Below are 57,671 nucleotides of genomic sequence, written 5' to 3' on the forward strand. Positions count from 1 at the left end.
AATAGTTCAAAAAAAATCCCCAAGCGTGGCTTAGGGATTTGTGTATAAGAGACAGGCTTATTAAAGCAGCCTTTTTCATATCTACTAATCGAATAAAAATTAACAGATATATTACTCAAAGTTAGGTTCAACCTTGAACTTAATCACATTTTTGGGTAGCATTCGCGCACTTATCTTTTCGACACTTCGCTATTGCCGCTCTTTTCCATCACTGTTTGGCTACGCAATACACCCGTGTCGGTAAATCCATCTTAAGCATAGCTGAGCAAACATGTTCGAATTCCCACAATTTTCAAAGCACTCTGTAAAGAATGACGTGCTTTCAGGTCTTACAGTAGCCCTGGCTCTGGTACCTGAAGCTGTAGCATTCGCCTTTGTTGCTGGCGTTGACCCAATGGTTGGTCTTTATGCAGCATTCATCGTAGGTTTAATCACTTCTGTCTTTGGCGGCCGTCCAGGTATGATTTCTGGCGCAACCGGCGCAATGGCCGTTGTAATGGTGAGCCTAGTGGCAACCCATGGTGTTCAATACCTATTCGCAGCCGTTATGCTGGCTGGCCTTCTGCAAATTGCAGCAGGTGTATTTAAACTAGGTAAATTTATCCGTATCGTTCCACACCCAGTAATGATTGGTTTCGTGAACGGTTTGGCCATTGTTATCTTCCTAGCTCAACTTGGTCAATTTAAAGCGCCAGACGTAACAGGTGCGTTGACTTGGTTACCAAGCGGTCAAATGACACTAATGCTAGGTCTAGTAGCCCTTACAATGGCTATCATCCACTTCCTACCTAAGCTAACAACAGCAGTACCATCTTCATTAGTTGCTATTGTTACAGTAACGGCTTTGGTTGTGGGTCTTGACCTTGAAACTCGCACTGTTGTCGACTTCCTACGTACAATGTCTGGTGACGAAGCTGCTACGCTAGCGGGCTCTCTTCCAACATTCTCAATTCCTGCTGTTCCGTTTTCTTTAGATACACTACAGATCATCCTGCCTTACGCAATTATCCTTGCGGCTATCGGCCTGATTGAATCTCTGCTGACACTGACAGTACTAGACGAAATGACAAACACTCGTGGTCAATCTAACCGTGAATGTGTTGGTCAAGGTATGGCTAACGTAACGTGTTCTGTATTCGGTGCGATGGGTGGTTGTGCGATGATCGGTCAATCGATGATCAACGTAAACTCAGGTGGTCGTGGTCGTCTTTCAGGTATCGTCGCCGCAGTTGCACTACTGATGTTCATCCTGTTCGGTTCTGCACTGATTGAAATGATTCCTCTAGCAGCACTTGTGGGCGTAATGTTCATGGTTGTTATCGGCACATTTGAATGGGCAACCTTCAAGCTTGCGCGTCGCGTTCCTAAACAAGACTTCTTCGTTATCGTTCTTGTTACCGTAGTAACAGTACTGACTGATCTTGCTGTGGCAGTAGGTGTTGGTGTTGTCGCTTCTGCGCTAATGTTTGCTTGGCAACATGCTAAACACATCTACGCAGATACATCAGTAAACGCTGAAGGCTCAAAAGAGTACAAAGTTAACGGCCCAATCTTCTTTGGTTCAACGGCTAACTTCCTAGAGTTGTTTGACGCATACAACGATCCACAAGATGTAATCGTTGATTTCGCAAACTCACGCGTGACTGACCACTCTGCAATTGAAGCGATCGACACGATTGCTGACCGTTACGCGGCGCTAGGTAAAACACTTCACCTTCGCCACCTAAGCCAAGACTGTGTTGCTATGCTGCACAAAGCAGGTAGCTTAGTTGAAGCGAACGTTGCAGAAGACCCAATCTACAAAGTAATGTCTAAGTAATCTTAGCTGTAGCTTTAAGTTAGATTTAGAGAGGCCGACATTCAATGTCGGCCTTTTTTATACCTATCGGTCAGCCCTTACGCTGATAACAAAACGACGTACATTGTTCCTACACTACATCGAACGCAGTATCGCTTCGCTAGACTCTTCGATTAAATCCAACACCAATTCAAAACCATTTCCCTCACCATAATACGGATCGGGGATCTCTTGATATTGTGACTCTCCAAAGCTCAAAAATAATGCGAGCTTGTATTGGAGGTGAACTGGGCATTGGCTCATTAAGTCGTCTAAATTCGCCCTATCGGCCGCGAGTATCAGGTCAAATTCTTCGAAGTCATTATCTACCACTTTACGAGAAGTAATCCCCTTAAAGCTGTAGCCTCGCTTCTCTCCTGCAGATTTGGATCGCGAGTCTGGCGGGTTGCCTTGATGAAAACCAATCGTCCCCGCAGAGTCGACCACAACATCAATATCCAGCTGTTGCGCTTTCTTCCTTAGCACCGCTTCACCTGTTGGCGAGCGGCAAATATTCCCCATACAAACTACGAGTATCTTTTTCATCCCTAATCACCTGTTCTTCCGATGGTTTTTGCTATCGTTAAGTTAGGCTATGATAGACGCAATCACAACTTAAAAGGATTTGTTATGTCGACTGAAGACAACAAAGAACAACGCCACAAAGCAAGACAACAGAAAGTAAAAGAACAAGTCGATGCACGTGTCGCTGCAGCACAAGAAGTAAAAGGCCTATTGCTGGTCATCACGGGTAACGGTAAAGGTAAATCAACATCCGGTTTTGGTACGATTACACGTGCAGTTGGTCATGGTAAGAAATGCGCCGTTGCTCAGTTTGTTAAAGGTACCTGGGATAACGGCGAAAAAAACGTTCTGCAAAAGCTGGATGTCGAGTTCCAAGTCATGGGCACAGGCTTTACTTGGGAAACTCAGAACAAAGCGCAAGATATTGAAGCTGCGCAGCGTGTATGGAAAGAGTGCCAACGCATGCTGGCTGATGAGTCGATCGATGTGATTCTGTTTGATGAACTGACTTACATGGTTAGCTACGGTTACATCGAACTCGATGAAGTGGTTGAGGCGTTGAATAACCGCCCGAAGATGCAGTCTGTCATCATTACAGGTCGTGGCGCGCACCGTACTCTTACTGAGATAGCAGATACAGTATCTGAAGTTCGCAATGTGAAACACGCTTTTGAATCTGGTGTTAAAGCGCTACAAGGCGTTGACTGGTAATCACCTTCAACCAGAGATCCCCGACTCGGTCATTCTTCCCTCTCGAGGATGACGACCACTAGGCCGTTACGCTCTTGAACAAAGGACGACGGCCTATCGTCATTCCCTAGAGCGAGGGACGAGTGTCATAGGGAATCTCTCGAAAGTATTATAAGCATCCAAACAAAAGCGCCACTCCTACAATAGGAATGGCGCTTCTTTTATATACGAGTTAAAAACGTTTAGTTAAAGAAACCTTTCAATAAACCATCTACGGCTTCTTTGGTTTTCTCGTCTTTGATCTTGTCCGTTAGCTTGTTCACACCACGGTCAATTTCTTTCTGTGCTTTCTGTTTCAATACATCATCAAAAACAAGTGCAAATTTCGGGGCTGCCCACTGACCTGTTACCTTAATTGGGATAGTCACATCTTTCAGGTCGTCGATGCTCTTACCGCCCTGACCTTCAAGTGAACCCACAATTGATGTACGCACAAGGAAGTCGACCGTTTCATTGATGAAGTTTGCTTTACCTTGACCTGTCACACGTAACAGTGGCGACTGTGCTGATAAGTCGTTAGTTGAAACCCAACCTTTATCCACTTTCAGCGTCGCTTTCATTGCACTGAAGTCCGTTTTTTGAGCTTCATTTGTGCTTTCAACTTTCTCGCCCTTGATCTTAGCGTAGTTTTCTCGAATCAGTTGAGCTACGTTGATGCCGTTAACTGCACCATCTTCAAAGTTAATCGCGATAGTACCGACTAGGTTTTTCTTGATACCCGTCGGAGTTAGACTCTTACCTTTCACGTTGACATCAATATTACCGGTACCTTCCAGCATATCGTTATCTGCAACATCAACCAGTAACGGTTGTACTTTCACGCCTTTGATTTTCTTCTTAGCCGTGTAAGTCGCTGGTGTTTTACGAGCGTCTAACTTTGCAGTAGCAGAAATAGAACCTTGGTAAAGATTCGAGGTGAATGAGGTTAGCTCTGCGATACCACGGTTAACCGAAAATGCGGTTTTAACATTCTGCATCTTCGCGTTGTTCGCCTTGAACTTATCAATCGTGATGTCACCTTTCACGTCTAACGTTTTCAGAGCCGACAGATCAGGTTCCACTTCTTTAGCTGGATCTGAACTACCAGAACTTGACGTTGAACCACCAGCAGAACCAGAAGGCGCTGTGCTCGCTGTTTCTGTTGTATTGCCTAAGCCTAAGAATTCATCTAAATCAATATTCGGGCTATGAAGAGAGAAACGAACCTTTGGTATTTCAGATATGATTACGTCTGCTTTACCGTCTAATGCAATAGCGTTAGCTTGTAGCTTCTCTAACACAAAGCTCAGGTGGCTCTTGTTAAGATCGAAGCTTAAGTCAGACAGCATGTCGACTTTCATTGGAGACTGAGGAAGCGTGTCGCCTTTGAATGTTGAGTCTAACGTTAACTTGTTCAGCGTTACTTTTGAAATCGCGCTATCAACAGTAAGTTCACCGCCACCTTTAAGATCAAGGTCAAGGCCAGCTGCATTACCGATTACAGCGTAAGTCAGTTGGTTTACCTTATCGAACTCAAACGTATTCAAGCCAATTTTTGCTGACTCAATCGACGTCGCTGGATCATTGAACTTAGCGTTTAAGTCGATATTACGAAGTGCGTAACTTGCAAAGCCTTCAGCTAATTTGAATTCTGCACTGCCTTGTGCAGAGAACTTCTGTTGATTGTTCTCACCAGAAGCCGCAAATGTCGCGGTTGTCCATGTATCAACGGCAAACTCAGAAAGATTCAAAGACACATCGTATAGCTTAGTGAATGAACCCGCTTGCTTGTCGTCCATTTCAAACAATGCGTTTGATACAGTTACGCCTGCAAGGTTGATCGTCCAACCCGATGCGTCTGTGGTAGTTTGCTCTTGAGGGGCAGGCGCTGATTCAGAACTTGTGCCTGCTGCAGGCGCTGACGCTTGCGTTAGTGCATCAATGTTCTTGCGACCATCTTTAAGCGTTTCTAAATAGAATTCTGCACCATCTAGAGTAATGTTGCCGATCTCTAGTTGGTTGCTAAATAGCGGAGTAACCGAAACGTCAACGCCAACGGTATCAACCTTAAATAGGTTAGGTTGCGTAAAACCTTCAGGGTTGCGTAATTCAGTTTGACCAAGTTCAAAGCCAATGGATGGGAAGAATTGCCAGCTGATATCACCCTCGATCACTAGCTCTAGGCCTGTGTATTTTTGGGCTTGTTCGACAATTAATGGCTTAAATTGGTTGGGATTCACTAACAGCACTAGTGCCAGAATTGCTGCAACGACAACAAACACTGGTACAGCTATGAAAATGAGTAGTTTCTTCATCCGCATATTCCTTGCTTAGATTCCAAAAGAAAGTGGCACTATAAAAGTGCCACTGATTCGGTAAAAAATAAAGCTAAGTGAGTCACTTAGGCAAAATTTTATTCGATTAAGACTTCAACAACTTCGCAATGTGCGCTTTTAGCACATCAATCGCAATACGGTTTTTACCACCACGAGGAACGATGATGTCTGCATGTTGTTTTGAAGGCTCGATAAACTGCATGAACATTGGACGTACTGTTTCTTGGTATTGCTTAAGTACAGTGTCCATTGTACGACCACGCTCTTCTACATCACGCTTAACACGGCGTAATAGACAGATGTCTAATGGTGTATCCATAAACACACTTGCGTGCATTAGTTTACGAAGACGCGGGTCTGTTAGAAGCAGAATACCCTCTAAAATGATCACTTTCTTTGGAGTAAGTGTAGTCGTTTCAGAAGTACGTGTGTGCTCTGTGTAGCTGTATTCAGGAACTTCTACGGCGTTGCCACTCATTAGCTGCTGTAGATGTTCACATAAAAGATCATGATCTAGTGCATTTGGGTGATCGTAGTTAGTTTTAACACGCTCTTCCATACTCAAGTGGCTTTGGTCGCTGTAATAGCAATCTTCCGTGATAACACCAATTTGATGGTCGCCTACTTTTTCGCGCAATTCATTATAAATTGTACTAGCAATCAGACTTTTTCCTGAAGCTGAAGCGCCAGCGATACCTACGATGACACATTGATTATTATCAGACATTAATTTTGCACCCGATATGGTTTGGTGGTGGGAAGAGATAAACCGCCTGATTATAGGGGCTAAAGCACATAGATTCTAGTCGCCATTTTAGCTAATTGCAGTCAAATTGATGATATCAATGCATTTAATGAATGCAATCGTTTGCTTTCAAATAACTTGCCTACAACTATTTGCACAAGCCCAATGGATATTGACTTAAATCCACCGCTGTTTATCTAATCCAAACTATATTTAAACGACTTTGTGATTAACTTGCGCTATTCAACCATAGAGAAGTTAATCGCTTCTGGTCTCGCCTTGCCGGTCCAGAACATCTTCGCAGCCACATTCTCTGCAAGCTCTAAGTAGTGACGTGTATGTTCACTATCTGGACGACGAATCACCGTCGGGCAACCTGCATCGATATCTTCTCGCACATCAATATGAAGAGGGATCTGTGCCAAAATATCGAGGTAAAACTCTTCTGACATAGCTTCGGCACCACCAGCACCAAAGATATGCTCTTTCTCACCACAGTGACTACAAATATGATAGCTCATGTTTTCAACTAAGCCTGCGACTGGCACACTCACCTTATCAAACATCGCTACGCCTTTACGTGCATCCGCTAGCGCCAAATCTTGAGGAGTGGTCACCACTACAGCCGCGGTCACTGGGATCTGTTGCGATAACGTCAGCTGAATATCGCCCGTGCCCGGTGGCATATCAATAACTAGATAATCCAACTCTGGCCATACGGTTTCGTTAACAAGCTGACCTAAAGCCTTGGCCGCCATTGGACCGCGCCAAATCGCAGCGTCATCTTTCGACACAAGATAACCGATAGAGTGAGTGAAAATACCGTGCGCTTCGATTGGCATCATCCACTTGTTATTCTGGACTTCTGGTTTCGCATCTAATTGGCCAAGCATCATAGGTACAGAAGGACCATAGATATCCGCATCCAACAAACCCACTTTTGAACCAGACTTAGATAAAGCCAAAGCAAGGTTGACTGAAGTGGTCGATTTACCCACCCCACCCTTTGCAGATGTCACGGCGATGATGTTCTTCACCCCCTTCAATGGTGTCGCAACCGTGGTTTCTAACGCAGACGGCTTCACCTTCACTTCAAACTGAAAAGCGCTAACAAGCTGTTGTTCAATCTGAGAGTGAATCCACTGTTCCAATTCAACCGCAAGCTGATTAGCGGCAAAAGGTAAGGTGATAACAAATGATCCACGCGGATCAACCGATACAATATTTTGGTGTAGCGCCCACTCTGGGATGAGGATTGGTGACTCGAACTCATTCAACCATGAACAGAAATCTTGCTTAGAAGTAAAGTTACGCATTGGGACTCCTTTTTTTATTTATGCTATCACCCACGAGATGAAGACTGAACCCCTAAAAAACTAGGGGAATCCTTAGTCTGATACCTTGGCGTATCACACGTTATAAAGTAGTATTACCTCTCAAATTTATACCTATCAAAAAAGCGAATTATTAAGTATGGCAACTGATCCAAGACAACTTTTGGTAACTTGTGCGCTTCCGTACGCTAACGGCTCTATTCACCTTGGCCATATGCTTGAGCATATCCAAGCTGATATCTGGGTTCGATACCAGCGTCTACGTGGCAACACTGTAAACTTCATCTGTGCTGACGATGCTCACGGCACGCCAATTATGCTTAAAGCTCAACAGATGGGTATCACGCCAGAAGAGATGATCGCTGCTGTTAGTGAAGAGCACCAAAAAGACTTCGCTGGCTTTGATATCAGCTTTGATAACTACCACAGCACACACAGCGAAGAGAACCGTGAACTGGCTTCTCACATCTACTTAGAACTTAAAAAGAACGGCTTCATTTCTAGCCGCACTATTTCTCAGCTTTTCGATCCTGAGAAAGAGATGTTCCTACCAGACCGCTTCGTAAAAGGTACTTGCCCTAAGTGTAAGTCAGAAGACCAGTATGGTGATAACTGTGATAACTGTGGTGAGACATACAGCCCAACTGAGCTAATTAACCCTAAATCAGCGGTTTCTGGCGCAACTCCAGTAATGAAAGACTCTGAGCACTTCTTCTTCGACCTACCTCAGTTCGAAAGCATGCTTAAAGAGTGGACTCGTTCTGGCTCTCTACAGAATGAAACTGCAAACAAAATGCAGGAATGGTTTGAGTCTGGTCTGCAACAGTGGGATATCTCACGTGATGCACCTTACTTCGGCTTTGAAATCCCAGGCGAAAAAGACAAGTTCTTCTACGTATGGCTAGACGCACCTGTTGGCTACATGGCTTCTTTCAAGAACCTATGTGACAAACGTGACGATCTAAACTTCGATGAATACTGGAAGAAAGACAGCACAACTGAGCTTTACCACTTCATCGGTAAAGACATTGTTTACTTCCACAGCCTATTCTGGCCAGCAATGCTAGACGGCGCAGGTTTCCGTAAGCCAAACAACGTATTCGTACACGGCTACGTAACAGTGAACGGTGCGAAGATGTCTAAGTCGAAAGGCACATTCATCAAAGCAAGCACGTACCTAAACCACCTAGACCCTGAGTGTCTACGTTACTACTACGCTGCTAAACTAAACAGCCGCATCGATGACTTAGATCTTAACCTTGAAGACTTCACTCAACGTGTAAACGCTGACGTAGTAAACAAGATTGTTAACCTAGCTTCTCGTAACGCTGGCTTCATTACTAAGCGTTTTGAAGGCAAGCTAGCTGCTGAATTTGCAGAGCCTGAGCTATACAACGAATTCGTTGCTGCTGCTGAGCGTATCGGTGAGCTATACGAAACTCGTGAATTCAGCCGTGCTATCCGTGAAATCACTGCACTAGCGGATAAAGCTAACCAGTACATCGACGAAAAAGCACCTTGGGTTCTTGCAAAAGAAGAAGGCAAAGAAGCTGAGCTTCAACAAGTTTCTTCTGTAGGTATTAACCTATTCCGCGTACTGATGGCTTACCTGAAACCAGTGATGCCAGAGCTTGCAGCTCGCACTGAAGCTTTCCTAAACGAAGAGCTAACGTGGGAAGCGATTGCTACTCCGCTAACTGATCACGAGATCACTAAGTTCAAAGCGCTATTCAACCGCATTGACCCTAAGAAAGTGGAAGCAATGGTTGAGTCTTCTAAAGAAGATGCAGCCGCTGAAGCAGCAGCGAAAGAAAAAGCAGAAACTGAAAAAGAGCAAGCAAGCCAAACTGAGCTAGACAAAGAGCCAATCGCAGACGAGATTGAGTTCGATGCCTTTGCAGCAGTAGACATGCGTATCGCTCGTATCATCTCTTGTGAAGAAGTACCAAAAGCGAACAAACTACTGAAGTTCCAACTAGACATCGGTGGTGAGACTCGCCAAGTATTCTCTGGTATCAAATCAGCATACAAACCTGAAGAGCTAGAAGGCAAGCTAACTGTAATGGTAGCAAACCTAAAACCTCGTAAGATGAAGTTTGGTATGTCTGAAGGCATGATCCTAGCAGCGGGCCCTGGCGGCAGCGACCTATGGATCCTTGAGCCACACGAAGGTGCTCAACCTGGTATGCGTGTAATGTAATTCTGACTCCAGTCAGATAACAAGCACCCATCACTAAATCCCTAATGCATTTTTGACTTGAAAGAGTTAATCAGCATTGGGGATTTTTTATATCTACCGAAAATTAGCGTTCTCTGTTAGAGTCGCCGTCAACTATGCTATGTAGAGTAGAAATTGGTTCGTCGACAAAAATAGGCTAAACCAACACCTCTTTACTCTAAAACCCTTTTTAGGAATCCCCAGTGACTAACAACGAAATCTTGCGTCGTATTCAACACGCACTAAACCTTAAAAATGCACAAATCATCAAAGCTATCGAACAAGCTGATGTGACTGTTGCTCATGACCAAGTGATTAACTGGCTAAAAGATGACAACGACAAGTCATGCTCTAAGATGAAAGATAAAGAGTTAGCGGTATTCCTAAATGGTTTCATCAACCTTAAGCGTGGCAAAAAAGAAGGCGAGCAACCTAAACCTGAAGTTGCACTGACGAACAACATGATCTTCATGAAGCTTCGTATCGCATTAAACATGAAAGCAGAAGATGTTTTGGACGTACTAGAAGTGGTTGGCATTAGCTTGAGCAAGTACGAAATCGGCGCTTACTTCCGCAAGCCAGAAAACAAAAACTACAAAGTGTGTGAAGACCAACTACTTTGCGATTTTCTAAACGGTGTGCAATTTACCAACCGTCCAGACTCAGAAGAGTTTGCGGGTTAAGTTACTACTCCTAGATAAATTTTAAGTTGCTACACATAGATAAATTACTCGTCATAGGTAAGTAACTGACCCACTGATAATTTTCTAGTAACGACAGATAAATAAAAAGCGGCGAGATAATTGAATTATCTCGCCGCTTTTTCGTTTTCTTTACGTCACTGACTAAACAGGAACAACAATAGTAAACCTATGGCTTAGCTGTCGTCTTCAGTGAAGTTCGTCGGCAATGTCGTTTTCATTTCATTCCAAACTTGTGCACTTGCGATACCGTAGTTACGAATCACTAATGGCAAAGTTTCGCGCTCGCCACTTTCACAGATAATGAACAACTCTTTATAAAAGTCCATCGCTAAACGTCGTGCTTCTGGGTTAGAGAAGTAGTAGCTACCGATACGGTCATAAAGTTTACGCACACCGTTAAAGATCAGGCCGTAAATCTGGTTGCCTGAGTGGAATGCCAAACGTTGGAAAAGCATGTAATCATAGAAGTTGAAAGTCTTCGCGATTAAGATCGTCTGACGTTTCGCTTCATCTTTTTCTGAATCTTCTTTTACCGCTTGTTTGATCTTGTCAGCGTATGGCGACGATTCTAGGAACTCATCCCAAGTTGGTGCCGCAAGTAGCGCTTCACAAGATTCAATCACGTTACTGATAGTACGCTCTGAAGCTTCTTTGTTTGCTTTGAATGCATAACGCATAAAGATCGGGCTGATATTAGTACGAGCAGCAAGCAGGTCTTCTACCATTTTGCTTGCGTTATCAACGTCCAACGTCATTAGCGTATCAAGGATATGAAGACCTGAGGTTTCCATAAACTGGTTAACTTTAGTTGGTTTGCCATGTTGGATTGTCAACCAACCATCACGAGCAAGACGTTGTAGTACTTCACGAAGCGTAGTACGTGTAACACCAATCAGCTCAGAAAGCTCACGCTCTGCGGGCAAGATAGAACCTGGAGGGAAACGGCCATTCCAAATACTTTCAATGATATACTTCTCTGCAAATCCTGCCGGGCTCTTCGCCTTAATGACCATCTACACTTCAATCCAATTTAATTATTCTGTTCTAATTTACTCATCATACCACTAGTTCACACCTAGCGGAAACACCCTCAAAAATTTTACTCCCCCTAAACACCGTTAGAGTTATAACTCTAAAGTTCAGCACACGTTTGCACCTCAGGTTTGTAAAGCAAGCGACTCTAAACCACCATTTAAACAAACCGTTAACACAACAATTTTTCTTTAAAATCAATGGGATTGGTCATATTTTTAAAGCTATTAATTTGCAATATTAAGTTGTAATAATCATATATAAGCCGTCGTTATTCTGTAATTTTCAATCATTTCGCTGAAATATTGATTCTAGTCGGTTTTTATCACATTTTAAGTGGTATGCTTGCGCTACTTTGATCGCGTTTCTCAACAAAAAAGAGGTATTTTTAGGGCTACAGGGCTTTTCCTGTTGACTAAATGTTATCTAAGAGTAAAGTTGCGCTCAAAAATAAGCAGTGCTTGAGTTTCTAAGGGAGTGACTTGGCAAGACCACAGAACATTACATGGAATGTAGTTTTTCTAAGTCACTGTTAGTCATAGTTTTTAACAATTTCTATAGCTCGATTCTCAAAATGTTGTATTGCTTGTCTATTCATAATCAACATAAAAGAGTATTAACATGCCGATGTCTCTCGGAAACGCTTTTATCAAGAACTTCCTTGGTAAAGCTCCTGATTGGTATAAACTTGCCATCATTTCCTTTTTAATCATCAACCCGTTTGTTTTCTTCCTAGTTGACCCATTTGTTGCGGGCTGGCTATTGGTGGTTGAGTTTATTTTCACTCTAGCTATGGCTCTCAAATGCTACCCACTTCAACCGGGTGGTCTATTAGCTATTCAAGCAGTCGCCATTGGCATGACCAAACCAGAAATGGTTTATCACGAGCTGCAAGCAAACCTTCCTGTATTACTCTTGCTCGTATTCATGGTTGCTGGCATTTACTTCATGAAAGAACTGCTTTTGTTCATTTTCACGAAGATCTTGCTTGGCATCCAATCTAAAATTTTACTCTCCGTTGCCTTCTGTGTTGCTGCCGCTTTCTTATCAGCATTCCTAGATGCACTAACAGTAATCGCCGTAGTTATTAGCGTTGCGGTCGGCTTCTACTCTATCTACCACAAGGTTGCATCAGGCAAGGGCACAACGTCTTCGCACGATCATACTCATGATGAAGAGATCTCAGAGCTAACTCGTGATGACCTAGAAAACTACCGTGCTTTCCTACGTTCACTACTAATGCACGCTGGTGTGGGTACAGCACTGGGTGGTGTAATGACCATGGTAGGTGAACCACAAAACTTGGTAATTGCTAAGCAAGCAGGTTGGGAGTTCGGTGAATTTATCATCCGTATGCTGCCAGTAACACTACCTGTTTTCTTCTGCGGTATTTTAACTTGTGCACTTGTCGAGAAATTCAAAGTGTTTGGTTACGGTGCTCAACTACCAATGAATGTTCGCCAAATCTTAGTTGAGTTTGACAACAAAGAACGTGCAAACCGCACAAAGCAAGACGTAGCAAAACTATGGGTTCAAAGTGCAATCGCAGTTTGGCTTATCGTCGGCCTTGCACTTCACGTTGCTGAAGTAGGTTTGATTGGCCTTTCAGTGATCATCTTGGCAACGGCATTTACTGGCGTTATCGAAGAGCACTCAATGGGTAAAGCCTTTGAAGAAGCACTGCCATTTACCGCACTTCTTGCCGTCTTTTTCGCGGTTGTTGCTGTAATCATCGACCAAGCTCTATTTAAGCCAGTAATCGATGCTGTACTTCACGTTGAAGATAAAGGCGCACAGCTCGCACTCTTCTATGTTGCCAACGGTATCTTGTCGATGGTTTCAGATAACGTATTCGTAGGTACGGTTTACATCAACGAAGTGAAAACTGCACTGGTTGAAGGCATTATCACTCGTGACCAGTTTGACCTACTTGCTGTTGCTATCAACACTGGTACTAACCTACCTTCTGTTGCTACACCAAATGGCCAAGCTGCATTCCTATTCCTATTAACATCAGCACTTGCTCCGTTAATTCGATTGTCTTACGGTCGCATGGTTATCATGGCGCTGCCATACACCATCGTATTGGCACTGGTTGGCCTAGCAGGCATTGTGTTCATCGTAGAGCCAATGACAGCATGGTTCTACGATGCTGGTTGGATCATTCAACGCACTGGTGAAGTCGTCGCTCCAGTTATCTCTGGTGGTCACTAAGCTAAACACTGTGTCGCAAACCACAATAACTATAACTAACTAATCAAAAATATTAGTTGATTAGGAAACTTATCCAAGATAAAAAGCTCTGAGTAATCAGGGCTTTTTTATTTTATAGACGGGATTAAATTCGTGAACTTTTTTGCAATGCTTAAAGACTTCTCTAAGGGACGTTTATCTTGGCTTTTACTGCTGGCTTTTATTGTCTTTTTTGAAGCGTGCGCTCTCTTCTTCCAACACGTGATGATGCTTGGTCCTTGCGTGATGTGTATCTATGAGCGCGTTGCTATGCTCGCTATCGGTGTTGCCGCCATGATTGGTGCGATTGCCCCGAATAACCCAATATCACGCTGGTTAGGCCTTGCTAGCTGGGGATTTGGCGCATACAAAGGTTTGATGCTTGCTTTAGAGCACGTCGATTACCAGTTCAATCCGTCCCCTTTCGCAACCTGCGACTTATTCGTAACCTTCCCTAGCTGGGCACCTTTAAACCAATGGGCTCCGTGGATGTTTGAGGCTTACGGCGATTGCAGCAAGGTTGTGTGGCAGTTCTTCGATCTTTCTATGCCTCAGTGGCTAGTAATTATCTTTGCAGGTAACTTGGTTGCTTTCGGTATTGTGGTTATTTCTCAATTTGTGAAGTCGAAAAACGACTAACAGTAAGCCGTTGACACTTGGACAACAAAAAAGTCGACCACGAGGTCGACTTTTTTATTACTTAAGCTTTTGAACATATTAAGAGAGTCTGTTATTCACACAAACTAAGTTGCTCAACAAGCCGTGATTAGCTGCTTTTACCGCAGCATTGTTTAAACTTCTTGCCGCTTTCACAAGGGCAAAGGTCGTTTCGACCGATGTCTTTAAACGGGTTCACGCTCTGGGACTTATTGCCCAACATAGCTTCATCCGCTGCCATTGCCACTTCTGAGATCATCAGATCGACTTGACCCACTAAATCGGCAAGCGATGGTGGGTTAGTAAGCCCTGCAGCGATCATTTGTTGTTGAGTTTGCTCTTCATCAATCGCAAGCATCAAGGTGGTTAAGAGCGCTTGCAACATGCGCAGAGTACCATCCGCGACTGTCACGCTCTGCCACTGCTCTTCCACTGTTGGCCAAACCATCATGAAGCCTTCAGAAAAATCAGCGAACTGTTCGTTAAAGTCACCTTCAGCCAGTACGTCTGTTAATAGGTATTCATTACGCTGAATCAGGTTGTGCTGGTGATTAATCTGTTCTGTCACCGTTTTTACCAGCTCTTTACCCGCTTCAGGCGCAACGATAACCAGCCACTCTTCTGGATCGAGTGGTTTGGTCGCTAAGTTAGAGGCAAGGATTGCACCTTCCATAAACTGCTGAGTAATGTCAGTGATTGATTCTGGTAGGCTTAATAATTGATATGTCATGAAAGCTCTGGATATTGGGCATTTTCGATATTATAACGCCATCCTCCCAAAGATGTCGCTATTAAGAGACGAAACCATCATTAAGACATGCACCACACTCATAGTGACAATTCTGTAAGCACACCGTACAATCACGCCTCGAATTTTTCGGTTCATTCAGTTTTGGTAAAGCAACATGCGCGTAATACTTGGCCCTATGGAGGGCGTTCTAGACCACCTAATGCGTGAAATTCTCACAGAGATTAATGATTACGATCTCTGTGTGACAGAGTTTGTGCGCGTCGTAGATCAACTTCTTCCCCCGCATGTGTTCCACCGTATTTGCCCTGAGCTACATCAAGGCTCTCAGACCATGGCTGGTGTGCCAATCCATCTCCAACTTCTAGGGCAACACCCAAATTGGATGGCCGAGAATGCTTTTCAAGCTGCTAGCTTAGGCGCGAAAGGGATCGATCTTAATTTTGGTTGCCCAGCAAAAGCGGTCAACAAAAGTAATGGTGGCGCTTCATTGCTAAAAGAGCCAGAGCTCATCTATCAAGTGGTGAACGCCTGTCGAGAAGCGGTACCGGCACACATTCCTGTGTCCGCAAAGATTCGATTAGGTTGGGAGCATCCGGAAGAGTGCTTTGAAATCGTCGATGCCATCGAACAAGCCAAAGCTGACGAACTCACCGTGCATGCAAGAACCAAAGTTGGCGGCTATAAAGCCAGCGAAATCAAATGGGATTTCATCAATCAAATAAGAGAAAAAACATCTCTGCCGTTGATTGCTAATGGGGAGATCTGGAACTATCAAGATGGTCAAGATTGCATAGAAGCAACAGGCGTCGATTCATTAATGGTCTGCCGTGGTGCTTTCAATATTCCAAACCTTGGTAACGTCGTTAAGCACAACCACCAGAAAATGCCGTGGGATAAAGTCATTGAACTTTTGCTGCGCTATTCAGAGTTTCAAATTAAAGGGGACAAAGGCATGTACTACCCCAATAGAGTGAAGCAGTGGTTTGTTTATCTAAGTAAAGGCTACCCTGAAGCGAACGAACTGTTTAAAGAAATTCGTACTTTCAAAAAGGCGCCACCGATTGTAGAACGCCTTCAGCGTTATCAAGAAGAACGCCGCCAACCTGTTTAAGATTATGTTTAGGGTTAAATACCCAACGCTACAAACGTGTTTACCGGTGCAAATAAGCTTTGCTTGGTAGACACGTTCGCTCTTCCCTCTTTCATTTTCATTCTCATTTTCATACAAAGCATCGATTCAATAACGTGGTTAAAATTTAAGACGGTCTTTGCCCGTCGTCTTAGCCACGTACAGCTTTTCATCGGCGTACTTAAATATCTCATCGAAGTTAAGTTTACTTTGCTCAGTTTCAACAATGCAGACACCGCCAGACACCGTAAATCCATTTGGAATAATGTCGGCTGAAGTGGAACAAATCGCATTCTTCACTCGCTCTAATGTTCTCATCAAAGTTTCACGATCTTCGCCTTTCATATAAACGACAAACTCTTCACCGCCAAACCGTGCTGCAACGTCACTGCTTCGAATACTGTTGCTGATCTGACGCGACATATAACGAATCACATCATCCCCCTTATCGTGGCCGTAGGTGTCGTTAATTGACTTAAAATCATCAATATCGAAGACGGTTAATGCAAACAGTTGATCGTGCTCTACACTGCGCCAGAACGCTTCTAAGCCACGACGATTCAATAACCCTGTCATAGGGTCTTTGGCTGCGAGATCTTTGAAGTAACCACGTTCAATATTGGAATTGACGTAGAAGAAGATGGTTACTGAGAACAGATACACAATGATGGCAACAATAAGGCTGTCTTTCTCGTAGACGAAAAAGTGCTCAACCTCTTTCGCGATGTCTAATTTGTAATACATCGCATGGTGAGACGAGACACCATCCAGTTTGATCTCGTGATAAAAAGCCGCAGAATCTACCGGAGTCGCTAAAGTGGTATCAATGATATCGATCCGACCTGCAAGATGCTCATTCGAGTTTGCGAGCAGCTTGTCAGCATTAATATCCACCGACAGCATCCCTTGGTGAACGCCTTTATGGAATACAGGGATCGTCATACTGATTATACGGTCAAGGGAATCAAAACGATAACCAGGGCCTGAAAGGGTAAGTTGGTCAGGGTTGTTGGCTGTTTTCTGCCAATAAGGACGACTCTTTATGGTCGAGAGTAACTCTTTGCTCAGCCCTTTGGCAAAACCTTCAGGTGAAGAGATCACATAGCCGCTCGTATCAATAAAGTGCACGCCGGCATGGTATTCATCAAGCTGGGATAAAAATGAAAGAATAGGAGCTAACGCTATTTTTTCTGACGCGCTCTTATAACTATCACTGCTTTCAGAACAAAGAGACTCTTGACCAATTAGCATATAGTCGATATCGACAGAGGGAATGTCTGAGGTTTTACCGTCGGCAAGTAGCAATACATCAATAGGCCAGATTTGGCAAAGACCATCCACAACATGTTTGTTGTGATCAAGAAAGAGAGGGTTTCCTGATTTATAATAGTTGGAGAAGCTGTAGTCTAGGGCTGTCGCCACTTTTGTGGTTCTTTTGAACACATCTTCAATACGATGAAACTCACTACTGATATCTTTTTCTACCGCGTCAAAATGATTCTTTCCTATTAGGCCAAGTAACATCGCGGCGATCACAGCGGGAAACCCGAAAACAAAGGTTAGGCTAAAGTGCCTATTTACTTTCATATAATGTGCTCTTAGCGTTCAGCTATTTTCATTTTCCCCATTAATATTATTACATTAATCGGCAATTCGCTCGACGTAAAATAATGTAAATTGATATTAACGACACACCTAACGGTCAAATAACCGCTTACAAATGAATAAAATAGAGAAGCGCCAACATATAGAGCAGGTGAGTTTGTTATCTGAGCCCATTTCAATGCTGTTAATAATATGACTTATGGCCTATTAGCTCACCTAACACCAAACTCAATTCACCGGCTAATGACCGCACGCTCAATCACAGATTGAGGCACTGTCACGCCAAGCTCACGAGCAGCATCTAGGTTGACCACCAGCTGAGAGCTCTGCGCAGTTTTGACACTCAACTTCCCGGGCTTCTGTCCTTCCAAAATGGCTGCGACATAATCCGCGGTCTGAACCCCAACATCATAATAATCTAGACCTAAACCCGCAATCGCTCCCTTTCCGACATAAGATGTGGCGCCTGCGACGACTGGCGTATCTGCATGGTTAGCCGCTTTGATAAGACCCTCCATGCCGCTTGCAACCGTATTATCGGTCAAGGCATAGATAACATCGGACTTCTTAGCAATGGATTCTGCTTTTGCTTCGACATCGTCAACAGTCAGCGCTTTTTCGGTGTGAAGTGTATAACCGAAATCTCGAGTTGCCTTTCTCAATAACCCAACTAACGCAACGGCATTTGCTTCTGCTGGGTTGTAAACTACACCGATTGAATTAGCTTCAGGGAGCAGTTCTTTGATTAATGACACATGCTGAGTGATCGGAGATAAGTCAGAAAGCCCCGTGACATTACGCCCCGGCTTTTCTAATTGTTTAACGAGCCTAGCGCCGATAGGATCCGTAACCGCGGTAAACACGATAGGAATCGAGCGAGTCGCCGACACTAAGGCTTGTGAAGTCGGTGTCGCGATACCAACAAGTACATGTGGATTTTCACTGACGAGCTCTCTGGCAATCTTGGCTGCCTGAGCCGGGTTACCATTCGCCATTTCATAGGAGAATTCTAAGTTCTTACCGGGTTCATAACCATTGGCTCTCAATCCTTCAAGAAGCCCTAAACGTGTCGCATTCAGATCTGGATGGTCAACAACTTGTGAAACCGACACTTTGGCAACGTTTGCCATTGCATTGCCAGTCCATAGCAACATCAAGCAACTTAAAACCGCTGCCAATACCTTTCTTACAGAACTCATTATCGCTCCCTGAATCAAGCTCTACCCGTCATTACTCGCTCAAAGAGAACAACATCAAAATCACTATTGACATTATTACCAGTAACCATTGATAACTTGAAGTGATATTTAACAAAAATGCAACAAGGCTCGAGTTATGTGAGAAAGGTTATATTGACTTCGGAGGAAGGTAAGAAACCAAGTGAATAAGGACAGGTAAGCTAAACGGAAAGTAAGCGAGGTAACAAAAAGAGGAGCAAATCTGAGAACAAGCTATAGAAGATGAATAGTTGTTCTCAGACAAGAGGGAGAGCTGGGATTCTTTAGAACCAACGCTCCATTGAGGATTTATCTAACTGACGAAAGGCACGATTTAAAATGATTGCCAATTCTTTATAGCGAGGGCGCGGCTTCATAGGCTCTAACGCAAAACCCGTTTCAGTGATCTTTTCATGCAGTTCGCGGTACCACGATACTAGCGCCGGCGGAAGTTGTGTATTTGAGCGATTGCCCAACCACCACATACCTTGTAGCGGCAAGCTGATCGCAAACAAAGCCATAACCACAGCCTGTGGCATCGCTTGGTAATTATTAAAGACCATTTGTGTAAGAACACTGATAGCGGCAATCGCAGGCATCACTTTCACGCCAAAACGGGTCGCTTTAATAATGCGTTGTTCTGGGAAGATCGCGTTTAACTCTTTTCGGACGGGCCAGAGATCCATGTACTTTTGGCCATCTTTTAAACTACTAGCTAAACCAACTCTATTGCTCATATGAGTCTCCCATTAAAAAAAAGTTGAAATCATCAACTAAAAACACAAAAATTTGACGAAAAATAATATTCTTTCAAATTTTTTTGTTATATTTGCACAATATCGCTATTATTTGCAGACCTCAATCTCATTGTTGCCCTTATTTACAATTTAAGCAACTTTGAGAAGACTTCTGCAAGGAATGCACAAGCCTCTTTTTGATAAAGAGCGCTTTCACTTTATACGGAAATTAACGTTTTTTTGACCAAGGTTAGTACGCAAGCCTATGTGCTTCGACTATTCTTGAGATTAATTTTCATCCTTAACTGATTTCGATCAGAAAAATAAACAGGTAGTCATTAATGTCTAAGCTAGTTTTAGTTTTAAACTGTGGTAGTTCTTCTCTTAAATTCGCTGTTGTTGATGCAGAAACAGGTGCAGAGCACCTAACTGGTCTTGCTGAGTGTCTAGGTCTTCCAGAAGCTCGTATGAAGTGGAAACTTGATGGCAAGCATGAAGCACAACTAGGCGCGGGCGCAGCTCACGTAGAAGCACTATCTTTCATGGTAGAAACTATTCTTGCTTCTAAGCCTGAGCTTAAAGCTAACCTTGGCGCTATCGGTCACCGTATCGTACACGGTGGCGAGCAGTTCACTTCTTCTGCACTTATCACTGATGAAGTTCTTAAGGGTATTCAAGACGCTGCGACTTTCGCACCTCTTCACAACCCTGCTCACCTTATCGGTATCGAAGCGGCTCAACAGAACTTCCCTGGTCTACAAAACGTTGCTGTTTTTGACACTGCGTTCCACCAAACAATGCCTTCTGAGTCTTACCTATACGCTCTACCGTACAACCTGTACAAAGAGCACGGCATCCGTCGTTACGGCATGCACGGTACTTCTCACCTATTCATCACTCGTGAAGTTGCAGGCCTACTAAACAAGCCAGTTGAAGAAGTTAACATCATCAACTGTCACCTAGGTAACGGCGCTTCTGTATGTGCAATCAAGAACGGTAAATCTGTAGACACTTCTATGGGTCTTACTCCTCTTGAAGGTCTTGTAATGGGTACTCGTTGTGGTGACCTAGACCCTGCAATCATCTTCCACCTACACGACGCACTTGGTTACTCTGTTGAAGAAATCAACAACATGCTAACTAAAGAGTCTGGTCTTGCTGGTCTAACTGAAGTGACTTCTGACTGTCGTTTCGTTGAAGACAACTACGGTGAGAAAGAAGAAGCAACTCGTGCAATGGACGTGTTCTGTCACCGTCTAGCTAAGTACGTAGCTGGTTACACTGCGACTCTAGAAGGTCGTCTAGACGCAATCACTTTCACTGGCGGCATCGGCGAAAACTCTGGCCCAATCCGTGAAATGGTTCTAAACCGCCTAGGCATCTTCGGCATCGAAGTTGACGGTGAAGCTAACCTTAAAGCTCGTTTCGGCGGCGAAGGTACTATCACTACAGCTAACAGCCGTATCCCTGCAATGGTTATCTCTACTAACGAAGAGCTAGTAATTGCTGAAGACACTGCGAAACTAGCAGGTCTTTAATTGATTTTCCTGACTAGCTTCATTCGAAGCTAGTCAGTTTTTCATATCAAGAAAATGGGGCTCAACTTCTATTCCTACCCCAATTTAAATATCGGTGGGAATAGCAGTTGAGCTTTTTTTATTTCCAATAGTCAAAGGTGTTCGTCAATGTCACGTACTATTATGCTTATCCCTACAAGCGCTGGTGTTGGTCTTACTAGTGTTAGCATGGGTGTTCTTCGCGCTATGGAGCGTAAGGGCGTAAGTGTTTCTTTCTACAAGCCAATCGCTCAGCCTCGCAGCGGTGGTAACCAACCAGATCTAACGTCTACTATCATCAGCGCAAACAGCGACATTAAGATTGGTGAGCCAATCGCAATGACTAAAGCTGAAGCTTTGATCGGTAGCGAAAAAATGGACGAGCTTCTTGAGTCTGTTGTTGAGCAATACAACAAGATCAACAAAGACGCAGAAGTTACGCTAATCGAAGGTCTAGTACCTACTCGTAAGCACCCATTTGCTAACCAAGTGAACGCGGAAATCGCAAAAACACTTGGCGCGGAGATCGTATTCGTTGCGACTCCTGGTACTGACAACCCTACGCAGCTTAAAGAGCGTATCGAAGTAGCATGTTCTAACTTCGGCGGTACTAAGAACAAAAACATCAAAGGCGTAATCATCAACAAGCTTAACGCTCCTGTTGATGAAGCTGGCCGTACTCGCCCTGACCTATCTGAAATCTTTGATGATGCAGACAGCGCTCAGCAAGCGAACCTTGAAGTAATGCAAATCTTCAATTCTAGCCCTATCCGTGTTCTTGGCTGCGTGCCATGGAGCATCGACCTAATCGCAACTCGTGCGGTTGATATGGCTAAGCACCTTAACGCTGAAATCGTTAACGAAGGTGAAATCTCAACTCGTCGTATTAAGAGCATCACTTTCTGTGCACGTTCTCTACCTCACATGATTGAGCACTTCAAACCAGGTTCACTGCTAGTAACTTCTGCAGACCGTCCTGACGTTATCGTTGCTGCGGCTCTTGCTGCGAAAAACGGTGTTGAGATTGGCGCAATCCTGCTTACTGGCGGTTACGACATTCCAGAAAGCATTGCTAACCTTTGTGCACCAGCATTCGCTTCAGGTCTACCGATCTTCAAAGCGCAAGGTAACACTTGGCAGACGTCTCTAAACCTACAGAGCTTCAACCTAGAAGTGCCTGCAGACGATAAAGAGCGTATCGAGTTCGTTAACGATCACGTTGCAAGCCACATTGATGGCCCTTGGATTGATTCTCTATCTGAAGGTACTCAAGGCATCCGTCGTCTAAGCCCACCAGCATTCCGTTACCAGCTAACTGAATTTGCTCGTAAAGCGGCTAAGCGCATCGTTCTTCCTGAAGGTGATGAGCCACGTACAGTTAAAGCTGCGGCTATCTGTGCTGAGCGCGGTATCGCAACGTGTGTACTTCTAGGTAACCCTGAAGAAATCCGTCGCGTTGCAGCACAGCAAGGTGTTGAGCTTGGCGCTGGCGTTGAGATCATCGATTCTGCATCAGTTCGCGAAAACTACGTAGCTCGTCTAGTAGAACTTCGTGGCGCTAAAGGTATGACTGAAGTTGTTGCTCGTGAGAAGCTAGAAGATTCAGTATTCCTAGGTACTATGATGCTTGAAGCTGGCGAAGTTGATGGCCTAGTTTCTGGTGCTGTTCACACAACGGCGAACACAATCGTTCCTCCGTTCCAGATCATCAAGACTGCTCCTGATGCTTCTATCGTATCTTCAATCTTCTTCATGCTTCTGCCTGATCAAGTTCTTGTATACGGTGACTGTGCGATCAACCCAGATCCAACAGCTGAACAGCTTGCTGAAATCGCTATCCAATCTGCAGATTCTGCTGCGGCATTCGGTATCGACCCACGCGTTGCTATGATCTCTTACTCTACTGGTGAATCTGGTAAGGGTGCAGACGTAGATAAAGTACGTGAAGCAACGAAACTTGCTCAAGAGAAGCGTCCTGATCTAGTGATCGACGGTCCTCTACAGTACGATGCAGCAATCATGGAAAACGTAGCCGCTTCTAAAGCGCCTAACTCTCCAGTAGCTGGTAAAGCGACTGTATTCGTATTCCCAGACTTAAACACGGGTAACACGACTTACAAAGCTGTACAGCGTTCAGCAGATCTAGTATCTATCGGTCCAATGCTTCAAGGTATGCGCAAGCCAGTAAATGACTTGTCTCGTGGCGCTCTAGTAGACGATATCGTTTACACAGTAGCTCTAACGGCTATCCAAGCAGACCAAGCTGCGCAAGCTGAAGAAAAAGTAGTTAACTAATTTTCTTTTTCAGAAAGCAAAAACCCTAGATGTTTATCTAGGGTTTTTTTACGCCTGAAGAAAAGCGGATTAATTAATGATTCTAACCACGTCCGTGAGGCGAATCTAAATCCAGATCAGGCCCTTTAGGCACCACTTGAGTCGGGTTGATACCCGTATGGCTGTAATAGTAGTGGCGCTTGATGTGGTAGAAATCCGTCGTCTCTTTAATACCCTCTATTTGATAGAGCTCTTTTAGATAACCTTGGATATGTTTGTAATCCGCAATTCGTTGCTTGTTACACTTGAAGTGACCCACATACACAGCATCGAATCGAACCAAGGTCGTGAACAACCGCCAATCCGCTTCAGTAATCTGCTCTCCCGCTAAATAACGTTTCTCACTAAGATGCGCATCCACTTTATCTAACGCTTCAAATAACGCTTCATACGCCTCTTCGTAGGCTTCTTGTGTTGTCGCAAAGCCGGTTCGGTATACGCCGTTGTTGATGTTTGGGTAGATATAATCATTCCACTCATCAATCTTCTTGGACAACTCCCACGGGTAGTAATCATCGGTGTTACCCGTTAGCTCGTTAAACTCTGAGTTAAACATGCGAATGATTTCAGACGACTCGTTACTCACAATGGTGTTGGTTTTCTTATCCCATAAAACAGGAACCGTGACTCGACCTGAATAGTCCGGTTTGCCTTGGGTGTAGATTTGGTGCATGCGGGTATGGCCAAATAGAGGTTCAGGTAACCCCATTTGCCAACCTTCACTCATCATGTCTGGGCAAACAACCGTCACGTCAATGTGATCGGTTAGGTCTTTCAGCTCGCGGAAGATAAGGGTTCGGTGCGCCCAAGGGCAAGCTAACGATACGTATAAGTGATAACGGCCGCTTTCCGGCTCAAACTGCGCGCCCGGTTTGTTCTCTACCCAATGACGAAAGCCCGCATCTTCACGAACAAACTTACCACCGCTTTCTTTCGTGTCGTACCACACATCATGCCAAACACCTTCAACTAACTTACCCATATCCAAACCTCTGTGATGCTAACTTTTCTCTAGTATAAAAAAAGCCAACTTTTTCAAAACTAGAAGAAGTTGGCTTAGTTGTTCGAATTATTTGATGAAGCTGTTGAGCAAAATATAGGAACTAGGTCTGCAGTACAAAAAAAGCGCGACTCTAAAAACTAGTCGCGCTTAAGCCTGTCACAGGCTGAACCGTTTTAAATTGGCCCTAGACTTGTACGTGCAAGCAAGATACTGCGTGCACATCATCGCCTTGAATCGTTGGCTTAGTTTGCGCACACGCTTCTGTCGCTTGTGGACAACGAGTACGGAAAACACATCCTGATGGTGGGTTGATTGGCGATGGTAGGTCACCTTCCAGCATCTGGATAGTTTTACTACGCTCTAAGCGAGGATCTGGAATAGGAACCGCAGACATCAACGCCTTGGTGTACGGGTGCTTTGGATCAGAGAATAGTGCATCTGACTCACCCAGCTCAACCGCATTACCTAGGTACATTACCAATACACGGTCTGAGATGTGCTTAACCACTGACAAATCGTGCGCGATAAATACCAGCGAAAGACCTAGCTCTTTTTGCAGTTCTTTCAAAAGGTTAACAACTTGAGCTTGGATAGATACGTCAAGTGCCGAAACAGGTTCGTCACAAATGATCATCTTAGGTTTCAAGATAAGTGCACGTGCAATACCAATACGCTGACACTGACCACCAGAGAATTCATGTGGGTAACGGTTGATTACGTTTGGTAGTAGACCAACCTTTGCCATCATCTCTTTAACTCTGTCCTTCACTTCTTGTTTAGAAAGTTCAGGGAAGAAAGTCTCTAGAGGCTCAGCAATGATATCGCCTACTGACATACGTGGGTTAAGCGACGCTAGCGGGTCTTGGAAGATCATCTGAATCTCTTTACGAGTCTCACGACGCTTCACTTCCTGCATCTTAGTTAGGTCTTGACCTAACCACATCACTTGACCTTCAGTCGCTTCAACCAAGCCGATAATCGCACGGGCAAAAGTTGATTTACCACAACCAGACTCACCCACTACGCCTAGTGTTTCGCCTTCGTAAAGGTGAACATCAACCCCATCAACCGCTTTAAGGTTTGATGGTTTTGCCCAAGGCCAAGCAGACTTAGCTGCAATGCTAAAGTGAACTTTCAGGTCTTTAATATCTAATAGTAATTCTTTACTCATTTTGTCCAAGTCTCCCAGTCTGAAAAACAAGCACGCTGACGGTCTTTAGCAAATGGCTGCAAAATCGGTGCTTCTTGCTTACAACGGTCCATTACACGGTGACAACGGTCTTGGTAAGGACAACCTGTTGGTAGGCGAAGTAAGTTAGGTGGGTTACCTGGAATCGTCGGTAGAATTTCACCTTCGGTATCCAAACGAGGAATCGCTTTAAGCAGGCCTTCCGCATATGGGTGGCTTGGCTCGTAGAAGATTTCATCAACCGTACCGTACTCCATTGTACGACCCGCGTACATCACAAGTACTTTGTCACATGAGCCAGCAACAACACCCAAGTCATGGGTGATCATGATGATTGCCGTATTGAACTCATCTTTAAGTTCGTTCAGCAATTCCATGATTTGCGCTTGAATGGTTACATCCAGTGCCGTTGTTGGTTCATCAGCGATAAGTAATTTAGGACGACACAGCAGTGCCATTGCGATCATCACACGCTGACGCATACCGCCCGAAAATTCGTGTGGGTACATGGTGATACGCTTACGTGCTTCAGGGATTTTAACCGCTTCAAGCATGCGTACTGATTCTTCAAACGCCTCTGCTTTACCCATGCCTTTGTGCAGCATAAGTACTTCCATCAACTGATCACTTACTTTCATGTAAGGGTTCAGTGACGTCATTGGATCTTGGAAGATCATTGCGATCTGTTCAGCACGAACCTTGTTCAGCGCTTTTTCAGGCAGGTTGAGGATTTCATTGCCTTCAAACTTTGCACTGCCTGAGATGATGCCGTTTTTAGCCAGCAGCCCCATCAGTGCAAATACCGTTTGTGATTTACCTGAACCCGACTCACCAACAATACCCAGCGTTTCGCCTTGGTTAAGTGAGAAGTTCAAGTCGTTTACTGCGGTTACGATACCATCTTGCGTGGTAAATTCGACGCGCAGATCTTTGACATCTAATAAGCTCATTATTGCTTCCTTAATCTTTTATAGCTTTTAATTGCTATTTCGTTATCTGTCTTTTGGATCAAGCGCGTCGCGCAGACCATCACCTACGTAGTTAAAGCAGAACAGCGTAACTACCATGAATGCCGCAGGGAATGTCAATTGCCAGATTGCAACTTCCATTGTTTGCGAACCTTCTTGAAGCAATGCGCCCCAGCTTGTCATAGGCTCTTGAACACCAAGACCAAGGAAAGATAAGAATGATTCTGTAAGGATCATGCTTGGAATAAGCAACGTAGAGTAAACCGCTACGATACCCAGTACGTTCGGTACGATGTGACGTGTAATGATCTTCCATTTGCTTACACCACATACGTGTGCAGCTTCAATGAACTCTTTACTACGTAGGCTCAACGTTTGACCACGTACAATACGCGCCATATCTAGCCAAGCAATCGCACCAATAGCAACGAAGATTAGGACGATGTTACGACCAAAGAACGTTACCAGTACGATTACTAGGAACATGAATGGCACTGCGTACAAGATCTCTAGGATACGCATCATCACTCGGTCAGTACGACCGCCGATGAAGCCTGAAGCTGCACCGTAAAGCGTACCAATCAGTACCGCTACGAAGGCCCCCATCACACCAACCATCAATGAGATGCGGCCACCGACAAGAGTACGAACGTACAAATCACGACCTAAGCTATCGGTACCAAACCAGTGATCCGCATTCGGACCAACGTGCATTGCGTACCAGTCAGTATCATCATAAGTGTACTGAGCCAGCATTGGTAAGAAGATAACTGCCAGTACCATAAGCGTAAGAATGAACAGACTCACCATCGCAGCTTTGTTTCGCATGAAACGAATGCGCGCGTCCTGCCACAAACTACGACCTTCTATCTCTAAGCTCTCAGAGAACTTTTCGATCGCTTCTAAATTTTCTTTTTTCTTCAACATAACCATGCGTCCCTGTTAGTAGCGAATTTTCGGGTCAATAAGCGCTAGCAAAATATCAACGATTGCGTTGAACAAGATGAATAGGAAACCAATCAAGATGGTTACACCCATTACTAGCGAGTAGTCACGGTTAAACGCGGCGTTAACAAACAGCTTACCGATACCTGGTAGGCCGAAGATGGTTTCAACAACAACTGAACCTGTGATGATACCTACGAACGCAGGTCCCATGTAAGAAACAACAGGTAGCATTGCTGGCTTAAGTGCATGTTTTAGAATGATATAACGGTAGCTTAGACCTTTTGCACGCGCAGTTCGGATAAAGTTACTGTTTAGCGTTTCAATCATGCTACCGCGAGTAATACGAGCAAAGGTTGCTACGTAAAGAAGAGACATCGCGATAACAGGCAGCACGATGTACATGAATGTACCGCCATGCCAACCACCTGCTGGGAATATGTTCCAGTGCAGGGAGAAAAGGTAAATAAGCGCCGGTGCCAACACGAAAGATGGCATTACCACCCCGAGCATGGCGGTCGACATTATGGTGTAGTCGACCCAGGTATTGTGCTTCAAGGCGGCAATCGTCCCGACGGTGACCCCCATCAATAGTGTGAAAATAAAGGCAACGAAACCTACCTTCGCAGATACTGGAAGTGCAACCGCGATCAGCTCATTTACTGTGTAATCTTGGTATTTAAAAGAGGGGCCGAAGTCACCTTGTAAGATATTTGTCAAATACGTGGTGTATTGTTCAAATACTGGTTTATCTAAGCCGTATTTAGCTTCGATGTTAGCCATAACTTCTGGCGGTAATGGACGTTCGCTTGAAAACGGGTTACCCGGTGCGAAACGCATGAGAAAGAAAGATATAGTGATCAACACCAACATGGTTGGAATCGCTTCAAATATCCGTTTCATAATGAATTTAAGCATAAACTCACTCTTTCAGTCTGTGACAATTAAAATTAGAAAGACGCTACATGCGCGCCCTGCGCATGTAGTGCCTGTATCGTTATAGTTATATTAACTTTTTAGAATCGAAGCTTATTATTGAGCTTTGATGTATAGGTCTTTCGAGAAGATCTTGTCTTCCGCGTTGTTGATTGGGAAACCACCAACATGCGGGTTAAGTAGACGAGATTTAACGTATTGGTAGATAGGAGCGATTGGCATGTCGTTTGCCATTAGCGCCTCAGCTTCTAGGTAAAGTGCTTTACGCTCTTCTTCTGAAGTTGAGTTAAGTGCTTTATCGATGATCTGGTCGTAAGCCGCGCTGTCGTAGTGAACACCACCGGTAGTGTTGTTACTCTTCATTAGCGTTAGGAACGAAGACGCTTCATTGTAGTCACCACACCAACCAGCACGTGCTACTTCGAAGTCACCAGAATCTTTAGAAGATAGGTACGTTTTCCACTCTTGGTTCTCAAGTGTTACAGAAAGACCCAGTGTTTTCTTCCACATAGAACCTAGCGCTACAGCAATCTTCTTGTGGTTCTCTGAAGTGTTGTAAAGCAGGTTGAATTTAAGTGGGTTGTCTTTACCGTAACCCGCTTCTTCAAGAAGACGTTCCGCTTCTGCGTTACGCTCTTTCTGAGACATCTTGCCGTAAGCAGGTAGCTCAGGATCGAAGCCAGCTGTGATTTCAGGCGTTAGGAAATACGCAGGTTTTTGACCTTGCGCTAGGATAGCACCTGTTACGATATCACGGTCGATCGCGTAAGAGATTGCTTGACGAACACGAACATCATCAAATGGTGCTTTCTTCGTATTGAAGATGTAGTAGTAAGTACATAGGTTACCCGCTACAGATACATCTTCTGCGTACTCTTTTTGAAGACGCTTGAAGTGCTCAGTTGGAAGTTCGTTTGTGAAATCGATTTCACCAGATAGGAAACGGTTCATTTCCGCTACTTGGTTTTCGATTGGTAGGAACGTTACTTTGTTAAGAACTGTTTTATCGTTATCCCAGTACTGTTCGTTACGCTTGAGTACTAGACGCTCGTTAACAACCCATTTATCAACAGAGAATGCACCGTTGCCAACAAAGTGCTCTGGCTTAGTCCACTGGTCACCGTATTTTTCAACAGTTGCCTGGTGTACTGGCTTCATTGTTGTGTGGCCCATCATCATTACGAAGTATGGTACCGCTGTTTCTAATTCAACAACTAGAGTGTTTGCATCCACTGCTTTAACGCCTAGTTCACTCTTGTCTTTCTTACCCGCTACGATATCTTTCGCATTCGCCATCTTGGTGTATTCCATGTACCAAGCGTATGGAGAAGCCGTTGCAGGATCAACTGCACGTTGCCAGCTGTATACAAAATCTTGAGCTGTTACAGGATCGCCGTTAGACCATTTTGCGTCTTTGCGTAGGTGGAAAGTGAATGTTTTGTTGTCTGTCGTTTCCCAGCTTTCCGCAACACCAGGGATAGTGTTGCCGTCGCCGTCTTGGTTCACTAGACCTTCTAGAAGATCACGAATTACGTGAGATTCTGGTACACCTTGAGATTTGTGTGGGTCGATAGTTGCAACTTCAGTACCGTTACCGCGAACAAGTTCCTGAACTTTTGCCAGTTCTGTGCCTGCTGGAACTTCAGCAGCGATAGAAAGAGTAGAAGAGGCAGCCACTGCCAAACCAGCACCTAGAAGAAGGGCCTGAGTGATTTTATTCTTGTACATTTAATAAACTCCAAGTTTTATGTATTGCATCCATGACTTCTTTGCTTGGTTCACTGAACGGCAGTGATTTAGATTTATTTAGCTCAAAATTTAAGCATAAAAATCTAAAACCTTACAAAGATTGAGGCACACACTATCAACCATTGAAGTAATTTGCCACAAACAAGTCGCAAAAAATCGGATAATTCTCCGAAATACTTAAGGTATCAGTGTAAATATCTAAAAAACCCCAAATCAGTAGTGACTTGCGTAGAGGGATTAATTAAAAAACAGCCTTTAGTGTTGATGTATCTGTGTTGATACTTTTTTTTAGCATCTTATGCTAGAACACTGAGCGCAAATTAACATTAATGCCACATGAAATCTAATTGCACATCACATATCACCTAAACCGTCTACACTATTTGTGAGGATAATCACTTTATACAAGACAGCATAATGCTCTGCACCAAACCGGGTTATCCAATGCACCAATTAAGACAAAATTACGCGCTGAATTTATATGCAACCACAATGAATTATCATTTGTCAAATCAATGATTATCTATAAATAGATTTATAGCAGGTACAAAAAAACCGACCTAAGTGGTCGGTTTTTGACTGTCTCATATACAAATGAGTAAATGCTGAAGCAACATCACTTTAAGAGAAATTACTTCTCCCAGCGTTCCGCTGCTTTCGTGTCTGAATCACGAGAATCAACCCAACGCGTCGTTTCGGTCGTGCGTTCCTTTTTCCAAAAGGGAGCCTTGGTTTTCAGGAAGTCCATAACGAATTCACAGGCTTCAAATGCAGCACCACGGTGTGCACTGGATACACCAACGTAAACAATCTGGTCGCCGATATCTAAGTCACCTACACGGTGGATAACACGCATCTTCTGAATAGGCCAGCGAGCCTCAGCTTGGTCACAGATCTCGCTCAGTGATTTTTCTGTCATACCCGGATAGTGCTCCAGAGACAAACCAATCACATTGTCGCCAAGGTTCATGTCGCGAACTTTACCAACGAACGTCACAATCGCTCCGGCAGCTGTACCTTGAGCCAAGTAGTCGTATTCGTCGCCTACAGAGAAATCCTCTGTTGTCACTAATACTCTTGGATCCATGCTTAGCCTCCAGTCACTGGTGGGAAGAAAGCGACTTCATCGCCGTCTTTCACTTCAGTCGTCAAAGGCACAATAGATTGGTTAAGCGCAGCCAGAAGCTTGCCCTCTTCCAATGCGATATCCCATTTGCCTTCTTGCGTGACAAGGTGGCTGCGAATCGCTTCGATGGTGCTGAATTGCGCATCAACTTCTAGGCTATCAACACCGACAAGTTCACGAGTTTGAGCAAAGAAAAGTACAGTGATCATGATTCCACCTTAAAGTGTCCAGATTTACCACCCGTCTTCTCTAACAGACGTACGTTCTCGATAACAATGTCTTTCTGAACAGCTTTACACATATCGTAAATCGTCAGTGCAGCAACAGAAGCAGCCGTTAGCGCCTCCATTTCTACGCCCGTCTTACCCGCAAGCTTACAAACAGATTCAATGCGAACCTTATTTTCAGACTCGATCGCTTCAAGCTGCACTTCTACTTTGGTTAATAGCAGAGGGTGACACAGTGGAATCAAATCCCACGTCTTCTTCGCCGCTTGGATACCCGCAATGCGTGCCGTTGCGAAAACATCACCTTTATGGTGGCTACCAGAAACAATCAGCTCTAGCGTTTCTGCCGACATTTGAACGAATGCTTCCGCTCTCGCTTCACGTACTGTCTCAGCTTTAGCCGATACGTCGACCATGTTTGCTTCGCCAGACGCGTTAATGTGTGTAAATTGGCTCATACTCAAACCGCCTTATACAGAAAGGTGTGGCATGAAGTTACAAGGGCGGTGGCTAGCATCCATCTGTTGCTTGATGATCTTAGTCCAACCTGTACGGCAAGCGCCTGTAGAGCCTGGCATAGCAAAGATTACTGTGTGGTTAGCAAAACCCGCAATCGCACGCGATTGAATCGTCGATGTACCGATCTCTTCGTAAGACACTTGACGGAAAAGCTCACCAAAGCCTTCTACTTCTTTGTCGAACAGTGGCTTAAGCGCTTCAGGCGTGCTGTCACGAGAAGTAAAACCCGTACCACCCGTGATCATAATCGCTTGTACGCTTTCATCAGCGATCCACTTAGATACGATCGCTCGGATCTTGTACATGTCGTCGATAACGATTTGCTTATCAACCACGTTGTGACCCGCTTCTTTAGCATGCTCTGCTAGGTAACCGCCTGACGTATCATTTTCTTCTGTACGAGTATCTGAAACCGTTAGTACTGCGATGTTTGCTGCTTGGAATTTGCTTTCTGCGTGACCCATTTGTTCACCTATATAAATTTTTCATTAGACTGATTCGCCCAGCCTAAAGAAGCTGAGCGATAAAATGCTTTAGAGTATATAGCGGGTTAACCGCCGATTGACGCCAAGTTTGGAGTCATGCCGCTGTTGCCATCGTGTAAGAAGTGGCTAACGGACTTGGTTTGAAGCTGAGCCTGAATTCGATCAATGAGCTCTTGCTCTTGTTGATCTTCTTGAATCAGATCTCTCAGTTCAACACCATGGTCGCCAAACAGACATAGGTGAAGTTTACCGGTCGCAGAAACGCGCAGACGGTTACAACTCTCACAAAAGTCTTTCTCGTAAGGCATGATCAAACCGATTTCACCCTTGTAGTCTGGGTGGACAAACACTTGCGCCGGACCATCGTTAACGGCTTTGACTTTTAGCAGCCAACCATTAGCAATAAGCTGGTTGCGAATCGCAACGCCAGACACATGATGTTTATCGAACAACTCGTCCATCTCGCCGGTTTTCATCAGCTCGATAAAACGTAATTGAATGGGTTTGTCTTTGATCCAATTAAGGAAGGCTGGTAATTCCTGACTATTGAGGTCTTTCATTAATACGACGTTGACTTTGACTTGTTCAAAGCCAACCTCAAACGCTTTATCAATGCCTCGCATAACCTCAGTAAACTTATTCTCACCAGTGATCTGATGGAACATGCGCGAATCTAAACTATCCACGCTCACGTTTATATGGGTTAAACCAGCATCACGCCATTGCCCTACTTGTTTCTCCATGCGGTAGCCATTCGTTGTGGTGGCCACTTTTTCGATGCCTGGAGTAGAAGCAACGGTATGTATGATTTCAGGAAAGTCTTTACGCAGACTCGGCTCTCCGCCTGTAATGCGGATCTTTGAGGTACCACAATCTGCAAACGCTTTAACAACGCGTTTGATCTCGGGAACACTTAAAAAAGACGAGTTTTTTTGCCCTGACGGTTTATAACCATCTGGCAAGCAGTAAGTACATTTAAAGTTACAGACGTCTGTAACCGACAAGCGCAAGTAATAAAACTTGCGATGGAATCTATCTTCGAATTGTTGCGCCACGGAACACCTTTCCAAACACGGGAGGCATAATCATTTCCAATTAAGCCCTTGTGACAACATGTCACTGGCTCTTGATGCGTATCGGTACAGCAAATACCACTGTGCGACTTAGCATGCGAGAGCTCGGAGTTATGGCAACTGCGCGTTATATTCACACGCGCAGTAGCTGAGTAATAAAATACTTAATATTTGTACGTGAATCTAGCTCTGATGGTAAAAAACGGGTCACATCGGCAAAAAAAACGTATCAAACGCTCAAAATAACTCTTGTTGAGTATATAGCGAGAAGCATTTAACCTAAATTATAGTTGGTAATAACCTAACAAGAACAATAAATGAATATTTACTCTTCAAAGAAAGTCGTAGCAATCGGTGGTGGCCATGGCTTAGGTCGCATGTTAGCTGCATTAAAAGACTTTGGTAACAACGCAACAGGCATTGTTGCGACGACAGATAACGGCGGTTCCACCGGACGTATTCGAGATTGCCAAGGTGGCATCGCATGGGGAGATACACGCAACTGTATCAACCAATTAATCACAGAACCTTCAATCAGTTCGATGATGTTCGAATACCGATTTCGCGGCCAAGGTGAGCTAGACGGTCATAACTTGGGTAACCTAATGCTAACGGCGTTAGACAACCTTTCCGTTCGCCCATTGGAAGCGATTAACCTGATTCGAAATATGCTCAAGGTCGATGTCAATATCGTTCCGATGACTGAGCATCCTTCAGACCTCACGGCTCTATCAATGGACGGCCGCTGGGTAACCGGCGAAACCAACGTTGATGACATGACGGAAAAACTGCGCATGATGGACTTGTCTCCAGAAGTGCCGGCAACCAAAGAAGCGGTTGCTGCCGTTGAACAAGCAGACTGCATTGTTCTTGGCCCAGGAAGCTTTTTAACCAGTGTGATGCCCCCTCTTCTCCTTCCAGAGATTGGCAAAGCCATAGCTGAGAACACCAAGGCAAAAGTTATCTTCGTTGAAAACCTTTCGCCAGAGCACGGTCCCGCAGGGAAAATGACGCTTCAAGAGCAATTGGAGTGGTGTGAACGTACCTGTAAGGCAAGAAAGATAGACATAGTTTTGGGCAATGAACCACACCCTGAATTAGAAGGGCAATGGAATTGTGTGACCACCGATCTTGCATCAGCAAACCGAGATTGGCGACACGACCGTGTGAAGCTTCAACAAGCCATTGAAGCCCAGTTGGCTTAAGCCTTAAGTTAAAGCGACAGACAACAAAAAAGGAGCATGCTGCTCCTTTTTTAATCTCAGTAATAACTCGCTGTTTTAAAGGTCCGTCATCAACTGCTGATATTCAGTGTACGTCGATAACAGGAGGTCTTGCATATCTTGAAAATCAATCTCGGTTACAGGCAACGCTTGCTTCACTTTTGCGTCTAAGCTAATCGCAAAACTACACAAAGAATCCGCACCAAAGCTTGCTGCGCTGCTCTTAAGCGCATGACTGATATCAGCCAAGTACTTAGAGGTATCCGACTCTTTATTTATCTCTAGGTGTTCGTAGTAGCCTTTCAACTCACCTAAAAAGATTTCCAGTAAAACCGGGACATTCTCTTGGCCTATTTCGCCGGCAAGCTCATCAACTTTTTGCTGATTTAATACTTTCGTCATTATTATTTTCTTATTGTTTGTTGATTACTGCTTCGCATTCCACGTTTGCAACTTACGGTATATCGTCGATGGACTGACATCTAAGAAACCTGCCGCACGAGGGATGTTGCCATCACACGCTTTAATGGCCTGCTCGATAGCCGTTTTCTCAGTGATCCACAATGGGAAAATATCTTTTACCGTGATGTCTTCATTCTGCTTCTCTTTCAATCGCAGACTGTTTTCAATCGGTTGGTTCAACGGTGGTGGAAGCATGTTGAGAGTAATCTCTTTGCCGTTATTCAAAACCACCACGTTCCGCAACACGTTTTGTAGCTGACGAACGTTACCCGGCCACTCATATTGATTAAAGCGATCAAGTACTTCCTGAGCAAAACGTACAAACGCCTTCCCCTCCTCGACCGACATATAGCCTAGCAGAGAATACGCGATCTCGATGACATCTTCACCACGCTCACGCAATGGCGGCAAGTGCAATGGAATCACGTATAAACGATAGTATAAATCTTCTCTAAAGCGACCTTCTTGTACTTCTTTCCAAGGGTCACGGTTGGTCGCACACACAAAACGAACGTCGACACTCTTCATCTTCGAAGAGCCGACTTTTTGGAAAGTACCGGTTTGGATAAAGCGCAGCAGCTTGGTTTGCAGCTCTAAGTCCATTTCGCACAGTTCATCAAGGAACAGTGTTCCACCATCAGCAAGCTCAGCAGCACCTTGGCGATCGGTCGCAGCACCGGTAAAGGCACCTTTAACGTGGCCAAACAGCTCACTTTCAATCAGGTCTTTAGGGATAGCGGCACAGTTAATCGCGATGAACGGCTTATCGCCACGCTTACTCGCCGCATGAATGGCTTCTGCACATACCTCTTTACCGGTACCACTTTCACCAGTAATGAAAATGCTCGCCTTACTCGATGCAGCAGAATCGATAGTTCGGTAAACCTGCTGCATGGTTTGGCTGCTGCCGATAAAACCTTGGTAGTTCTGGTTTCCCGGGTGTTCCGAGCTATTTTTAAGTTTGGTGGCTTTGCGGATCGCATTATTCACCGTAATACGGAGTCGGTCGGCTTCACACGGTTTGATAAGGAAATCTTGAGAGCCATGACGCATCGCTTCTACAGCGGTATCGATAGAGCCGTGAGCCGTCATGAAGATAACTGGAACTTCAGGGTATTTTTGTTTTACAGCAAATAGTACGTCCATACCCGTCATATCAGGCAGACGTAGATCTAATAAAATAAGGTCTGGGATTCGATGATTCAAACTCTCGATTGCATCGCGGCCAGTGCCGACAATGTTGATATCAATTTCGAGCGGTGTAAGATACGAGCGATATAAAGCTGCTACCGAAGCGGTATCCTCTACCATCAACAAATACTTCGATTTGTTATCTAGCGTTTTTGATTGCATATCCTAGCCATTTATAATTTGCATTTCTTATTATAGTCGCATTCCGCTTTGCATTATGCAAATTAGCCACAGTATTTGTAGTGTGTTTTTTTACTTGCTTCAAACAATCAATGTTTTATCTATCTGGCACGAACGATGCAACGGTATAAATGACCTTCGGGTCACCTAGCCAACTGACGTTGTTAGTGGACCGATTGTTCACAAACGTAAGCCAGTAGAACATTTACTACTGGCTGTTTTTTTGTCTGAAACACTCTCAATTCTTGTGTTGAGGGGGATCAATTCTCGAGCGAAAAGTGAGATTAGCTGTTGGTAATAAACTGCTTTCTTAACTGATCAATTTCATCACGCTTCTGTGCGGCCAATTCAAATTCCAGATTCTGAGCATGCTGATACATCGCAGATTCTAGCTTGCTGATCTCTTTATCAAGCTGTTGCGGCGTAAGTACTGCATAACTTTCAGAAGGCTCTGCCACCTTAGATAGTGGAACTTGTTTCGATTGGCGCTGCTGCTTCGACTTGGTTAGATCACCCAGTTCCATAATGTCTTTGATATTGCGTTTCAACGCTTGCGGAGTGATGCCTTGCTCTTCGTTGTAGGCTTGCTGTTTCTCGCGACGACGATCGGTTTCATCAATCGCTTTTCTCATCGACTTAGTAATCGAATCACCATAAAGGATTGCTCGACCTTCCAAGTTACGAGCAGCACGACCAATGGTTTGAATCAGAGAACGCTCAGAACGCAAGAAGCCCTCTTTATCTGCATCAAGAATCGCCACCAGCGACACTTCAGGCATATCCAAACCTTCACGAAGTAAGTTAATGCCCACTAACACATCGAACTTGCCCAAACGTAGGTCTCGGATGATCTCTACACGCTCAACGGTATCGATATCCGAGTGCAAGTAACGCACTTTAACGCCGTGCTCACTTAGGTATTCGGTTAAGTCTTCTGCCATTCTCTTGGTCAACGTGGTAACCAAAACACGCTCTTCTTTCACTGAACGGATTCTGATTTCAGACAGCAAGTCATCCACCTGCGTCGCGACAGGTCTTACTTCGATGATTGGGTCTAACAGACCAGTAGGACGTACCACTTGATCAGCAATCTCGCCATCTGATTTTTCAATCTCGTAATTACCTGGTGTTGCCGACACAAAAATCGTTTGTGGGGCTATAGACTCAAATTCTTCAAACTTCATTGGACGGTTATCCAATGCAGAAGGCAGTCTAAAACCAAACTCGACCAAGGTTTCTTTACGAGAACGGTCACCTTTATACATCGCACCAATTTGCGGCACAGTCACGTGTGACTCATCGATGATCAGCAAACCATCATCAGGCAGGTAGTCAAATAACGTTGGCGGCGCTTCCCCTTCCGCACGGCCGCTCAAGTATCGTGAATAGTTTTCGATACCGGAACAGAAGCCAAGCTCAGTCATCATCTCAATATCAAACTGAGTTCTTTGAGAGATACGCTGCTCTTCCAAAAGCTTATTGTTGTCTTTTAAGTATTGAGCACGATCGCGCAGTTCGTCCTTGATGTTCTCAATCGCCTCAAGGATTTTTTCTCTTGGCGTTACATAGTGAGTTTTTGGATAAACCGTAAAGCGCGGCAAGTCTCTTTGTTTCACCGCACCAGTCAGAGGATCAAAAATACTAATGCAGTCCACTTCGTCATCGAACATCTCAATTCGAACCGCATCTTGGTCAGATTCAGCCGGAAAGATATCAATCACCTCACCACGAACACGGAACTGACCACGTTCAAAGGCGACATCGTTTCTTGAATATTGCAGCTCAGCCAATCGACGCAGGATGTCTCGCTGATCCATCACCTCGCCACGACTCAAATGAAGCATCATCTTCAAATAAGACTTAGGATCACCCAGACCGTAGATAGCCGACACAGAAGCCACAATGATGGCGTCTTTTCGTTCTAATAAGGCTTTGGTTGCCGAAAGCCTCATTTGTTCGATATGAGCGTTCACAGACGCATCTTTCTCGATGAACGTGTCCGTGGTTGGAACGTAGGCTTCAGGTTGGTAGTAATCGTAGTAAGAAACGAAATACTCAACGGCATTGTTTGGAAAGAAAGATTTCATCTCACCGTAAAGTTGAGCCGCCAATGTCTTGTTAGGCGCTAACAGAATCGCAGGTCTTTGAGATTGGGAAATGACGTTGGCAAGGGTAAAGGTTTTACCTGAGCCCGTTACCCCTAGTAGAGTTTGATGTGCCAAACCAGAATCTAATCCGTCTAGTAATTTGGTTATCGCTGTCGGCTGATCACCGGACGGGCTGTAGTCCGATACCAAGTCAAAGAGTTTACTCATAGGTCGCCATTTCCATACTGTTTTTTTAATCAGGTCATTGTCACTCTAGGAGGAGTGTCGTTGCAACAATTATCTAGAGAAATGCATCTTAAGATCAGAGATCAGTTATAGCTTTTATTTTTAGAACTTGGTATTATCCGTGCCCTGCAAAGTTTCCCCAGCTAAATTACTCGAATTTTAATCCACTACTTTTCCCCAAAAAACCTAAAAATACCGCTTGTTTTACTGTTCATTTTATAATCTACAAAAGTTATACAATTGCGACATTTTGCTATAAATCTTTTAAATACATTACGTTAGATAAGGTTTTTACATTTTTCGATTTATCCCGATTATTGTTGTTAAAGTTTCACACACACACTTATCCACAATTTTGGTGGATAACTAAAGCAAAGCTAAATCCTATAAGGCGTTCAAGAAAGTAAAGTTTTTTATCTTACTTTTTTCTGATATTTTTTATTGACAGAAATCCGGACAATTATTAGAATTCGCGTCGCTAACAAGCAATTCCCCTTTAGTTCAGTTGGTAGAACGGCGGACTGTTAATCCGTATGTCGCAAGTTCAAGTCTTGCAAGGGGAGCCAAATTCAGAAAAAAGCTCAATCGAAAGATTGGGCTTTTTTCGTATATAACTGCGACTAACTTGTTCCAAGTTAATGTCACAAACCTAGCCGCCCGCGTTCAAGTCTCGACAAGGGGGCCAAATTTAAAGAAGCCGCATCATTCGATGCGGCTTTTTGCGTTTTAGTCGAAACAAAAGCCCTACAGGCACAGCTTTGATTAACTCACATCCATAAAAAAACGCCTCACAAGGAGGCGTTTGGGCTTAGTGACTAAACTGAGCTTTATTCTAGATTAGACGTCGTTTAGCGGTTATGCTTCTGCTGTAACAACATTTGTCTGAGTCTCTTTACCGGCTTGGTCTTGATCAAATCCTTCATGCAGGTGGTAGTAGCGCTTATAAACAAGAGCACTTACCGTCATTAGAATCGCTGGTAAACCTACCATCATAAACTGCAGTCCCATGATAGTGCTGTCAGACTGTTCCACGTTTGGTACATAACCCACCACAGACAAGCCCATACCAACAATAAAACCACCAGCCGCGCCTGCAAACTTAACAAGCATCGTTTGAACAGAGAAGATAACACTCTCACTGCGACGACCCGTTTTGTGTTCACCGTAATCAACAACATCGGCAAGCATTACAGTTTGCAGTGCGTTAGCGATACCCACACCAAACTTGATAGCAGCACCTGCGATACCGATTAGAATCGCGTTACCTGGAGCGATAAAGCCCATGATAAGTAGAGTGGTACAAGACAGCACTGGGAAGCCACAAGCGATAACCCATAGGTGTTTGCGTGGTAACACTGATGCAATACGAGGGAACAAGAATACGCCTGCAACTTCAGCGATACCTGCCACCATCATATAAACGGGGAACAAGTCAGCGTTGCCTAAAGCGTAAGAGAAGTAGTAAATCGCAAAACCACCCACCAACAAGTTTGCTATTTGGAACGACAATACGGTACCAATAAGTGCTTTTAGTTGGTCATTCTTACCAATGATAACCATTACATCTTTAAAGCTGAAACGCTCAGCTGGTTTCGCATTTGCTGGTGCCGATTTTTCTTTTACGTTGCGAGCAATCAAGAATGCACTCATCACGAACAGCACAGCAATCAACATAGCAACGTTGAAGAAACCTTGTCCTTGGTCGCCGTCACCCAGTTTACCGACAATATGTAGCCCGTAAGTACCCGTAATAAACCACGCCAAGCTAGCAAATAATCGTGGCCAAACAACCAGCTTTTCACGTTCTTGACGAGAGCTCGATAGTGCAGGAATCAAAGACCAATATGGAATGTCCATAATAGTGTACGTAAGGCCCCACAGAATATAAGCAGCCGCTGCATAAATGTATAACGTAGTGCCTTCAAACATATGCGTACTAAAAAGACCAACAAGCACTACAGCATTTAACAGGGTTCCAATCACTATCCAAGGACGGAATTTACCAAACTTAGAGCGTGTGTTATCAACGATAACGCCCATCATTGGGTCGGTCACCGCGTCGACAATGCGCGCGGCCAAAAAGATAGTACCCACAAATGCCGCTGACAGCCCAGCAACATCGGTGAAGTAAAACATTAAGAAGATGTAGATTGGAGCACAGGCAAAGTCTTTACCTAAAGCCCCAAGTCCATACGATAATTTGGTTTGTAGAGTAATTTGATCAGACATAGTATTTCCTTCAGGCGCGTAACTTCATCTCCTAACAGACGTTGAAACGCTTACCTTTTATTTATAATAATTTATCCACTCAAGTTCTGTTTTAGAGCCACTCTGTGGTCGCTTCTTAAAACACTCAAGTATCAAGTCCGATGCTAATGTAACCATTCCAACGAACAGATACTGTGATCAACAACCACTCCATGGAAACGTTTTCAGTCAAATATCCAAAGTGAGAGATCGAACAATAAAACCCTCGAATTGATAGAGAATATCGCTAATTAAAGTGCTCAAAACAGTTCATTGTGTGAAGTAACGCATGAGAACGATTACATAAGTACAGTATCACGCTGGGAATACCTACAGTTCTCCAATCTATACGGGCACATCAAATTGATTTGATAGTTCATGACGGCTTATTAAAGGCAATAAAAAACCGCGTAATTTCACCTACGCGGTTCATCAAATATAAAGCCTATGCTAAAACTTACTCGATACGTTCAAACTTAATCAGCATCGCTGTTTCTGCGTCAAGTATTGGCATCGTCAGCCCCACCTCGGCACACCAAGCACCTGATAATTCACAGCAAGACTCTGTCCATGGCGGTTGATAATTCACAATATCATCGTAATTTGACGGTTTATCAATCACAGATACCTTGTATAAACTTTGTGGATCTAGCCCAGGTATACGCAAATGACCACTCAATGAATTGGTTGGCATCGCAAGCTGTGCAATCATCACCACAGCTTCTGACACATCTTCGGAGACGACCGCATGGATTTGATGGGCACTATCGTCCGTTGGAACTCGCCAAGTTCTCCCGCTATGCAGTAACAGGCGCAGCATCTTATGTAGCTTGATGTAGTGTTCAAAGCCCTGCTTCTCTTCTTGCACTTCTTTCACAGGATCTAATTCAATCCCCATATGACCAAACAGTGCTGTTAGACCACGAAACTCAATACTATGACGACGACGAGTGCTGTGGCAGTGGCTCGCACCAATATGGCTTCCCATTACCTCAGGGGGGAAGAAGTAACTCATCCCACGCTGAATCGTTTGTCTTTCCAGAGCGTCATTGTTATCAGACGCCCAAAAACGTTGCGTACGCTTAAGAACCTCAAAATCGATACGACCACCACCAGCCGCACACGATTCAATATCAACCATTGGGTGCTTCTCTCGGACTTTATCGACCAACTCATAATAACGAGCGGTTTGTTGATGAGCCGCAGCCCTGCCTAGATGCGCAGGTTGTACAACTTCTCGGTTCATATCCCACTTAATGTAAGCAATGTTGTACTGACTTAAGAAGTGGTCAAGACGCTCAAACAAAAAGTCGAATGCTTGTTGATTCTGAAGATCGATAACATATTGATTACGACCCGTTGGTTGGTCATAGCCGTCCACCGCAAGCAACCAGTCTGGATGGGCTCGGTATAAGTCAGAATCCTTATTGATCATCTCAGGTTCGAACCACAATCCAAACTCCATACCCAACTGATTAACGTGCTCAACTATCGGATCTAAACCATTTGGGTATTTTTCTTCATCTAAGAACCAATCCCCTAGCGCAGCCTTGTCTCCGCAGCGCCCTTTGAACCAGCCATCGTCAATGATAAAACGCTCTACTCCCATATCCGCGGCTTGGCTAGCCATCGACATAATATAATCAGGATCATGGTCAAAATAGATGCCTTCCCAAGTATTAAGATGGATAGGTCGAGGCTTTTGTGCGAAAGACTCCGGCAAGATGGAACAACGCACATGGGAGTGGAACTGATGGCTCATTCCATTTAAGCCTTCCGAACTGAAACTGGCATATAACCAAGGTGTCGTTAAGCTTTCACCTTCATCCAATGTAATCTCACCCGGTAGATAAATAACTTCCGCTTGCACGTAGCGACGACCGTCTGCTTTTACATCCGCGCGCAGTCTGTGGTTACCACTCCAAGCGAAGTGAATCCCCCACACATCACCTGCCATTTCATTAAAGTTAGCGGTACCGACAACCATCGCTGGATAATGTTCATGAGACGTTCTTCCGCGACGATTTTCTTGCTGATAGCCCCCTTGCTGTAAGGGTTGACGCACCGTTTGGAACTCATGTACCCAGCGGCCGTAGTACGTCATCAACTCATTAGCTCTTGCTGGTAATGGCAAAGTATTGGCGAGACGGTTCACCTGATAAAGGCCGGCTTTAACGTTGGTTAAGGTGTGACGAGATTTCACAACATCATGTTTATCGAGGCATAACTCGGTTGTTAAACGTAAGCCTGCACGTATATCTTCACTCTCAATGATTAGGCTAGATGGTGTTTGTTGAACATCCGTAATAGAGAAAACAGGCGCCCAGTCCAATCCGTCTCGGTGCCCTTCTAATGCCGGACTGCTGAAAACACCGCGCCCGAGCTCTGGGCTCAGAGACATAGCAACATCATTATCAAGGCGGCCGTATGGAACCGGTCTTTCAAGAGAAACACGGAAGCTAGCTAAATCACCACGAACGGGAGCTCCCCAATGAAGAATTTCGGCAAAATCGCCAAGTTCTACAATCAGTTGCGAGTGTTGACCGGTAATATCAATTAGGGATTTATTCGTCATTTTTTTAACCTTAACGCGTTTAATTACCCCGTATCATAATTATTAAGCCCAGAGTTTCTGTGATCAAACTCGAAATCATGAAAACGTTTCCAGTAAATATTCAAGACTGATAACTTTGGTAAATAGCTCCTAATTCAAAGATTTAGATTGACCACCATTCCATCTCATATTGCCTACCTCTAGGTAGAATTGAACTTTCCACTCTAAATAAAGCAATATAAAACGATAATTAATGGCAATTTAATCTTTTAAATTCAGTACATTAAATCAAAGTTCCCATTAACACATAGGCTAAAATACATTTCCTCTTGAACTGATCACATCACACTCGTATTCTTAGATCTTCGAGTACATCTATGAAGTGTCTCTCTGGGTCCTAACTTTTACATTCCAGCTTGACGGTACAGAACACGATGCTTGTAGCCTTGCTGCTGCATTTGCTTTGATACTTACTTCCTTGTCTCACGAGCCCAGTTATCATTAACTGGGCTGCTTTTCCTCAAAGCCCTCGAACAACCCGACACTCAAAGTACCTCAAACCCGCTTCACCTCAAATTCCAAGACAACCAACAGCATAATCACTCCCTCTAAACCACCACATAGCACTGAGTAAAGAAAACGATTCCACTTTAAAATCACAAAACCTAGCGTAAAAACACCTATACAAGCCCAATAATCAGATCAAAATCACACAAAATAATCACAAACCCATCAATAGCATAAAAATGCCAACTTCATCATGAAAACGTTTCCAGAGTTTATTTACACTCTCGCTCGAGTTAGGACTCAAACATAAAAATATCCATAAATAAAAAATAATGGAGACACTTCATGAAACAAAAAATGCTAGTCAAAGCATTAGGATTCACTCTGTCCCTCGCCCCATTAGTCAGCTTCGCTGCAGTGGAGAACGTAACGTATTTTGGTTATGCAAAATGGGGCAACATCTACACCGATAATGACCAACATAACGACGGCAAAGGAGAACGCAACGACGTTATTCGAGCGGGCCAAGGTTACGGTAACTACCGTTTAGGTAATGAACTAAATTGGTGGGAAGCGGGAGTGAAAGCCGATGTATGGCGTGACAATGACGCCTATTTTGACACCACGATTTATCTAGGCAGTGGAGATAGCTGGGGAGACGTGAGTACGATTCAGCTTTGGTCAGCAGGCCATGGGCTTATCGACGGCCAACCCAACGCAAAAATTTGGGCAGGTGAACGTTTTTACCGTCGCCACGAAGTCCACATGATAGATGTGAAGTACTGGGATACATCCAGCACCGGTCTTGGTATTGAAGATTGGGATCTCGGCTTTGCTGATGCTCACTTAGCTTGGATGGCACCAAACTCTTCAAGTGACGATGGACGCAGCCTTCATAACATCGATGCCCGCTTAAGTGGCATTGAGCTAAGTGAAACAGCAGACCTAACACTCGGCCTAAACTACGTAACCACGCAGAACTCAAGCTACGACGATAAAGACATTACTACTTCTGGCGCAATGCTCTCTGCTCTTTACCGTCAAGCTTGGAACTACGGTTCAAACACCTTGGCCTTCCAATATGGTACCGATGCGTTGGCAGGTGGATTAATGAGTGCTGAAGGTGGATCAAACAGAAAATACAGCACGGGTGTGGAACACGATGGTTCTAGCTGGCGCCTATTTAACCACGGTGACTTGAATATCAGTGAAGATGTTCAAGTGATGTACTCCATCGCTTATCAAGACAAAAACCTAGATAACAACGATGGTGAGAAGTGGTTCAGTGTCGGAGCTCGTCCTCAATATGCTTGGACAGATTACATGTCGACAGCATTAGAGGTGGGTTACGAAACGGTAGAAGCTCAAAACGGCTCGGGCACCAACGATATGTATAAAGTGACCGTGGCTCAAATGTTCCAAGCTGGAAAAGGGGTATGGGCTCGTCCATCTATTCGTATTTTTGCGACGTACTCTGAATCCAACAACGAATGGGACCGTGGTAACGAGACTTATGGAACGGCAACAAGCATCAATGCCGAGACTGTTGACGAGATTACCTTTGGTTTCAACGTAGAGACTTGGTGGTAAACCACCACACCCGAGCGTCTGTTCAATCAACGAATTGACGCTCAACACTGGAATAGCAATTTAACGGGGAAAGCCGATGTTTTCCCCTTTACTAAGGTAGCAATCAGATGAAATTAAAATCATTGGTGATCATTGTCGCGGCACTCACAGTTAGCGCATGCAGCGGAATACCTGAAAAGGAACTTAATACTGATTTCAATGAGAGTGCATGCTGCTCTCAGCTAAGTGCGCTGCCAATGACGCACTTGTCTGTTCCATTCCACCAACAAGTGATTATGGACGGTCATTTACCGACCCTTTCCTCTTCATTGTTAAATGACAATACACAAGCGGATAGCCAACGCTTTCCGACCATCGCGTACCAAATCAGTGACACGACAGAATCGCTGTCCTTACTCATTCGTTCATACATTAAAAATGATGCGCTATTCGCACCGTCTATTTATGTCTTTGACAAACAATGGCGACTGCTTGGTCAATACAGTACTAACGACTTCACTTACTACCCGACAGCGATGCAAGGGTTAGAAAGAATTGAAGCATCAATTGCACTCGAACCTCAACGAGACAACGCGCAATTTATTGTGGTCAGCGCCGATAGCACTAAGTTAGATAGCGCCATCAATCGAATTCATCCTGAAGATCTGTATTCAGAATCTCAGCAGATTATTGGCAATAAGCAACTGCCGTTGACTGCGACGTTGAGCAACGTAGGTGTCATTGATGTTACGGCGAGCAAATCAACAAACAGTGCGGTTTTGACTCTATTGGCTGAGCTTGGTGTTTCATCCGACAATGAACCCGAAACCTTAGGTTCAAAGCAAGTTTCTCAACCATCAAATCAGACAATTGAAACCAATCAAAAGGCGCAATGGCTGAATATCCAAAAAGACATTGACCAAGCCCTAAACAACAATGACATCAAACAAGCTGCATTTATTGCTAATCAAGCGGCCGAACAGGGCATACCCGAAGCAAAAGATTATTTATTAAAACAGCTCGCTGAATAGCTGAATAAGCCAACAGAACAATACGCATAACCAACGATTTGATAACGGTCATCACGGCTTAAAAGACCGATGACTTAATAGAATTATTACCAATATTGAACACTTTAAGAGTAGGAATACCATGAAGGCATTTTCAAACATCATCCAAAGACGCGATTGGGAAAACCCACAGTCTGTGAATATCCACTGCCTTAATGCGCACAGCCCATTATCAAGCTACCGCAACCTTAAGCACGCTCGAGACGGCATTGAGTCACAACGTAAATCTCTTAATGGACAATGGAAGTTCAAATACTTTGATGCACCTGAACAAGTTGACGGTGAATTTATCGAAACAAGTTTCAATGACTCACAATGGGACGAGATTACCGTACCATCGAACTGGCAAATGCAAGGCTACGATAAACCTATCTACGCCAACGTAAAATACCCATTTGAAGTGAACCCACCGTTTGTACCGGCAGAAAACCCAACCGGTTGTTACCGCACTCAAATTACGTTGACTAAAAATGACCTAAAGAACACCCAACGTATTATCTTTGATGGCGTCAATTCCGCTTTTCATCTTTGGTGTAATGGCAATTGGGTTGGTTACAGCCAAGATAGCCGCTTACCTGCCGAGTTCGACTTAACTCAGTATCTAACTGTTGGCGACAATACGCTTTCTGTCATGGTCATACGTTGGTGTGATGGTAGCTATTTAGAAGACCAAGATATGTGGTGGCTAAGCGGTATTTTCCGTGATGTGACCTTACTAGCTAAACCAAAGCAGTGCATTGAAGATGTGTTCGTTACGCCGGACTTAGACGCATGCTATCGCGATGGTTCACTGTCTATTGTCACCAAAATTACGGCACCAGACACTTACCAAGTTCAGGTTCAACTGTTTGACGGTGAAAACGCGGTGACTGAACCGCTTATCGATCGCCCTCATAATCGACGAATTGACGAGCGTGGCACCTACGATGATGTGGTATTCCAAACTCTTCATGTTCGAGATCCGAAGAAATGGAGCGCAGAAGTTCCTAACCTTTACCGAATTGTCGTGTCATTGCTTGATAGGCAAGGTAACCACATAGAAAGTGAAGCTTATCAAGTTGGATTCCGTAAAGTCGAAATGACAGACGGTCAGCTAAAGCTAAACGGCAAACCGCTATTGATTCGCGGCGTCAACCGTCATGAGCATCACCCAGAGTTGGGGCATGTGATGACAGAAGAAGACATGATCCGCGATATCTGTCTAATGAAGCAGTACAACTTCAATGCTGTGCGCACCGCTCACTACCCTAACCACCCACGATGGTACGAGCTGTGTGACGAATACGGTTTATATGTGTGTGATGAAGCGAACATCGAGACCCATGGCATGCAGCCTATGAATCGCTTGTCTGCGGATCCGCAATGGGCACACGCTTATATGAGTCGCTATACGCAAATGGTCATGCGTGATAAGAACCACCCTTCTATCATCATCTGGTCTTTGGGCAACGAGTCAGGGCACGGCAGCAGCCACAATGCGATGTATGCTTGGTCGAAACAGTACGATCCTTCTCGCCCGGTACAGTATGAAGGCGGTGGTTCAAATACCACAGCGACCGATATCATTGCGCCAATGTACGCACGCGTTAACAGCACTATCGAAGACGATGCCGTTCCAAAATGGTCTATCAAGAAATGGGTTTCTCTGCCTAACGAGCAACGCCCGCTTATTCTTTGTGAATACGCACACGCAATGGGTAACAGTTTGGGTAGCTTTAATGATTACTGGGATGCATTCCGAGAATATCCTCGCCTACAAGGCGGTTTCATCTGGGATTGGGTTGACCAAGGACTAAGCCAATGGGATGAAAACGGTGAACACTTCTGGGCCTACGGTGGAGACTTTGGCGATGTCATCAACGACCGTCAGTTCTGCATCAACGGTTTGATCTTCCCAGATCGCAGCGTACACCCGACCTTGGAAGAGGCGAAATACTGCCAGAGAATGATCAATGTGACGTTAGCAGAGCAAACTGAAGATCAATGCCGCCTAACGGTAACCAATGAAAACCTGTTCCGAGCGACTGACAATGAAATCTTACGCTGGCAATTGCTCGAAAATGGCATCGTGATTCAATCAGGGCAACAAGTCTTATCCGTTGCTGAAGATAGTAAACAAGAGCTGGTAATTGACCTCGCTTTCAAACCAAAAGCACAAGCCGAATATCATCTCAACACCGATATTACTCTGACTCATTCAACCAAGTGGGCAGAAGAAGGCCATGTTTGTGCGACGGAGCAATTTGCTTTACGTAACCATGCTGGCTTGCAACTCCCGATCACGGCAAATGCTTTGGCTCCCCAGTTACATCAGCAAGACAATAAAGTGGTCGTGTCTAGCCTAGATGAAACACATCAATGGCAATGGGATACAGAGAGTGGATTGTTGACCCACTGGATCGTTGATGGGCAACCGCAAGTTATCAAGGCACCTGTCGATAACTTCTATCGCGCGCCACTTGATAACGACATTGGTATCAGTGAGATAGACAACATCGACCCAAATGCATGGGCTTGTCGCTGGGAACTTGCAGGCATTGGTCAATGGGAGCGTCAGTGTACAAGTTGTGTCGTGCAAGCGCTCGCAGACTCAGTACAAGTGGCGTCAGTATTCGCCTACCAATTTAATGGCCAAATCCAAGCGATTACCAAATGGCAATACACCTTAAATAACCTAGGCGAAATGAATATCGCGGTTGATGTCAACTTAGCCGATCACTTACCACCGATGCCACGCATTGGTCTTGAGATGGAGCTACCTTTACCACTCGAAACTGCCAATGAAACTCCAGTATCGTGGCTGGGATTAGGTCCTTTTGAAAACTATCCAGACCGTTTGGCTGCTGCTCGATTCGGTTTACACAAACAGACACTGGATCAGATGCATACGCCGTATATATTCCCAACCGATAGCGGGTTACGTTGCGGAACCAAAAACTTGAATGTAGGAAATATCGGGATCGAAGGCGATTTTTCATTCAGTGTGAGTCAGTACAGCCAGCAACAATTAACGGATGCTAAGCATACCAATGACCTGACTCGTGAAGAGAAAATCTATGTACGCGTAGATCACCAACATATGGGTGTTGGTGGTGATGATTCTTGGAGTCCAAGTGTTCACCAAGAGTTTCAACTCACCGACAATCAATATCGTTATCAGGTTACGCTAACAAGCGCATCGTAAGTAGATTCGGACCAAGCGGCTTGCTCTAAGCCACTTGGTTCCCCTATTACTTTGGGTTACCTGTGATTACCTTACTTCACGCGACAACAGCTCACACGACAGCAGTCCACACGCCAATGTGACTCAAAAGCCAAGCTCAAATCTAGAGCTTGGCTTATTATTTTCAAACTAGTCAGCCAATCAAAAATAAACCATCAAACCTCGTCATATTTGATGTTTAATATTTGAATTGCCTAACTATCCGTTGTTAAATGTCCAACCACCAGCACACAGCATTATATTCAGAATAAGAGAGCGGAATGGCTACCATTAAAGATGTTGCGAAGGAAGCAGGCGTATCAATCGCGACCACCTCTCGAGTAATCAACAATGCACCTCACACCAGTGAAACCGCAATTGCGGCGGTAAAAGCCGCTATGGAAAAACTCGGCTATCGCCCAAATGCCAACGCCCGTGCATTGGTCAGCAAATCTTCAAACGCGATTGGTGTACTGGTTAATGATGTTTCTGCCCCGTTCTTCGGCTCGATGATCAAAGCCATTGATACCGTGGCAAGTGAGCAAGAAAAGCAGCTACTGATTGGCAGCGGCTACCATGACGCGACCAAAGAGCGTAATGCGATTAACTTGCTGATCAACAGCCGCTGCGAATCACTCGTGGTTCATAGCAAAGGCATTAGCGACGAAGAATTGGTTAAGCTAGCCAATGAAGTGCCCGGCTTAGTTCTCATCAACCGAATTGTTCCCGATATCGGACACCGCTGTATTGCTCTCGACAACCGCCGCGGCTCTTACATCGCGACTGAGTATTTGATTAAAAACGGCCACAAGCACATTGGCTACATCTGCTCGAGTCACGATATTGAAGATGCTCACGACCGCTTAGGTGGCTATTTGGATGCATTGAAAGATCACGGTATTGAATCGAACGATGAGTACATCGAATATGGTGAACCTGACGAGCTAGGCGGTGAGCAAGCCATGGTTAACTTAATGGCAAAAAACACAGATATCACAGCCATTGCAACGTATAACGACTACATGGCAGCAGGCTGTTTGGCGTTATTACAAGAAAATGGCGTTCGTATTCCAGAAGATATATCAGTTATTGGGTTTGATGACGGCCACATTGCTCGCTTCATCTACCCTCGATTGACCACCATTCGTTACCCAATTCAAGTCATGGCTAATCAAGCGGTTAAGCTCTCTCTGCAACTCGCAAGTGACGAGCCAAAAGAACACACGGAACATAAGCTATTTATGCCAATTTTGGTGCGCAGAGCCTCTGTTCGAAACATTAATTGAGAAAGCTCAGGTTCATAAAGACTAAGTCATTTCGTTCCTCGACACTTTTTACAACAAAGAAAATAGGATTGATTCGATGAGTTATCATTGAGTTAATCTTATTTTTCATTCCCCGCAAATACCCACCTATACTTAACCTGATCCATCTTAATCAAACGGTTACCCGTTGATTTTTTCACCAAGCATCTAAATCCCTAGTGATCCTTGGTTGTTATTAGGTGAGCAAAGCAGGATAATATCGGGATCGGAATCTCAAGAATTAATCCATTATGACCGAATACCTTTTGTTGTTGGTTGGCACAGTGCTGGTCAATAACTTTGTGCTAGTGAAGTTTTTAGGACTATGTCCATTTATGGGAGTCTCCAAGAAACTGGAGACTGCGATTGGCATGGGCCTCGCGACGACTTTCGTTCTAACGTTAGCGTCGGTCTCTGCATACCTAGTAGAAACCTACATCCTTACCCCTCTGGGTATTGAATACCTGCGTACCATGAGTTTCATCTTGGTTATCGCGGTGGTTGTTCAATTTACGGAAATGGTCGTTCACAAAACCAGCCCGACTCTTTATCGCCTGCTGGGTATCTTTCTGCCTCTTATCACCACCAACTGTGCGGTATTAGGTGTGGCACTTCTGAACATCAATGAAAACCACAACTTCATTCAGTCGATCATCTATGGTTTCGGCGCAGCGGTGGGTTTCTCTCTTGTATTGATCTTATTTGCTGCAATGCGTGAACGTATTGCGGTTGCTGATGTTCCAATGCCATTCAAAGGCGCATCGATTGCGATGATCACAGCAGGCCTAATGTCTCTGGCATTCATGGGCTTTACTGGGTTGGTGAAATAAACATGAGTACCATTTTAATTGCGATCATTGCGCTAGCCGTTTTAGCCGCTGTTTTTGGCGCTATTTTGGGCTTTGCTTCTATCCGTTTTAAAGTTGAAGCTGATCCTATCGTCGATCAAATCGACACCATTTTACCGCAAACTCAATGTGGCCAGTGTGGCTACCCTGGCTGTCGCCCATACGCAGAGGCGATCGCTAACGGAGACAAGATCAACAAATGTCCTCCGGGCGGCCAGGCAACCATTGAGAAGCTAGCAGATTTAATGGGCGTAGAAGTTGAAGACTCCGCTCATGACTTAGATAACAAAGTAAAAACCGTTGCCTTCATTCACGAAGATATGTGTATCGGCTGTACCAAGTGTATTCAAGCCTGCCCTGTTGACGCCATTGTTGGTGGCACCAAGGCACTGCACACAGTAATTAAAGATGAATGTACAGGTTGTGATCTATGTGTCGCACCGTGCCCTACTGACTGTATCGAAATGATTCCAGTGGCAACAACGACTGAAAATTGGAAATGGCAGATGAACATCATTCCTATTACTGATATCACTAACCAAGCGACTGATGCGACTGCATCAGAGCCAAAAGCATAGGGTTAGTTGGTATGATCTCTTTAATTGAACAAATTCGCACGGGCTCTATTTGGGATTTCCCGGGCGGCGTGCATCCTGCTGAAAACAAAAAACAGTCAAATACTACCGATATCACCCATGCAAGGCTTCCTGAAGAAATCGTTCTTCCAGTGAAACAGCACATCGGTAAGCCCGGTAACCTATTGGTTGCTGTTGGTGACACTGTGTTAAAAGGTCAGCAACTTACGGCCTTAGACACAGGTTTTACTTTGCCAGTACACGCACCAACATCGGGTGTGATTACCGCTATCGAACCGCGAACTACCGCTCACCCTTCAGGCTTGAGCGAAATATGCGTGGTTATTAAACCTGATGGCCTAGACACTTGGATTGAAAAAAATCCAGTTGAAGATTTTTCGACAAAGACTTCTGACGAACTGCTTGATGTGATTCGCCAAGCTGGTATTTCAGGCATGGGCGGCGCAGGTTTCCCTACGGCTAAGAAGCTTCAATCAGGCTTAGGTCGTACCGACATTTTGATCGTCAACGCTGCGGAATGTGAACCTTACATCACCTCTGATGACAAGTTGCTTCAAGAACATGCCGACGAAGTATTAAAAGGCATCGAAGTGGTTGAACACATTCTTCAACCAAAGCTGACGGTTATCGGCATTGAAGACAACAAACCAGATGCGATAAAAGCACTTGAGATTGCAGCGAAAGACAAAGATATCGTCATTCGCGTTATCCCAACCAAATACCCTTCTGGTGGTGAGAAGCAACTTATCAAGATCCTCACCAACAAAGAGGTTCCAGCTGGCGGCATTCCTGCAGACATTGGTGTTTTGGTTCAGAACGTCGGCTCTCTTTACTCGATTAAGCGAGCGGTAATTGACGGCGAACCTGTGGTTAACCGCGTTGTGACATTAACCGGTAAAACCTTTAAGCAACCTCGTAACGTTTGGGCGCTATTAGGCACACCAGTACATGAGTTACTTGAAGAGTTTGGCTACAAAGCAGATAAAAAACTGCCGCGTTTAATTTTGGGCGGCCCGATGATGGGCTTTACCTTGCCCCATGCCAATGTGCCAATCACCAAAACGTCGAACTGTATTTTGGCGCCAACGCGTCGTGAGATCTCACCAAGCACTTACGAGATGGAATGTATCCGTTGCAGCGCATGTGCTGAAGCTTGCCCTGCGTCTCTACTTCCTCAACAACTGCAATGGCACGCCAAAGCCAACGAGTTGGATAAGTGTGAAGAGCTAAATATTAAAGACTGTATTGAATGTGGTGCATGTGCATTTGTCTGCCCAAGCGAAATCCCTCTTGTTCAGTACTATCGCCAAGCAAAAGCTGAAATCAAAACTCGAAAAGATGAAGCCGCTGCTGCAGAACGCGCCAAGATTCGTTTTGAAGAGAAGAACGCTCGTATGGAGCGTGATAAAGCCGAACGTGAAAACCGCTTTAAAAAAGCCGCAGATAACCGCCGTAAAGATATGAAAACATCCGGCGGTGATGATGCTATTGCTGCTGCGATTGCTCGTGTTAAAGCACAAAAAGCCGCTGCGGATCAGGCTCCGAATGAAGAACCAGCAGTGAAACCTGCGGTTGCTGCCGCTATTGCGAAGGCAAAAGCGAAACAAGCTGCAGCTCAAAAAGCGGAAGGCGCTGAACCAGACAACTCTGAAATGTCTAAACTGCGTGAAGAGCGCAAGCGTCAAGCGAGAGAGCGCAAGGCACAACAAGCAGCAGCCGATACTCCTGCAGAAAGCTCAGGCGATACGAAGAAAGACGCCGTTGCTGCTGCGATTGCTCGCGCTAAAGCGAAGAAAGCACAGCAAGCGGAATCTGCTTCGGATGCTCCTGTTGAAAGCTCTGGCGATGCTAAGAAAGATGCTGTCGCTGCGGCCATTGCTCGTGCTAAAGCCAAGAAAGCTCAACAAGCTGAATCTGCTGCTGAAGCTCCTGCTGAAAAATCCGGCGATGCCAAGAAAGATGCTGTTACTGCCGCTATCGCTCGTGCTAAAGCCAAAAAAGCCCAGCAAGCGAAGCAAGCAGAAACATCTGAACCAGTGGTTGAAGTTGAAACCGAGACTCAATCGGAGCAAGTCGACCCTAAGAAAGCTGCTGTTGCTGCGGCCATCGCTCGCGCTAAGGCTAAGAAAGCACAGCAAGCGACACAAGAAACAACCGAAGCTCCTGAACCTGCAGTTGAAACTGAAGCTGGAAGTTCTGGCGATGCTAAGAAAGACGCCGTTGCTGCCGCTATAGCCCGTGCTAAAGCAAAAAAAGCACAGCAAGCTAAGCAAGCAGAAACATCTGAACCAGTAGTTGAAGTAGAAACTGATACTCAATCTGAACAGGTCGATCCGAAGAAAGCTGCTGTTGCTGCAGCTATCGCTCGTGCTAAAGCGAAAAAAGCCCAGCAAGCGAAACAAGACGAAACAGTAGAAACGCCAGAGCCAGTGCTCGAAGTGGCAGCTGAAACTCAATCTGAAGCTGTTGACCCTAAAAAAGCAGCCGTTGCTGCCGCTATTGCTCGTGCTAAAGCAAGAAAAGCACAGCAAGAGCTAGATAAAAAGAACAATGAGGAGAAAGAGTAGTGGCCTTCTTTATCGCCAGCTCACCGCACGCGCATAGCCGTAGAAGCACCCCAGATCTAATGAAATGGGTGGCTATTTGTGCATTGCCAGGTCTACTAGCTCAAACCTACTTCTTTGGATGGGGTACCCTCATCCAGTTAGTATTTGCTATTGCACTTGCTGTTACCTTTGAAGCAGCCGTCATGCTATTGAGAAAACGCCCGCCAGTAATGGCACTGCGTGATTACAGTGCTGTTGTAACCGCTTGGCTACTGAGTGTCGCGATCCCCCCACACTCTCCGTGGTGGATCCTCGTCATTGGTATGTTCTTCGCTATTATTATCGCGAAACACTTATACGGCGGCCTAGGGCAGAACCCATTTAACCCTGCGATGGTCGCTTACGTTGTTTTGCTGATTTCATTCCCAGTTCAAATGACCAGTTGGAATGCTCCCGCGAGCCTGACAGCAGAAGCAACAAGCTTTATTGACTCATTCTTGATGATCTTTACTGGCTTCAATAATGAAGGATTATCTCTACAACAAGCTCGTTTAGGGATTGATGGCACCACAATGGCGACGCCACTCGATGCCTTCAAAACCGCATTAACGGCAGGCAACACCGCTTCTGAAGCTCTGTCTCAACCTCAATTTAGCTGGTTAGCTGGCGTGGGTTGGGAGTGGGTAAACCTTGCTTACCTTATTGGTGGCTTGGTGCTTATCAAGCAACGCGTGATTCAATGGCATATCCCAATCGCGTTTCTGGGCAGCTTGACCCTATTTAGCTTAGTGTTCTTGATGTTCACTCCTGGCGAAACCGCATCACCGACCATTCATCTATTGTCTGGTGCGACTATGCTAGGCGCATTTTTCATTGCAACCGACCCAGTTTCAGCATCCACGACAGTCAAAGGTCGCTTAGTGTTTGGCGCTCTGATCGGCGGTTTAGTCTTTATCATCCGCAGTTGGGGTGGTTTCCCTGATGGCGTGGCGTTTGCTGTATTGTTAGCCAACATGTGTGTTCCACTGATTGACTACTACACCAAACCTCGCACATACGGTCACTAAGGGAGCGGATACCATGCTAAATGCAATTAAGAAAAACGGCCTTGTACTCGCGATTTTTGCGTGTGCTTCGACGGGTTTGGTCGCGGTAACTCACTACCTGACCAAAGATCAGATCAAACAACAAGAACAGGCTCAGTTACTGTCTGTTCTTAACCAAGTGATCCCACACGATCAGCACGACAACGAGCTGTTTTCGTCTTGTACTTTGATTCAAGCAGAAGAGCTTGGTACTGAGCAAGCGATGCCGGCTTACATTGCTAAGCTTAATGGTGAGCCAAGCGCGATTGCGATCGAAGCGATTGCACCAGACGGCTACAATGGCGCGATTAAAGTCATTGTTGGAATGAAAACTGACGGTACTATTTTAGGTACTCGCGTGCTTTCTCACCAAGAGACTCCGGGCTTGGGTGATAAGATTGATCTGCGTGTGAGTGATTGGATTCTTTCGTTTGCAGGTAAGCAAGTGACGGATTCTAATCTAGACCGTTGGAAGGTTCGTAAAGACGGTGGTGATTTTGACCAGTTTACTGGCGCTACTATCACGCCAAGAGCAGTCGTGAAGTCAGTCAAACAAGCGGTCCAGTACGTTAACCAAAACAACCAAGCATTGCTTGCTCAACCTCTAAATTGTGGTGGTGAATAATGAGTGACCATAAAACATTGATCAAAAATGGCATGTGGGCCAATAACCCTGCCCTAGTGCAACTTCTTGGGTTATGTCCGCTGCTGGCTGTATCGTCAACAGTCACTAACGCACTTGGGCTAGGCATTGCTACCTTGCTTGTACTGGTCGGCTCAAACGTTTCTGTTTCTTTGGTTCGTAATCATGTGCCAAAAGAAGTACGTATCCCAGTATTCGTAATGATCATTGCCT

General features: G+C 44.7%; 45 protein-coding genes, 1 tRNA gene and 1 riboswitch (1 of these 47 running past the window's edge). Of the genes, 21 read left to right on the forward strand and 25 right to left on the reverse strand.

The genetic code is table 11. The features are described from left to right. Positions 1 to 271: 271 nt before the first annotated feature. Positions 272 to 1,819 (forward strand): SulP family inorganic anion transporter, encoded by a 1,548-nt coding sequence (locus AB6F11_RS11625; RefSeq protein ID WP_017062156.1) that lies wholly within the window; start codon positions 272 to 274, stop codon positions 1,817 to 1,819. A gap of 114 nt (positions 1,820 to 1,933) precedes the next feature. Here AB6F11_RS11625 and AB6F11_RS11630 read toward each other — a convergent pair whose 3' ends face one another. Next, positions 1,934 to 2,383 carry a low molecular weight protein-tyrosine-phosphatase gene (locus AB6F11_RS11630; protein ID WP_017067202.1) on the reverse strand — a complete coding sequence of 150 codons (450 nt, stop codon included), beginning with the start codon at positions 2,381 to 2,383 and terminating at the stop codon, positions 1,934 to 1,936. An 84-nt stretch (positions 2,384 to 2,467) separates the two neighbouring features. Here AB6F11_RS11630 and cobO point away from each other — a divergent pair, with 84 nt between their 5' ends. Then, on the forward strand, positions 2,468 to 3,073 hold the full coding sequence (gene cobO, locus AB6F11_RS11635; protein ID WP_017062158.1) for a cob(I)yrinic acid a,c-diamide adenosyltransferase: 606 nt from the start codon (positions 2,468 to 2,470) through the stop codon (positions 3,071 to 3,073). A gap of 221 nt (positions 3,074 to 3,294) precedes the next feature. Here the strand turns inward: cobO and AB6F11_RS11640 are convergent, their stop codons facing one another. From AB6F11_RS11640 to apbC, 3 genes are all read right to left on the reverse strand, one after another. Next, entirely contained in the window at positions 3,295 to 5,406 is a 2,112-nt protein-coding gene (locus tag AB6F11_RS11640) for an AsmA family protein (protein ID WP_104216096.1), read from the reverse strand. A gap of 106 nt (positions 5,407 to 5,512) precedes the next feature. Continuing rightward, a complete protein-coding gene (gene udk / locus AB6F11_RS11645) occupies positions 5,513 to 6,154 on the reverse strand; it encodes a uridine kinase (RefSeq protein WP_004734002.1) in 642 nt (213 codons plus the stop codon). Positions 6,155 to 6,411: 257 nt separating this feature from the next. Further along, on the reverse strand, positions 6,412 to 7,488 hold the full coding sequence (gene apbC / locus AB6F11_RS11650; RefSeq protein ID WP_104216097.1) for an iron-sulfur cluster carrier protein ApbC: 1,077 nt from the start codon (positions 7,486 to 7,488) through the stop codon (positions 6,412 to 6,414). Between the two features lie 157 nt (positions 7,489 to 7,645). On the opposite strand from apbC, the gene metG reads away from it, so the two are divergent. Together metG and AB6F11_RS11660 are read left to right on the forward strand one after the other, a co-directional pair. Continuing rightward, on the forward strand, positions 7,646 to 9,706 hold the full coding sequence (gene metG, locus AB6F11_RS11655) for a methionine--tRNA ligase (protein ID WP_104216098.1): 2,061 nt from the start codon (positions 7,646 to 7,648) through the stop codon (positions 9,704 to 9,706). 221 nt (positions 9,707 to 9,927) lie between these two features. Further along, positions 9,928 to 10,407 carry a DUF1456 family protein gene (locus AB6F11_RS11660; protein WP_010437231.1) on the forward strand — a complete coding sequence of 160 codons (480 nt, stop codon included), beginning with the start codon at positions 9,928 to 9,930 and terminating at the stop codon, positions 10,405 to 10,407. A 194-nt stretch (positions 10,408 to 10,601) separates the two neighbouring features. Here AB6F11_RS11660 and fadR read toward each other — a convergent pair whose 3' ends face one another. Beyond that, a complete protein-coding gene (gene fadR, locus AB6F11_RS11665; protein ID WP_017062161.1) occupies positions 10,602 to 11,441 on the reverse strand; it encodes a fatty acid metabolism transcriptional regulator FadR in 840 nt (279 codons plus the stop codon). Between the two features lie 640 nt (positions 11,442 to 12,081). Between fadR and nhaB the strand changes: the two genes are divergently transcribed. Both nhaB and dsbB read left to right on the forward strand, forming a co-directional pair. After that, positions 12,082 to 13,674 (forward strand): Na(+)/H(+) antiporter NhaB, encoded by a 1,593-nt coding sequence (gene nhaB, locus AB6F11_RS11670; protein ID WP_102332510.1) that lies wholly within the window; start codon positions 12,082 to 12,084, stop codon positions 13,672 to 13,674. Between the two features lie 147 nt (positions 13,675 to 13,821). After that, positions 13,822 to 14,331, forward strand: a complete 510-nt coding sequence (gene dsbB / locus AB6F11_RS11675; protein WP_029235487.1) for a disulfide bond formation protein DsbB — start codon at positions 13,822 to 13,824, stop codon at positions 14,329 to 14,331. A 127-nt stretch (positions 14,332 to 14,458) separates the two neighbouring features. Here the strand turns inward: dsbB and AB6F11_RS11680 are convergent, their stop codons facing one another. Then, the gene (locus AB6F11_RS11680; RefSeq protein ID WP_104216099.1) at positions 14,459 to 15,079 is read right to left on the reverse strand and encodes a YecA family protein; all 621 of its coding nucleotides are present in this window, start codon (positions 15,077 to 15,079) and stop codon (positions 14,459 to 14,461) included. A gap of 175 nt (positions 15,080 to 15,254) precedes the next feature. On the opposite strand from AB6F11_RS11680, the gene dusC reads away from it, so the two are divergent. Continuing rightward, positions 15,255 to 16,211, forward strand: a complete 957-nt coding sequence (gene dusC / locus AB6F11_RS11685; RefSeq protein ID WP_017069187.1) for a tRNA dihydrouridine(16) synthase DusC — start codon at positions 15,255 to 15,257, stop codon at positions 16,209 to 16,211. 138 nt (positions 16,212 to 16,349) lie between these two features. On the opposite strand, the gene AB6F11_RS11690 is transcribed toward dusC, so the two are convergent. The 3 genes from AB6F11_RS11690 to yfbV form a co-directional block, all read right to left on the reverse strand. Next, complete coding sequence (locus AB6F11_RS11690) at positions 16,350 to 17,816, reverse strand: sensor domain-containing diguanylate cyclase (RefSeq protein WP_017069188.1); 1,467 nt, start codon at positions 17,814 to 17,816, stop codon at positions 16,350 to 16,352. A 251-nt stretch (positions 17,817 to 18,067) separates the two neighbouring features. Beyond that, positions 18,068 to 19,033, reverse strand: a complete 966-nt coding sequence (locus AB6F11_RS11695) for an ABC transporter substrate-binding protein (protein WP_017062167.1) — start codon at positions 19,031 to 19,033, stop codon at positions 18,068 to 18,070. A 302-nt stretch (positions 19,034 to 19,335) separates the two neighbouring features. After that, the gene (gene yfbV / locus AB6F11_RS11700) at positions 19,336 to 19,788 is read right to left on the reverse strand and encodes a terminus macrodomain insulation protein YfbV (protein WP_017062168.1); all 453 of its coding nucleotides are present in this window, start codon (positions 19,786 to 19,788) and stop codon (positions 19,336 to 19,338) included. Positions 19,789 to 20,129: 341 nt separating this feature from the next. Between yfbV and AB6F11_RS11705 the strand changes: the two genes are divergently transcribed. Together AB6F11_RS11705 and pta are read left to right on the forward strand one after the other, a co-directional pair. Beyond that, entirely contained in the window at positions 20,130 to 21,326 is a 1,197-nt protein-coding gene (locus tag AB6F11_RS11705; protein WP_017062169.1) for an acetate kinase, read from the forward strand. A gap of 147 nt (positions 21,327 to 21,473) precedes the next feature. Further along, a complete protein-coding gene (gene pta, locus AB6F11_RS11710) occupies positions 21,474 to 23,639 on the forward strand; it encodes a phosphate acetyltransferase (RefSeq protein ID WP_017062170.1) in 2,166 nt (721 codons plus the stop codon). Positions 23,640 to 23,721: 82 nt separating this feature from the next. On the opposite strand, the gene AB6F11_RS11715 is transcribed toward pta, so the two are convergent. From AB6F11_RS11715 to moaA, 11 genes are all read right to left on the reverse strand, one after another. Next, on the reverse strand, positions 23,722 to 24,660 hold the full coding sequence (locus tag AB6F11_RS11715; RefSeq protein WP_104216100.1) for a glutathione S-transferase family protein: 939 nt from the start codon (positions 24,658 to 24,660) through the stop codon (positions 23,722 to 23,724). Positions 24,661 to 24,865: 205 nt separating this feature from the next. Further along, positions 24,866 to 25,852: a murein tripeptide/oligopeptide ABC transporter ATP binding protein OppF gene (gene oppF / locus AB6F11_RS11720; protein ID WP_017062172.1), complete on the reverse strand. Its 987-nt coding sequence runs from the start codon at positions 25,850 to 25,852 to the stop codon at positions 24,866 to 24,868. After that, a complete protein-coding gene (locus AB6F11_RS11725) occupies positions 25,849 to 26,820 on the reverse strand; it encodes an ABC transporter ATP-binding protein (protein WP_012603544.1) in 972 nt (323 codons plus the stop codon). The genes oppF and AB6F11_RS11725 overlap by 4 nt, the downstream gene beginning before the upstream one ends. 42 nt (positions 26,821 to 26,862) lie before the next feature. Further along, positions 26,863 to 27,765: an oligopeptide ABC transporter permease OppC gene (gene oppC / locus AB6F11_RS11730; RefSeq protein WP_017062173.1), complete on the reverse strand. Its 903-nt coding sequence runs from the start codon at positions 27,763 to 27,765 to the stop codon at positions 26,863 to 26,865. Positions 27,766 to 27,780: 15 nt separating this feature from the next. Further along, positions 27,781 to 28,701 carry an oligopeptide ABC transporter permease OppB gene (oppB, locus tag AB6F11_RS11735; RefSeq protein ID WP_017062174.1) on the reverse strand — a complete coding sequence of 307 codons (921 nt, stop codon included), beginning with the start codon at positions 28,699 to 28,701 and terminating at the stop codon, positions 27,781 to 27,783. Positions 28,702 to 28,815: 114 nt separating this feature from the next. Next, entirely contained in the window at positions 28,816 to 30,447 is a 1,632-nt protein-coding gene (locus AB6F11_RS11740) for an ABC transporter substrate-binding protein (RefSeq protein ID WP_017062175.1), read from the reverse strand. A 652-nt stretch (positions 30,448 to 31,099) separates the two neighbouring features. Further along, positions 31,100 to 31,555: a molybdopterin synthase catalytic subunit MoaE gene (gene moaE / locus AB6F11_RS11745; protein ID WP_081230609.1), complete on the reverse strand. Its 456-nt coding sequence runs from the start codon at positions 31,553 to 31,555 to the stop codon at positions 31,100 to 31,102. Positions 31,556 to 31,557: 2 nt separating this feature from the next. Then, positions 31,558 to 31,803, reverse strand: coding sequence for a molybdopterin synthase sulfur carrier subunit (gene moaD / locus AB6F11_RS11750; protein WP_019823606.1), 246 nt, complete (start codon positions 31,801 to 31,803; stop codon positions 31,558 to 31,560). Further along, positions 31,800 to 32,279, reverse strand: coding sequence for a cyclic pyranopterin monophosphate synthase MoaC (gene moaC, locus AB6F11_RS11755; protein WP_004734026.1), 480 nt, complete (start codon positions 32,277 to 32,279; stop codon positions 31,800 to 31,802). The genes moaD and moaC overlap by 4 nt, the downstream gene beginning before the upstream one ends. A 12-nt stretch (positions 32,280 to 32,291) precedes the next feature. Then, positions 32,292 to 32,804: a molybdenum cofactor biosynthesis protein B gene (gene moaB / locus AB6F11_RS11760; RefSeq protein WP_004734027.1), complete on the reverse strand. Its 513-nt coding sequence runs from the start codon at positions 32,802 to 32,804 to the stop codon at positions 32,292 to 32,294. Between the two features lie 86 nt (positions 32,805 to 32,890). Next, complete coding sequence (gene moaA, locus AB6F11_RS11765) at positions 32,891 to 33,880, reverse strand: GTP 3',8-cyclase MoaA (protein ID WP_009848642.1); 990 nt, start codon at positions 33,878 to 33,880, stop codon at positions 32,891 to 32,893. Next, positions 33,869 to 34,021, reverse strand: a riboswitch (molybdenum cofactor riboswitch). (Overlaps the previous gene by 12 nt.) Positions 34,022 to 34,215: 194 nt before the next feature. On the opposite strand from moaA, the gene AB6F11_RS11770 reads away from it, so the two are divergent. Further along, positions 34,216 to 35,103 carry a YvcK family protein gene (locus tag AB6F11_RS11770; RefSeq protein ID WP_048611585.1) on the forward strand — a complete coding sequence of 296 codons (888 nt, stop codon included), beginning with the start codon at positions 34,216 to 34,218 and terminating at the stop codon, positions 35,101 to 35,103. 75 nt (positions 35,104 to 35,178) lie between these two features. On the opposite strand, the gene luxU is transcribed toward AB6F11_RS11770, so the two are convergent. The 3 genes from luxU to uvrB form a co-directional block, all read right to left on the reverse strand. Further along, positions 35,179 to 35,523: a quorum-sensing phosphorelay protein LuxU gene (gene luxU / locus AB6F11_RS11775; RefSeq protein WP_017062179.1), complete on the reverse strand. Its 345-nt coding sequence runs from the start codon at positions 35,521 to 35,523 to the stop codon at positions 35,179 to 35,181. 24 nt (positions 35,524 to 35,547) lie between these two features. Continuing rightward, positions 35,548 to 36,936: a quorum-sensing sigma-54 dependent transcriptional regulator LuxO gene (gene luxO / locus AB6F11_RS11780; RefSeq protein ID WP_004734031.1), complete on the reverse strand. Its 1,389-nt coding sequence runs from the start codon at positions 36,934 to 36,936 to the stop codon at positions 35,548 to 35,550. Between the two features lie 302 nt (positions 36,937 to 37,238). After that, on the reverse strand, positions 37,239 to 39,269 hold the full coding sequence (uvrB, locus tag AB6F11_RS11785) for an excinuclease ABC subunit UvrB (RefSeq protein ID WP_017066592.1): 2,031 nt from the start codon (positions 39,267 to 39,269) through the stop codon (positions 37,239 to 37,241). 508 nt (positions 39,270 to 39,777) lie between these two features. Between uvrB and AB6F11_RS11790 the strand changes: the two genes are divergently transcribed. Beyond that, a tRNA-Asn gene (locus AB6F11_RS11790) sits at positions 39,778 to 39,853 on the forward strand. Positions 39,854 to 40,142: 289 nt separating this feature from the next. Here the strand turns inward: AB6F11_RS11790 and melB are convergent. Both melB and AB6F11_RS11800 read right to left on the reverse strand, forming a co-directional pair. Further along, on the reverse strand, positions 40,143 to 41,516 hold the full coding sequence (gene melB, locus AB6F11_RS11795) for a melibiose:sodium transporter MelB (RefSeq protein WP_102394332.1): 1,374 nt from the start codon (positions 41,514 to 41,516) through the stop codon (positions 40,143 to 40,145). A gap of 475 nt (positions 41,517 to 41,991) precedes the next feature. Continuing rightward, positions 41,992 to 44,109: an alpha-galactosidase gene (locus tag AB6F11_RS11800; RefSeq protein ID WP_102394333.1), complete on the reverse strand. Its 2,118-nt coding sequence runs from the start codon at positions 44,107 to 44,109 to the stop codon at positions 41,992 to 41,994. Positions 44,110 to 44,940: 831 nt separating this feature from the next. Here AB6F11_RS11800 and AB6F11_RS11805 point away from each other — a divergent pair. From AB6F11_RS11805 to AB6F11_RS11850, 10 genes are all read left to right on the forward strand, one after another. Next, positions 44,941 to 46,185, forward strand: coding sequence for a carbohydrate porin (locus AB6F11_RS11805; RefSeq protein ID WP_102321134.1), 1,245 nt, complete (start codon positions 44,941 to 44,943; stop codon positions 46,183 to 46,185). 107 nt (positions 46,186 to 46,292) lie between these two features. Next, entirely contained in the window at positions 46,293 to 47,195 is a 903-nt protein-coding gene (locus AB6F11_RS11810; RefSeq protein WP_102394334.1) for a MalM family protein, read from the forward strand. A 121-nt stretch (positions 47,196 to 47,316) separates the two neighbouring features. Next, complete coding sequence (locus AB6F11_RS11815; protein ID WP_102394335.1) at positions 47,317 to 50,418, forward strand: beta-galactosidase; 3,102 nt, start codon at positions 47,317 to 47,319, stop codon at positions 50,416 to 50,418. Positions 50,419 to 50,717: 299 nt separating this feature from the next. Beyond that, the gene (locus tag AB6F11_RS11820) at positions 50,718 to 51,722 is read left to right on the forward strand and encodes a substrate-binding domain-containing protein (protein WP_102394336.1); all 1,005 of its coding nucleotides are present in this window, start codon (positions 50,718 to 50,720) and stop codon (positions 51,720 to 51,722) included. Between the two features lie 269 nt (positions 51,723 to 51,991). Next, positions 51,992 to 52,570 (forward strand): electron transport complex subunit RsxA, encoded by a 579-nt coding sequence (rsxA, locus tag AB6F11_RS11825; RefSeq protein ID WP_004734039.1) that lies wholly within the window; start codon positions 51,992 to 51,994, stop codon positions 52,568 to 52,570. Between the two features lie 2 nt (positions 52,571 to 52,572). After that, complete coding sequence (rsxB, locus tag AB6F11_RS11830; RefSeq protein WP_102394337.1) at positions 52,573 to 53,166, forward strand: electron transport complex subunit RsxB; 594 nt, start codon at positions 52,573 to 52,575, stop codon at positions 53,164 to 53,166. A gap of 11 nt (positions 53,167 to 53,177) precedes the next feature. Beyond that, positions 53,178 to 55,751, forward strand: a complete 2,574-nt coding sequence (gene rsxC / locus AB6F11_RS11835; RefSeq protein ID WP_102394338.1) for an electron transport complex subunit RsxC — start codon at positions 53,178 to 53,180, stop codon at positions 55,749 to 55,751. Further along, the gene (gene rsxD, locus AB6F11_RS11840) at positions 55,751 to 56,797 is read left to right on the forward strand and encodes an electron transport complex subunit RsxD (protein ID WP_102394339.1); all 1,047 of its coding nucleotides are present in this window, start codon (positions 55,751 to 55,753) and stop codon (positions 56,795 to 56,797) included. Before rsxC ends, rsxD begins: the two co-directional genes overlap by 1 nt. 13 nt (positions 56,798 to 56,810) lie before the next feature. Next, positions 56,811 to 57,440 (forward strand): electron transport complex subunit RsxG, encoded by a 630-nt coding sequence (rsxG, locus tag AB6F11_RS11845; protein ID WP_102394340.1) that lies wholly within the window; start codon positions 56,811 to 56,813, stop codon positions 57,438 to 57,440. After that, positions 57,440 to 57,671, forward strand: partial view of an electron transport complex subunit E gene (locus AB6F11_RS11850; protein ID WP_012603531.1) — the 5' end (the start) only. 461 nt of this gene lie beyond the right edge of the window; the window shows 232 of its 693 coding nt (coding positions 1–232); its start codon is at positions 57,440 to 57,442; the stop codon falls past the right edge of the window. Before rsxG ends, AB6F11_RS11850 begins: the two co-directional genes overlap by 1 nt.

The organism is Vibrio sp. 10N.247.311.14, assembly GCF_041467715.1.
GTDB lineage: Bacteria > Pseudomonadota > Gammaproteobacteria > Enterobacterales > Vibrionaceae > Vibrio > Vibrio crassostreae_C.

Bases quoted from the DNA above. Each gene is read 5' to 3' on its own strand.
- moaC (WP_004734026.1), bottom strand. From the start codon at position 32,279: ATGAGCCAATTTACACACATTAACGCGTCTGGCGAAGCAAACATGGTC.
- oppB (WP_017062174.1), bottom strand. From the start codon at position 28,701: ATGCTTAAATTCATTATGAAACGGATATTTGAAGCGATTCCAACCATG.
- cobO (WP_017062158.1), top strand. From the start codon at position 2,468: ATGTCGACTGAAGACAACAAAGAACAACGCCACAAAGCAAGACAACAG.
- AB6F11_RS11815 (WP_102394335.1), top strand. From the start codon at position 47,317: ATGAAGGCATTTTCAAACATCATCCAAAGACGCGATTGGGAAAACCCA.
- luxO (WP_004734031.1), bottom strand. From the start codon at position 36,936: ATGCAATCAAAAACGCTAGATAACAAATCGAAGTATTTGTTGATGGTA.
- rsxA (WP_004734039.1), top strand. From the start codon at position 51,992: ATGACCGAATACCTTTTGTTGTTGGTTGGCACAGTGCTGGTCAATAAC.
- AB6F11_RS11820 (WP_102394336.1), top strand. From the start codon at position 50,718: ATGGCTACCATTAAAGATGTTGCGAAGGAAGCAGGCGTATCAATCGCG.
- moaD (WP_019823606.1), bottom strand. From the start codon at position 31,803: ATGATCACTGTACTTTTCTTTGCTCAAACTCGTGAACTTGTCGGTGTT.
- uvrB (WP_017066592.1), bottom strand. From the start codon at position 39,269: ATGAGTAAACTCTTTGACTTGGTATCGGACTACAGCCCGTCCGGTGAT.
- AB6F11_RS11695 (WP_017062167.1), bottom strand. From the start codon at position 19,033: ATGAGTTCTGTAAGAAAGGTATTGGCAGCGGTTTTAAGTTGCTTGATG.
- AB6F11_RS11770 (WP_048611585.1), top strand. From the start codon at position 34,216: ATGAATATTTACTCTTCAAAGAAAGTCGTAGCAATCGGTGGTGGCCAT.
- AB6F11_RS11705 (WP_017062169.1), top strand. From the start codon at position 20,130: ATGTCTAAGCTAGTTTTAGTTTTAAACTGTGGTAGTTCTTCTCTTAAA.
- AB6F11_RS11725 (WP_012603544.1), bottom strand. From the start codon at position 26,820: ATGAGCTTATTAGATGTCAAAGATCTGCGCGTCGAATTTACCACGCAA.
- AB6F11_RS11810 (WP_102394334.1), top strand. From the start codon at position 46,293: ATGAAATTAAAATCATTGGTGATCATTGTCGCGGCACTCACAGTTAGC.
- udk (WP_004734002.1), bottom strand. From the start codon at position 6,154: ATGTCTGATAATAATCAATGTGTCATCGTAGGTATCGCTGGCGCTTCA.
- melB (WP_102394332.1), bottom strand. From the start codon at position 41,516: ATGTCTGATCAAATTACTCTACAAACCAAATTATCGTATGGACTTGGG.
- dusC (WP_017069187.1), top strand. From the start codon at position 15,255: ATGCGCGTAATACTTGGCCCTATGGAGGGCGTTCTAGACCACCTAATG.
- rsxB (WP_102394337.1), top strand. From the start codon at position 52,573: ATGAGTACCATTTTAATTGCGATCATTGCGCTAGCCGTTTTAGCCGCT.
- oppC (WP_017062173.1), bottom strand. From the start codon at position 27,765: ATGTTGAAGAAAAAAGAAAATTTAGAAGCGATCGAAAAGTTCTCTGAG.
- AB6F11_RS11805 (WP_102321134.1), top strand. From the start codon at position 44,941: ATGAAACAAAAAATGCTAGTCAAAGCATTAGGATTCACTCTGTCCCTC.
- AB6F11_RS11715 (WP_104216100.1), bottom strand. From the start codon at position 24,660: ATGGGTAAGTTAGTTGAAGGTGTTTGGCATGATGTGTGGTACGACACG.
- AB6F11_RS11800 (WP_102394333.1), bottom strand. From the start codon at position 44,109: ATGACGAATAAATCCCTAATTGATATTACCGGTCAACACTCGCAACTG.
- apbC (WP_104216097.1), bottom strand. From the start codon at position 7,488: ATGCGTAACTTTACTTCTAAGCAAGATTTCTGTTCATGGTTGAATGAG.
- metG (WP_104216098.1), top strand. From the start codon at position 7,646: ATGGCAACTGATCCAAGACAACTTTTGGTAACTTGTGCGCTTCCGTAC.
- AB6F11_RS11640 (WP_104216096.1), bottom strand. From the start codon at position 5,406: ATGAAGAAACTACTCATTTTCATAGCTGTACCAGTGTTTGTTGTCGTT.
- moaB (WP_004734027.1), bottom strand. From the start codon at position 32,804: ATGGGTCACGCAGAAAGCAAATTCCAAGCAGCAAACATCGCAGTACTA.
- rsxG (WP_102394340.1), top strand. From the start codon at position 56,811: ATGCTAAATGCAATTAAGAAAAACGGCCTTGTACTCGCGATTTTTGCG.
- oppF (WP_017062172.1), bottom strand. From the start codon at position 25,852: ATGAGTAAAGAATTACTATTAGATATTAAAGACCTGAAAGTTCACTTT.
- AB6F11_RS11740 (WP_017062175.1), bottom strand. From the start codon at position 30,447: ATGTACAAGAATAAAATCACTCAGGCCCTTCTTCTAGGTGCTGGTTTG.
- AB6F11_RS11630 (WP_017067202.1), bottom strand. From the start codon at position 2,383: ATGAAAAAGATACTCGTAGTTTGTATGGGGAATATTTGCCGCTCGCCA.
- AB6F11_RS11625 (WP_017062156.1), top strand. From the start codon at position 272: ATGTTCGAATTCCCACAATTTTCAAAGCACTCTGTAAAGAATGACGTG.
- rsxC (WP_102394338.1), top strand. From the start codon at position 53,178: ATGATCTCTTTAATTGAACAAATTCGCACGGGCTCTATTTGGGATTTC.
- fadR (WP_017062161.1), bottom strand. From the start codon at position 11,441: ATGGTCATTAAGGCGAAGAGCCCGGCAGGATTTGCAGAGAAGTATATC.
- luxU (WP_017062179.1), bottom strand. From the start codon at position 35,523: ATGACGAAAGTATTAAATCAGCAAAAAGTTGATGAGCTTGCCGGCGAA.
- yfbV (WP_017062168.1), bottom strand. From the start codon at position 19,788: ATGAGCAATAGAGTTGGTTTAGCTAGTAGTTTAAAAGATGGCCAAAAG.
- AB6F11_RS11680 (WP_104216099.1), bottom strand. From the start codon at position 15,079: ATGACATATCAATTATTAAGCCTACCAGAATCAATCACTGACATTACT.
- pta (WP_017062170.1), top strand. From the start codon at position 21,474: ATGTCACGTACTATTATGCTTATCCCTACAAGCGCTGGTGTTGGTCTT.
- dsbB (WP_029235487.1), top strand. From the start codon at position 13,822: ATGCTTAAAGACTTCTCTAAGGGACGTTTATCTTGGCTTTTACTGCTG.
- moaE (WP_081230609.1), bottom strand. From the start codon at position 31,555: ATGGATCCAAGAGTATTAGTGACAACAGAGGATTTCTCTGTAGGCGAC.
- AB6F11_RS11690 (WP_017069188.1), bottom strand. From the start codon at position 17,816: ATGAAAGTAAATAGGCACTTTAGCCTAACCTTTGTTTTCGGGTTTCCC.
- nhaB (WP_102332510.1), top strand. From the start codon at position 12,082: ATGCCGATGTCTCTCGGAAACGCTTTTATCAAGAACTTCCTTGGTAAA.